This is a genomic window from Pandoraea sp. 64-18, assembly GCF_001899225.1.
Classification (GTDB): Bacteria; Pseudomonadota; Gammaproteobacteria; order Burkholderiales; family Burkholderiaceae; genus Pandoraea; species Pandoraea cepalis.
This window is the reverse complement of record NZ_MKVU01000011.1, coordinates 372-57182: the sequence shown is the minus strand read 5'-3', so window position 1 is coordinate 57182 and position 56811 is coordinate 372. Positions and strand designations below refer to the sequence as shown.

General features: G+C 65.0%; 45 protein-coding genes and 1 pseudogene (1 of these 46 cut by a window edge). 28 read left to right on the top strand and 18 right to left on the bottom strand.

Going from position 1 to position 56811, the window contains the following annotated elements; genetic code table 11:
• Nucleotides 1-48: 48 nt before the first annotated feature.
• Nucleotides 49-708: pseudogene (locus BGP02_RS08580) on the bottom strand (LysR family transcriptional regulator); the annotation flags it as partial.
• Nucleotides 709-960: 252 nt separating this feature from the next.
• Here BGP02_RS08580 and BGP02_RS08575 point away from each other — a divergent pair.
• The 10 genes from BGP02_RS08575 to BGP02_RS08530 all read left to right on the top strand — a co-directional run bounded on the left by BGP02_RS08575 (nucleotide 961) and on the right by BGP02_RS08530 (nucleotide 12275).
• A complete protein-coding gene (locus BGP02_RS08575) occupies nucleotides 961-1734 on the top strand; it encodes a putative hydro-lyase (RefSeq protein WP_286798371.1) in 774 nt (257 codons plus the stop codon).
• A gap of 266 nt (nucleotides 1735-2000) precedes the next feature.
• The gene (locus BGP02_RS08570) at nucleotides 2001-3332 is read left to right on the top strand and encodes an MFS transporter (protein ID WP_017233543.1); all 1332 of its coding nucleotides are present in this window, start codon (nucleotides 2001-2003) and stop codon (nucleotides 3330-3332) included.
• Between the two features lie 230 nt (nucleotides 3333-3562).
• Nucleotides 3563-7234 carry a hydantoinase B/oxoprolinase family protein gene (locus tag BGP02_RS08565; RefSeq protein WP_286798370.1) on the top strand — a complete coding sequence of 1224 codons (3672 nt, stop codon included), beginning with the start codon at nucleotides 3563-3565 and terminating at the stop codon, nucleotides 7232-7234.
• 156 nt (nucleotides 7235-7390) lie between these two features.
• On the top strand, nucleotides 7391-7792 hold the full coding sequence (locus tag BGP02_RS08560) for a hypothetical protein (protein WP_150564587.1): 402 nt from the start codon (nucleotides 7391-7393) through the stop codon (nucleotides 7790-7792).
• 13 nt (nucleotides 7793-7805) lie between these two features.
• Nucleotides 7806-8336 carry a hypothetical protein gene (locus BGP02_RS08555; RefSeq protein WP_268567012.1) on the top strand — a complete coding sequence of 177 codons (531 nt, stop codon included), beginning with the start codon at nucleotides 7806-7808 and terminating at the stop codon, nucleotides 8334-8336.
• Between the two features lie 103 nt (nucleotides 8337-8439).
• Entirely contained in the window at nucleotides 8440-9066 is a 627-nt protein-coding gene (locus tag BGP02_RS08550; RefSeq protein WP_017233539.1) for a hypothetical protein, read from the top strand.
• Nucleotides 9063-9578: a tetratricopeptide repeat protein gene (locus BGP02_RS08545; RefSeq protein WP_286798369.1), complete on the top strand. Its 516-nt coding sequence runs from the start codon at nucleotides 9063-9065 to the stop codon at nucleotides 9576-9578. The genes BGP02_RS08550 and BGP02_RS08545 overlap by 4 nt, the downstream gene beginning before the upstream one ends.
• The gene (gene sctE / locus BGP02_RS08540; RefSeq protein WP_017233537.1) at nucleotides 9575-11107 is read left to right on the top strand and encodes a type III secretion system translocon subunit SseC family protein; all 1533 of its coding nucleotides are present in this window, start codon (nucleotides 9575-9577) and stop codon (nucleotides 11105-11107) included. The genes BGP02_RS08545 and sctE overlap by 4 nt, the downstream gene beginning before the upstream one ends.
• A 60-nt stretch (nucleotides 11108-11167) precedes the next feature.
• Nucleotides 11168-11842, top strand: coding sequence for a hypothetical protein (locus BGP02_RS08535; protein WP_017233536.1), 675 nt, complete (start codon nucleotides 11168-11170; stop codon nucleotides 11840-11842).
• Between the two features lie 4 nt (nucleotides 11843-11846).
• Complete coding sequence (locus BGP02_RS08530; RefSeq protein WP_017233535.1) at nucleotides 11847-12275, top strand: hypothetical protein; 429 nt, start codon at nucleotides 11847-11849, stop codon at nucleotides 12273-12275.
• A gap of 6 nt (nucleotides 12276-12281) precedes the next feature.
• On the opposite strand, the gene BGP02_RS08525 is transcribed toward BGP02_RS08530, so the two are convergent.
• Nucleotides 12282-13757, bottom strand: a complete 1476-nt coding sequence (locus BGP02_RS08525; protein ID WP_261939608.1) for an SLC13 family permease — start codon at nucleotides 13755-13757, stop codon at nucleotides 12282-12284.
• Between the two features lie 238 nt (nucleotides 13758-13995).
• On the opposite strand from BGP02_RS08525, the gene BGP02_RS08520 reads away from it, so the two are divergent.
• The gene (locus BGP02_RS08520) at nucleotides 13996-14325 is read left to right on the top strand and encodes a GIY-YIG nuclease family protein (protein WP_150564595.1); all 330 of its coding nucleotides are present in this window, start codon (nucleotides 13996-13998) and stop codon (nucleotides 14323-14325) included.
• Here the strand turns inward: BGP02_RS08520 and BGP02_RS08515 are convergent.
• A complete protein-coding gene (locus BGP02_RS08515; protein WP_261939609.1) occupies nucleotides 14297-15499 on the bottom strand; it encodes a serine hydrolase domain-containing protein in 1203 nt (400 codons plus the stop codon). The two genes, BGP02_RS08520 and BGP02_RS08515, sit on opposite strands and share 29 nt — an antisense overlap.
• A gap of 548 nt (nucleotides 15500-16047) precedes the next feature.
• Here BGP02_RS08515 and mprF point away from each other — a divergent pair.
• The 3 genes from mprF (at nucleotide 16048) to BGP02_RS08500 (ending at nucleotide 21760) form a co-directional block, all read left to right on the top strand.
• A complete protein-coding gene (gene mprF / locus BGP02_RS08510) occupies nucleotides 16048-18705 on the top strand; it encodes a bifunctional lysylphosphatidylglycerol flippase/synthetase MprF (protein WP_150564619.1) in 2658 nt (885 codons plus the stop codon).
• The gene (locus BGP02_RS08505; protein ID WP_286798368.1) at nucleotides 18702-20303 is read left to right on the top strand and encodes a virulence factor family protein; all 1602 of its coding nucleotides are present in this window, start codon (nucleotides 18702-18704) and stop codon (nucleotides 20301-20303) included. The genes mprF and BGP02_RS08505 overlap by 4 nt, the downstream gene beginning before the upstream one ends.
• A 149-nt stretch (nucleotides 20304-20452) precedes the next feature.
• Entirely contained in the window at nucleotides 20453-21760 is a 1308-nt protein-coding gene (locus BGP02_RS08500) for a solute carrier family 23 protein (protein ID WP_286798367.1), read from the top strand.
• 90 nt (nucleotides 21761-21850) lie between these two features.
• Here the strand turns inward: BGP02_RS08500 and BGP02_RS08495 are convergent, their stop codons facing one another.
• Nucleotides 21851-22765 (bottom strand): LysR family transcriptional regulator, encoded by a 915-nt coding sequence (locus BGP02_RS08495; protein ID WP_286798366.1) that lies wholly within the window; start codon nucleotides 22763-22765, stop codon nucleotides 21851-21853.
• A 367-nt stretch (nucleotides 22766-23132) separates the two neighbouring features.
• On the opposite strand from BGP02_RS08495, the gene BGP02_RS08490 reads away from it, so the two are divergent.
• From BGP02_RS08490 to BGP02_RS08460, 7 genes are all read left to right on the top strand, one after another.
• Entirely contained in the window at nucleotides 23133-24782 is a 1650-nt protein-coding gene (locus tag BGP02_RS08490) for a DEAD/DEAH box helicase (protein WP_150564599.1), read from the top strand.
• A 152-nt stretch (nucleotides 24783-24934) separates the two neighbouring features.
• Nucleotides 24935-25888 (top strand): ketopantoate/pantoate/pantothenate transporter PanS, encoded by a 954-nt coding sequence (gene panS, locus BGP02_RS08485; RefSeq protein WP_017231737.1) that lies wholly within the window; start codon nucleotides 24935-24937, stop codon nucleotides 25886-25888.
• A 171-nt stretch (nucleotides 25889-26059) separates the two neighbouring features.
• Entirely contained in the window at nucleotides 26060-26821 is a 762-nt protein-coding gene (locus tag BGP02_RS08480; RefSeq protein ID WP_017231736.1) for a peptidylprolyl isomerase, read from the top strand.
• Between the two features lie 411 nt (nucleotides 26822-27232).
• On the top strand, nucleotides 27233-28618 hold the full coding sequence (locus BGP02_RS08475; protein ID WP_286798365.1) for a protoporphyrinogen/coproporphyrinogen oxidase: 1386 nt from the start codon (nucleotides 27233-27235) through the stop codon (nucleotides 28616-28618).
• Between the two features lie 83 nt (nucleotides 28619-28701).
• A complete protein-coding gene (locus BGP02_RS08470; RefSeq protein WP_150564602.1) occupies nucleotides 28702-29271 on the top strand; it encodes an AfsA-related hotdog domain-containing protein in 570 nt (189 codons plus the stop codon).
• Between the two features lie 42 nt (nucleotides 29272-29313).
• Nucleotides 29314-30120, top strand: coding sequence for a fatty acid desaturase family protein (locus BGP02_RS08465; RefSeq protein ID WP_254441238.1), 807 nt, complete (start codon nucleotides 29314-29316; stop codon nucleotides 30118-30120).
• A 13-nt stretch (nucleotides 30121-30133) separates the two neighbouring features.
• Complete coding sequence (locus BGP02_RS08460; RefSeq protein WP_286798364.1) at nucleotides 30134-31630, top strand: NAD(P)/FAD-dependent oxidoreductase; 1497 nt, start codon at nucleotides 30134-30136, stop codon at nucleotides 31628-31630.
• Nucleotides 31631-31699: 69 nt separating this feature from the next.
• Here the strand turns inward: BGP02_RS08460 and BGP02_RS08455 are convergent, their stop codons facing one another.
• A complete protein-coding gene (locus BGP02_RS08455) occupies nucleotides 31700-32404 on the bottom strand; it encodes a class I SAM-dependent methyltransferase (protein ID WP_254441245.1) in 705 nt (234 codons plus the stop codon).
• 267 nt (nucleotides 32405-32671) lie between these two features.
• Here BGP02_RS08455 and BGP02_RS08450 point away from each other — a divergent pair, with 267 nt between their 5' ends.
• Nucleotides 32672-33508 (top strand): helix-turn-helix transcriptional regulator, encoded by an 837-nt coding sequence (locus BGP02_RS08450; RefSeq protein WP_286798363.1) that lies wholly within the window; start codon nucleotides 32672-32674, stop codon nucleotides 33506-33508.
• Nucleotides 33509-33517: 9 nt separating this feature from the next.
• Here the strand turns inward: BGP02_RS08450 and crcB are convergent, their stop codons facing one another.
• Together crcB and BGP02_RS08440 are read right to left on the bottom strand one after the other, a co-directional pair.
• Nucleotides 33518-33916: a fluoride efflux transporter CrcB gene (gene crcB / locus BGP02_RS08445; protein WP_017234977.1), complete on the bottom strand. Its 399-nt coding sequence runs from the start codon at nucleotides 33914-33916 to the stop codon at nucleotides 33518-33520.
• Between the two features lie 103 nt (nucleotides 33917-34019).
• Nucleotides 34020-34709 carry an orotate phosphoribosyltransferase gene (locus tag BGP02_RS08440; protein WP_017234978.1) on the bottom strand — a complete coding sequence of 230 codons (690 nt, stop codon included), beginning with the start codon at nucleotides 34707-34709 and terminating at the stop codon, nucleotides 34020-34022.
• 356 nt (nucleotides 34710-35065) lie between these two features.
• On the opposite strand from BGP02_RS08440, the gene BGP02_RS08435 reads away from it, so the two are divergent.
• Together BGP02_RS08435 and BGP02_RS08430 are read left to right on the top strand one after the other, a co-directional pair.
• Nucleotides 35066-36304 (top strand): MFS transporter, encoded by a 1239-nt coding sequence (locus BGP02_RS08435; protein WP_150564606.1) that lies wholly within the window; start codon nucleotides 35066-35068, stop codon nucleotides 36302-36304.
• 315 nt (nucleotides 36305-36619) lie between these two features.
• Nucleotides 36620-38899: an NADP-dependent malic enzyme gene (locus BGP02_RS08430; RefSeq protein WP_017234981.1), complete on the top strand. Its 2280-nt coding sequence runs from the start codon at nucleotides 36620-36622 to the stop codon at nucleotides 38897-38899.
• A gap of 145 nt (nucleotides 38900-39044) precedes the next feature.
• Here the strand turns inward: BGP02_RS08430 and BGP02_RS08425 are convergent, their stop codons facing one another.
• The gene (locus tag BGP02_RS08425) at nucleotides 39045-42611 is read right to left on the bottom strand and encodes an indolepyruvate ferredoxin oxidoreductase family protein (RefSeq protein ID WP_261939618.1); all 3567 of its coding nucleotides are present in this window, start codon (nucleotides 42609-42611) and stop codon (nucleotides 39045-39047) included.
• Nucleotides 42612-43207: 596 nt separating this feature from the next.
• On the opposite strand from BGP02_RS08425, the gene BGP02_RS08420 reads away from it, so the two are divergent.
• Together BGP02_RS08420 and BGP02_RS08415 are read left to right on the top strand one after the other, a co-directional pair.
• The gene (locus tag BGP02_RS08420) at nucleotides 43208-43447 is read left to right on the top strand and encodes a hypothetical protein (RefSeq protein WP_017234983.1); all 240 of its coding nucleotides are present in this window, start codon (nucleotides 43208-43210) and stop codon (nucleotides 43445-43447) included.
• Nucleotides 43448-43648: 201 nt separating this feature from the next.
• The gene (locus tag BGP02_RS08415) at nucleotides 43649-44137 is read left to right on the top strand and encodes an Lrp/AsnC family transcriptional regulator (RefSeq protein WP_017234984.1); all 489 of its coding nucleotides are present in this window, start codon (nucleotides 43649-43651) and stop codon (nucleotides 44135-44137) included.
• A gap of 86 nt (nucleotides 44138-44223) precedes the next feature.
• On the opposite strand, the gene BGP02_RS08410 is transcribed toward BGP02_RS08415, so the two are convergent.
• The 9 genes from BGP02_RS08410 to BGP02_RS08370 all read right to left on the bottom strand — a co-directional run bounded on the left by BGP02_RS08410 (nucleotide 44224) and on the right by BGP02_RS08370 (nucleotide 51996).
• Nucleotides 44224-44880, bottom strand: coding sequence for a GNAT family N-acetyltransferase (locus BGP02_RS08410; RefSeq protein ID WP_017234985.1), 657 nt, complete (start codon nucleotides 44878-44880; stop codon nucleotides 44224-44226).
• Nucleotides 44881-45121: 241 nt separating this feature from the next.
• Entirely contained in the window at nucleotides 45122-45778 is a 657-nt protein-coding gene (locus tag BGP02_RS08405) for a TetR/AcrR family transcriptional regulator (protein WP_017234986.1), read from the bottom strand.
• A gap of 9 nt (nucleotides 45779-45787) precedes the next feature.
• Nucleotides 45788-46576 carry a DUF1835 domain-containing protein gene (locus BGP02_RS08400; RefSeq protein ID WP_017234987.1) on the bottom strand — a complete coding sequence of 263 codons (789 nt, stop codon included), beginning with the start codon at nucleotides 46574-46576 and terminating at the stop codon, nucleotides 45788-45790.
• Nucleotides 46577-46800: 224 nt separating this feature from the next.
• A complete protein-coding gene (gene paaE, locus BGP02_RS08395) occupies nucleotides 46801-47889 on the bottom strand; it encodes a 1,2-phenylacetyl-CoA epoxidase subunit PaaE (RefSeq protein WP_150564610.1) in 1089 nt (362 codons plus the stop codon).
• An 85-nt stretch (nucleotides 47890-47974) separates the two neighbouring features.
• Nucleotides 47975-48550: a 1,2-phenylacetyl-CoA epoxidase subunit PaaD gene (gene paaD / locus BGP02_RS08390; protein ID WP_026132152.1), complete on the bottom strand. Its 576-nt coding sequence runs from the start codon at nucleotides 48548-48550 to the stop codon at nucleotides 47975-47977.
• Between the two features lie 79 nt (nucleotides 48551-48629).
• Nucleotides 48630-49433, bottom strand: a complete 804-nt coding sequence (paaC, locus tag BGP02_RS08385) for a 1,2-phenylacetyl-CoA epoxidase subunit PaaC (protein WP_286798362.1) — start codon at nucleotides 49431-49433, stop codon at nucleotides 48630-48632.
• A 49-nt stretch (nucleotides 49434-49482) separates the two neighbouring features.
• The gene (paaB, locus tag BGP02_RS08380) at nucleotides 49483-49779 is read right to left on the bottom strand and encodes a 1,2-phenylacetyl-CoA epoxidase subunit PaaB (RefSeq protein WP_017234991.1); all 297 of its coding nucleotides are present in this window, start codon (nucleotides 49777-49779) and stop codon (nucleotides 49483-49485) included.
• Between the two features lie 52 nt (nucleotides 49780-49831).
• Entirely contained in the window at nucleotides 49832-50839 is a 1008-nt protein-coding gene (gene paaA / locus BGP02_RS08375) for a 1,2-phenylacetyl-CoA epoxidase subunit PaaA (protein WP_017234992.1), read from the bottom strand.
• Nucleotides 50840-51054: 215 nt separating this feature from the next.
• A complete protein-coding gene (locus tag BGP02_RS08370) occupies nucleotides 51055-51996 on the bottom strand; it encodes a LysR family transcriptional regulator (protein WP_017234993.1) in 942 nt (313 codons plus the stop codon).
• A 410-nt stretch (nucleotides 51997-52406) separates the two neighbouring features.
• On the opposite strand from BGP02_RS08370, the gene BGP02_RS08365 reads away from it, so the two are divergent.
• Nucleotides 52407-53507, top strand: a complete 1101-nt coding sequence (locus BGP02_RS08365) for a porin (protein ID WP_286798361.1) — start codon at nucleotides 52407-52409, stop codon at nucleotides 53505-53507.
• Between the two features lie 28 nt (nucleotides 53508-53535).
• Entirely contained in the window at nucleotides 53536-54996 is a 1461-nt protein-coding gene (locus tag BGP02_RS08360) for an amidohydrolase family protein (RefSeq protein WP_017234995.1), read from the top strand.
• Between the two features lie 306 nt (nucleotides 54997-55302).
• Here the strand turns inward: BGP02_RS08360 and BGP02_RS08355 are convergent, their stop codons facing one another.
• Nucleotides 55303-56811, bottom strand: partial view of a phospholipase D family protein gene (locus BGP02_RS08355; protein WP_286798360.1) — the 3' portion only. It continues 135 nt past the right edge of the window; the window shows 1509 of its 1644 coding nt (coding positions 136-1644); its start codon lies beyond the right edge, outside the window; the stop codon is at nucleotides 55303-55305.

Genomic DNA, 56811 nt, shown 5'->3' with positions numbered 1-56811 from the left:
AGCCATTATCTCTAGATTCCTTTGGTACGAAATTTCCCGGACAGGTCACGTCTCCGAGAGCGGCACGCCGTGCACGCCCGCCAGTTTCGCCACGATGTCCTCCAGCGCCCGGTGCGGCGCCGTGCCGCGCCCGTAGGTCAGGATCGGATGCTGCAGCACCTGCTTCGCGAGCCCGCTGCGCGTGTTCGGAAACATGCCCGTGCGCGCGATCCAGTGCACCGGATAGTTGGCGAGCGCATCGCACACCACGCTGCTGTCGTCGCTGCCCTCCACGCGGATGATGAGATCGAGCTCGTCCGCGATCAGGCGGCGCTGCAACTGCACCGAGACGTCCACCGTCAACTCGACTTCCAGCGAGGGATAGTCGGCCGCCAGGCGTCGCAGATAGTGCGGCAGCCAGCTATGCACGACGGTCTCGATCACGCCGAGACGCAACCGTCCGCGCAAGGTGCTTTCGCCCGATGCCGCCGTCTGCAGACGGCGCGCCGCCTCCACCACCGCCTTGGCATAGCCCAGCAGGTATTCGCCGTTGGGTGTGAGACGAAATTCGCGACTGTCGCGATCGACCAGCACGGTTTTCAGCTCCTCCTCGAGCGCCTTGAGCCGCTGTGAGATCGCCGCCGGCGTGGCGTGCAGTGCCGCGGCCGTCGCACGGAAGTTGCGCAGCTTGGCCAGCGTGACGAACGTTTCGAGAAATCGCGTGTTCATGGGACTCGGCGGGTCGGGAGCGTGCCCAAAATTTGACCTCGGATCGGAGAAGAAAAAAACAACGAACCTCGGGAAAACCCGTGACGTTGTTAAGAAATTCTATACGGCAGCGCGTAGAAAAACTCGTTAGCGACAACTTTTTTTTCTTTCTATGCTTCAGCCATCCGATGCCACCGATGCATCCCCCTCAATGCCGGAGCTGTCATGAACCATCCCGCCGTGCTCGACGACCTCGCCTCGCAACGCGACGCCATCACGCCCTTCGCCTTCCGTCAGGCCGTGCGCAGCGGTCAGTTCCGCAAGCCGACCGCCGGGTACTGCGGCGACTTCGCACAAGCCAACCTCGCGATTCTGCCGGAGGCTTACGCACACGACTTCCTGCGCTTCTGCCAAAGCAATCCGAAGGCGTGCCCGCTGCTCGGCGTGGGCGAGCCAGGGCAATGGCACGTGCCGGCGCTGGGTCGCGAGGTGGATATCCGCACCGACGTGCCGGGTTACAACGTTTACCGCGACGGCAAGCTCGCCGAACAGGTCGATCACCTGGCCGAAGTCTGGCAGGACGACTTCGTCGTCTTCGCCATCGGCTGCTCGTTCTCCTTTGAGGGCATGCTGGCGCAGGCGGGCATTGGGTTGCGTCACGTGGAAGAGGGACGCAACGTGCCGATGTATCGAACCAATATCGCCAATCAGCGCGCCGGAAAGTTCGGTGGCGAGCTGGTCGTGTCGATGCGCCCGATGAAGGGGGCCGATGCCATTCGCGCTGTGCAGATCACGAGCCGGTTCCCCGGCGTGCACGGCGCGCCGATCCATATCGGTGACCCGGCGGCGCTCGGCATCGCGGATTTGAATAAGCCGGAGTTTGGCGACGCCGTCACCATTCGCGACGGCGAGCTGCCTGTCTACTGGGCCTGTGGCGTGACGCCGCAGACCGCAATCATGGAGGCCAGGCTGCCGATCGCCATCGCACACCGGCCGGGCTACATGCTGATGACGGATATCCCGAACGCGTCGCTCGCCGTTTTCTGATCGCGCGCGACGTGCGTTGCACGGCACCCTGGCATCACGGCAATACCGGCCAGCGACGCATGACCTGAAGCACCCCGCAAATTTCACGCAAGCAGCACGCATCACTGAAGCTTTACCCGAGCACCAAGCACGACAGAAACACCGCGCCATGACGGGAGGCGGCAGGGGAAGGATCGCCTGCCGGTGACCGCACACGCCCATCGGAGAGCGCGGCCCGAGGGCACATCACACGGCAAGTCACGACATCACCGGAGCCTTTTTTTCTCATGGAAAGCAAAACCCCTCTCGCGCCCCCGGCGGCGGCAGTCTCCGCCGGCACGGCCGATACGTCTGACAAAGGCGGCAGCCTGTTCGGCTGGTACGGCGACGCCACCCCGCGCCAAAAGCGTGCCTTCTGGAGCTGCAAGGTCGGTTACATGCTCGACGGCATGGACACCCAGATGCTGAGCTTCGTCATTCCGACGCTGGTCGCGACGTGGGGCATCAGCCTTGCCGACGCGGGCTTCATCGGCACGCTCACGCTGCTCGCCTCGGCGCTTGGCGGCTGGGCGGCCGGCATTCTGTCGGATCGCATCGGTCGTGTGCGCACACTGCAGCTCACCGTGCTGTGGTTCGCCGTCTTCACCGGGCTGTGCGGACTCGCGCAGAACTACCATCAACTGCTCGCCGCGCGTGCGCTAATGGGCTTCGGTTTCGGCGGCGAATGGACGGCCGGCGCCGTGCTCATCGGTGAAGTGATGCGCGCCCGCGACCGTGGCAAGGCCGTGGGGCTCGTGCAGTCCGGCTGGGCCATCGGCTGGGGCCTGACGGCCATTCTCTACTCGGTGCTGTTCTCGCTGTTCCCCGCCGAAATGGCCTGGCGCGGACTGTTCCTGATCGGCCTGCTGCCCGCGCTGCTCGTGCTTTTCATTCGTCGCTACGTGCAGGAGCCGGAGGTCTATCAGAAGGAGAAGGCCAAGCAGACGTCGGACGACGCGCCCGGCCTGGCGGCCATCTTCAGCCCGGCATTGCTCTCGACGACGATTCGCGCCGCCCTGTTGACCACCGGCGCACAAGGCGGCTACTACGCCATCACGACGTGGCTGCCCACGTACCTGAAGACGGAGCGCCATCTCACGGTGATGGGCACCGGCGGCTACCTCGCCATGATCATCTTCGGCTCGTGGGTCGGCTATCTGGTCAGCTCGTATCTGACGGACCGGCTCGGCCGCAAGCCGAACTTCATTCTGTTCGCCGTGGGCTCGATGGTGATCGCGTTCTCGTACACGTCGTTGCCGCTGACCGATAGCGCCATGTTCTGGCTCGGCTTCCCCCTCGGTTTCTTCGCCTCGGGCATCTTCAGCGGCATGGGCGCATTCCTGACCGAGTTGTTCCCGACCCGCGTGCGCGGTTCCGGCCAGGGCTTCTGCTACAACGTCGGCCGTGCCGTGGGCGCCCTGTTCCCGTTCCTGATCGGCATGCTCTCGAAGCAATACGGCCTGGGCACGACCATCGGGATCTTCGCCGGCGTGGCCTACGGCGTGCTGATTCTCGCGGCGCTCACGCTGCCCGAGACGCGTGGCCGTGATCTCGATTCGCTCGAGGCGCACACGCAGTGACACGCGACACCCTGTGCCAATGAAATACCGCGGCAGCCGTCGCTGCCGCGTCCGATGACTTCTCTTTAATTCTCCCGGTAGCGAGATTTGCGAGTGTGTGGCGCGGCGGACGACATCGGCCGCGCCACACGCCGGGACACGCGCGCCCCGCGCCAACACAGCATGACGACGGTGCCCCGGCACCGTCACCCCGTCGATTCACGTTTGACCATTGCTTTGCGAGTGACCCCATGACGAACGCCCTCACGCCCTCCGCTCAAAACCGCGCGCCTGCGCACCAGACCGCTTCACGCTGGCAGTTCTGGATCGACCGCGGCGGCACCTTCACCGACATCGTGGCGCGCCGCCCGGACGGCACGCTCGTCACGCACAAGCTGCTCTCCGAGAACCCCGAGCAATATCGCGACGCCGCCGTGGCCGGCATTCGTCACCTGCTGGACCTCGCGCCGGGCGAGCCGATCACGCCCGAGCGGGTCGAGATGGTGAAAATGGGAACCACCGTGGCCACCAACGCGCTGCTCGAACGCAAGGGCGAGCCGCTCGCGCTCGTGACGACGCAAGGGTTTCGCGACGCGCTGCGCATCGCCTATCAGAACCGCCCGCGCCTGTTCGATCTCGATATCGCATTGCCGGAGGCGCTGTATGCGGAGGTCGTCGAGATCGACGAACGTGTCGGTGCGCATGGTGAAATCGTGCGCGAACTCGATGCCGAGGCGACGCGCCGCGCACTGGAAGCGGTCTACGCCAAGGGGATCCGCGCACTCGCCATCGTGCTGATGCATGGCTATCGTTATCAGGCCCACGAAAAGGCGCTGGCGACGATGGCGCGCGAGCTGGGCTTCTCGCAAGTGTCCGTGTCGCACGAAGTCTCGCCGCTCATGAAGCTCGTCTCGCGCGGTGACACGACCGTCGTCGACGCGTATCTGTCGCCGATCCTGCGACGCTACGTCGAGCAAGTCGCGCAGGAAATGCCGGGCGTCAATCTTCAGTTCATGCAGAGTAGCGGCGGCCTCACCCGTGCCGACAACTTCCAGGGCAAGGACGCCATTCTGTCCGGCCCGGCCGGTGGCATCGTCGGGATGGTGCGCGCGTCGAGCGCGGCAGGCTTCGAGCGGGTGATCGGTTTCGACATGGGCGGCACGTCGACCGACGTCTCGCATTACCACGGCGAGTTCGAGCGTGTGTTCGAAACGCAAGTCGCCGGGGTGCGCATGCGCGCGCCGATGATGAGCATCCACACGGTGGCCGCGGGTGGCGGGTCGGTGTTGTCGTTCGACGGCACGCGTCTGCGCGTGGGGCCGGATTCGGCCGGCGCCAATCCGGGCCCGGCGGCGTATCGACGCGGCGGCCCGCTCACGGTCACCGACTGCAACGTCATGCTCGGCAAGATTCAGCCCGCGCATTTCCCGAAGGTGTTCGGCCCGCACGCCAACGAGCCGCTCGACCGCGATGTCGTGGTGGCGAAGTTCACCGCATTGGCCGCGGAGATCGAACAGGCGACCGGCCGCCATCAGACGCCCGAAGCGCTCGCCGAAGGCTTCCTCGAAATCGCAATCGGCAGCATGGCCAACGCCATCAAGAAGATCTCGGTGCAGCGCGGTCACGACGTGAGCCGCTACGTGCTGACGACGTTCGGCGGGGCGGGCGGTCAGCACGCCTGCGGCGTTGCCGATGCGCTCGGCATGACGAAGGTCTTCGCGCATCCGCTCGCCGGCGTACTGTCGGCCTACGGCATGGGCCTCGCGGATCAGACGGCGATGCGCGAGCGCATGATCGAAGCGCCGCTGTCAGACGACGGTCTGGCGGCGCTGGACGACGCGCTTGGCGCGCTCGCCGACGACGCAGTGAATGTCCTGCTCTCGCAGGGCGTGCCGCCGTCGCGCATCGACACGGTGCGTCGGGTTCATGTGCGTTACGCGGGCACCGATTCGGCGCTGGCGGTGCCGTTCGGTAACGTCGCACAAATGCGCGCTGCCTTCGAGGCGGCCTATCGTCAGCGCTATTCGTTCCTAATGGACGGCGCGGCGCTGATCGTCGAGGTGGCGTCGGTCGAAGCCATCGGCCGCTCGGACGCCCCCGTCGACATCGCTTCGCTCGATGCCCGCACGTCGGGCGCACCGCAGGCGGGCGATCGCGTGAAGCTCTACGCCGGTGGCGCTTGGCACGAGGCAGCGCTGTTTGCCCGCGATACGCTGCTCGCGGGTGACACCATCGATGGGCCCGCCATCGTTGCCGAGAAGAGCGGCACGACGGTAATCGAGCCCGGCTGGCAGGCGCAGATGAGCGCGCAGGGCAACCTCGTGCTGGCGCGCGTGGTGCCGCGCGCCACGCAACGCGATGCCGCTGACCGGGACACGCAAGCCGATCCGGTGCGTCTGGAGATCTTCAACAATCTCTTCATGTCGATTGCCGAACAGATGGGGCTGCGTCTGCAGAACACGGCGTATTCGGTGAACATCAAGGAGCGTCTGGATTTCTCGTGCGCACTGTTCGACCGTGACGGCAACCTCATCGCCAACGCGCCGCATATGCCGGTGCATCTGGGCTCGATGGGCGAGAGCATCAAGACGGTGATCGAGCGCAATCGCGGCGAGATGCGCGACGGCGACGTCTTCATGCTCAACGACCCGTATCACGGGGGTACGCATTTGCCGGACGTCACGGTCATCACGCCGGTGTTCGTGGGCGCGGACGGTGCCGCGAACGCCGAGCCGCTCTTCTACGTCGGCTCGCGCGGCCATCACGCGGATATCGGCGGGATCACGCCGGGATCGATGCCGCCGGATTCGACGCACGTCGAGGAGGAGGGGGTGCTCATCGATAACTGGCAACTGGTCGCGGCGGGCGAACTGCGCGATCGCGAGACGCGCGGGCTGCTGGCCGGTGCGCACTACCCGGCACGCAACATCGACCAGAACATGGCCGATCTGCGGGCGCAGGTCGCGGCGAACCAGAAGGGGGTCGATGAACTGCGTCGCATGGTGAGCGAGTTCGGGCGCGACGTGGTGCTCGCCTATATGGGGCACGTGCAGGACAACGCCGAAGCCGCCGTGCGCCGCGTGATCGGCGCGTTGGCCGACGGGCACTATCGCTACGCGCTGGATAACGGTGCGGTGATCGAGGTGGCAATTCGCGTCGATCACGCCACGCAAGGCGCGACCATCGACTTCACCGGCACGTCGGCGCAGTTGCCGAACAACTTCAATGCGCCGCGGGCCGTGTGCATGGCCGCCGTGCTGTACGTCTTCCGCACGTTGGTCGACGACGATATTCCGCTCAACGCGGGCTGCCTGAAGCCGTTGACGGTGATCGTGCCGCAGGGCTCGATGCTCAATCCGGTGTACCCGGCGGCGGTGGTGTCCGGCAATGTGGAGACGTCGTCCGCCATCACCAACGCGCTCTATGGTGCGCTCGGACGCGTGGCGTCGAGCCAGGGCACGATGAACAACTTCACATTCGGCAACGAGACGTATCAGTACTACGAGACCATCGCGGGCGGTAGCGGTGCGGGTGAGGGATTCCATGGCGCCGACGCGGTACAGACGCACATGACCAACTCGCGACTGACCGATCCCGAAGTACTGGAGTGGCGCTATCCGGTGCGCCTGGAGAGCCACCGGATTCGCGTCGGGTCGGGCGGCGCGGGGCGCTGGCATGGCGGTAACGGGGCCGTGCGACGTATTCGCTTCCTTACCCCGATGACCGCGTCGATTCTCTCCAACAACCGCGTGCATGCGCCGTTCGGGGCGCAAGGCGGGGCGGTGGGGGCGCTCGGGGCGAACTACGTGGAGCGCGTGGATGGCACGCGCGAGACACTGGCGCACATCGGACGCACGCAAATGCAGCCGGGCGACATCTTTGTCGTCGAGACGCCGGGAGGGGGCGGGTTCGGCGTCGCGTGAGTGAATCGTGAGCGATAAACACGCCGCGCGAATGGGAAATCACTGAAGCGCGGCGTGATACCGGAAGGGAATGCTGCCTTTGCAAAGGCGAGCGTCGAGTGTCTTTGTACGATGCGTTATGTCTTTCGACTGACCGCAACATACGGAGGCGCTTCCATGTCTGACCCGTTGCAACATCCCACCCTCACGCCCCCCGCGTCCGTCGCTCCAGTGCAGGACGCGGCGGACGATCTTCTCGTTCAGTACGAACGCGCATGCGCCGACATGCAGCTGGCCGGGCGCAAGTTGCACCGCCAGATGCAGGACTACCACGCGGTGCTCGACGAAGTGGCGCGTCTCGAAGCGGCCGGCACCCCCGACGCCCGCGAGAAGCTCAAGCGTCTTGAGGCACTCGTGCGGAGCGAGGCATTTCAACGTGACGAACGTGAAATTCGTCGCATGACGGCGGCCCTTGCGCACACGCTCGACCGGATGCGCGCCGATGCGCCCGTGCCGCTCGCCGCGGCGTCAACCGTTCCCGCGAAGCGTGCGCCCGCCGTGCGCCGCGTCTGCGCCTGAGACGAGATTCGGCATGATCGATCGAATCTCCGGCACCCCATCCCCATCGCGCGCGTACACCGATGTCGCTGGCCAGCTTCGCGCCAAGCCCACCGATTCCCAAAATCCGCTGCTCTCGACGATCGCCGTCGCCAGCGATCAGTTGACTACCCTGCAATCGATGGCCGACGCGTGGCTGGCGCAGGCGCAAACGCGCATCAACGTCGCTCGCGACGCCCGCGATTTTGCAACGGTAGTGGGGGACATGGCGCAGCGGGCTTCCCTGGGCACGACTCCCGAAGGGTTGCCGCCAGCGCTGCGAGACTTCGCGATTCGGCACGAGTTGCTGTCGACTCAGGTCGCCGACACGCCGTTAGATGCGGCCGCTCTGAAGGCGCTGGAATCCCGGCTTCAGTCGCTGGCCCTGACCGACGGGGCGTCAAGCACTAGCGAGCAGATCCAGCTCAAACGTTTCGTTACCCGCTACGACAACACCCTCACGCTCTACAACGCGGTGATCGCCAAACTTGGCGAAATCATGAAGAAGATCGTGACCAGCATCTAACCCGCATCCAAAGATCCAAAGGGCCGCGCAGGTCTGCCGTCGCGCGTCGATATTGACGCGCGTTTGCCCGCCCCGATTTCACCGACTTCAGGAATCAAGTGTCATGACGCCTATCCAGTACGCCTCTTCCCGCCTCGTACCCTCGCAAACCGGACTCACGCGCGACATCAATGTCGGTGGCGTCACGAAGTCGCTAGATTTTCACGGAACGCTCGCGCAATACGCCATGTTGATGATGGAGATGAACAACGGCGAGGCGCAGCACATGATCCAGGAAATGCAGCGACGTCAGAAAGAGGGACAAGAGGCGCGCGAGGTCGGGAACCTGATCGAATCGCTGATCAACGACATCGGCTCGGACACGTCGAAGAAGAAAACCGTCGGTGACGGCATCCGGGCGTTCTTCGACAAGCACAACATCCAGATCACCGTGTACGGCGACGGGACGAAGAAGACCATGATGGAGTGGGAGTCGCGCACCAAGCGGGTCGGCGAGCCAGGCTACACCACACCGACGGGAGGCAACGCGCAATACAACGCGTCCGATCTGCGCACACTGAAGGCTGCCGCCGAGGGCTTCACCGAGCAGGCCTCTGACAGCCGCACGGTTGACCAGATCAAGATCAACAAGAAGCTGCAGGAGTACAACGGCGCCTCCACGCTGGTGAACACGATCTACAGTTCGCAGGGCTCGCAGCTCAACCAGATCAACGGGTCGATGCGCACATGATGGCGGCAACGTCCCTGGACACCGCGCCGCCGGCCCCGGGCGCGGACGACGCGCCAGCGATCCTTTCGCGATTCTTCGAACGCGGGGGCGCGCTGCGCATGCTGGCCGATCTGGACGAGGCGGACCTCGCGCGTGTGCGCGCCCATGCCTGCCAGCGGTTCGCCCAAGGCCAGATCGCGGCGGCGCAACGGGTGTACTTCGTACTCGCCACGCTCGACCAATGGTCGTTTGACGATTGGTTCGGGCTCGGCCTGTGCTACCAGCGACTCGGGCAGCACGAACAGGCGCTGCCGTGCTTCGCGAAAGCCGGCCTGATTCACGCGTCGGACCCGCGCCCGCCGTATCTCGCCGGGATGAGCTACGAGCACGCAGGCAACCGGGAATTCGCTCGCAAATCGTTTGGCGCAACGCTGCGCATCTGCGGACAACTGCCTCAGCACGACAAGCTCGCCCGCTCGGCACGGGCGCGGCGCGACGCGCTGAATGCCACTTCGGATCCTAAATCAACATGACCGCCATTTATTCCCCACGAGCCGCGTACGCGCCTGCCTGGACCGGCAACGTCGGCAACGCGCCCGCAGCTGCCGTCGCCGTTGCGAACGACGTCATCGAGTCGCCGGATGCCGCTCGTCAACGACGCGAACGCTTGGACTGGCTGCGCACCGAGGACTTTGCGCCAGACCCGTCGACCGGCGTCGACTGGCAAGACGCCGACGACGCGTTCGCCCGCCTGCTGAATCGCCTCTTTGCCGTCGGCAGCGGACTGGCGGCGAACGCGCTGGGGGCGTCCAGCGCCGACGGCACTTCGAACGCTGCGAACGCCTCAACGCTCTCTGCGCTCGAGAACGTCGATCCGTCCACGCTGGCGATGATGGCGTCGATGATCGCGATGGACGCGCTGGGCGACACCGCGAAGTCCACGCAGCGGGCGCTGACGTTGATGGGCGAGCGTCAGGAAAAGCTGCGTCAGGAGGACATCAAGAAGTATCGCGAGCAGATGGACGCGAAGACAGAGGATGCCAACAAGGCCCGCAAAGGCGGCATCTTTGGCGTGGTGTTCGACTGGCTCATCGCGGCGGTCGACGTGGTGGTCGGCGCGGTCAAGGTCGTGACGGGCGTCCTCAGCATGAATCCGCTGATGATCGCGGGCGGTGTGGCCGATGTTGGCGCAGGCATTGCCGGGCTCGGCGTGGCGTTCCACAAGACGATGGCGCTCGTCGACCCGAAGAACGCGGCCTATCACGAGAAAGAAGCGACCAAGTGGGGACACGCCCAACTGGCGTTCCAGATGCTCGGCATGGTCATCGGCTTCGGCACGTCGATCAGGGGCTTCATTGCCAAGCGCGCGACGACCAAAGCCGCGAGCCGTGTGTTCAAGGCGGGCGCGGGCGAGGCGCTGGAGCAGGCGGTCAAGTCGGGCGACAAGGCTGCCGTCGCGGCGATCAAGTCTCGCGTGGTCTCCGAGATCGGTTTCGTCGTCGGCAACGAGGTCGGAAAGCGCGTGGGCAAGTCGCTGTTGCAAAGCGGCACGCAGAGCGGTCGCCGACTGGCGAAAGCGGGCTTCAATCGCATGGCCGAGCAGTTCACGCAGCAGATGGTCGAACAGATGGCCTCGCGCGCTTTCGACAAAGTCGCAAAGAACGCCGCGAAGCAAGTCGCCAAGAGCAAGGCGGTGACATCGAAGGAACTGACCAAGTCCTTCACGTCGAGCATGAATATTCAGGGCTATTTTGCCGTGGCGCGTGGCTCATGGTCGCTCTCGGGCGCACTGCGCGGCACGTTCACCGGCGCCAACGCCCTTGGGCAGGGGATCGTCGGCGCACAGCGCGCGAAGCTGCAACTCGAAGCGCGCGATCTCGGCGTCGACATGATGTGGCTGCAGATGCTCATGCAAATGAATGGCGACGACAAGAAACGTGCCGCCAAGCGGATGGAAACGCTCGTGGGTCAGCAGAGCGACATCGCAGTGTCCACGGGCGAGCAAGTGCAGAAAACGGGCGAGATGCGCATTCGTATCGCGGCCTCGTTGTCCCGGGCGTGAGCCCGCGCGGATCTTTCGGACGCGGTTTTCCGCCGCGTCGTCTACCTACGGAGTGATGACATGACTTATGCATTGAGTTCGACGTCGGCGAATCCGCGTCAGGCCGGTATTGCCGCCTCCGACGCCCAGCAACGCGCCGCGACCGACGACGAGGGCGCGCGCGTATTGCCGCGCATTCGCGAGCAGGTCGACGGCCTTCAATCCGCGCAGGCGCTCATCGCCCTGTTTCTCGCCATGCGGGTGGCAGAGCGCAACACCGACCAGGCGTATCGCACGCGTCACGATGCAATGGTCTTCGAGCGCGGCCAGACCGCGCGCAGCGAGAAGTACAACGCCAACAACTTGCATTACCGCGCCGGGCTGTATTCGGCCATTGGCGGTATCGTCTCCGGCACCTTCTCATTGGCCGGCGGTGTGGGATCGGGCGCGGCAGGGTTTGGGGGCGAGTTGGGCAAGTTGCGAGTGGTCGGCACGGCGGTCGGCGAAACGACCAAGGGCGTCAGCCAGTTCGTGAAGTCGCCGTTCGATGTCGTGTCCAACGACGATTCGCTTGCCGGACGCGATAACGATGTGCTTGGCGAGTTCGAGATGTCGCTCACCGAGGAGACGCGTCGCACGAACGATCGGCTGCGTCAGCGCATTGACGCGACCAGTGCGGACATCCGTGAAGTGTCGCGCGCGATGTACGGCATGATCGGCCAGCAAGTCACGAAGATGTACGACACCATCCGATAAGCCCATGACCGTTTGCGAGCGCGCCGTTGCGGCATTCTTCAGAGCCCACCGTTTCACGGCGCGCGTTGAAATCTGCGAGCGCACGCACGTCGAACTGGGACAGCGCGTCGAGAACGGCGAACTGTCCCTTTGTCATCGTCTCGACCGTGTGCCTGCCGGTGTCGTGCTGACGATCACCGACTTCCGCCTCGACGCCGAAGCGAAGGCAAGCGAGCATGCCGTGAGGCGCTTCTGCCAACTGATCCGGACACTGTTGCGCACGGTGCCCCATGTCGGCTACGTGCGCGGCATGATCCTGCCCGGCGTGAGCGACACGCGCGTTCGTGCGACACGTCTTCGCCTCGGTGCGATTCTCGAACGCGAGGGGGCGTTCTGGCGTGAGGAAGACGGCGATCGATGGCTGGTCTTCTGTCGGGAACCCAGCCGCCGATAGGGGCATTCAGGGCAACATGCCGAGCAGGTGCCACCAGAGATAGTCGAGCGGGAAGAGCAGGACGAGGGTGATGAGCGTCATGACGACGGTCAGCCGCGTGCCATCGCGCATGCCGACGCCGCCCAGATGCATCGCAATCATCATCGGCGGGCTCTGATAGGGCAGGAGGACGGTGGAGAACACCGGCACTTGCAACATCAGCACGGTGTAGAGCGGCAGGCCGCTCGCGCTCGCGAGCTGTCCCGCGAGCGGAGTGAGCACCGCCGGCAGACCGGGAAGCGTGGCGACCAGTCCGATGGCCGCGCCGATGGCGATGAGCCATGCGGCATTGATCGCGGGGGTGCCCGGCGTCATGCTCACCGCATCCAGGCATAGCCGTGCGAGCTTCTCGCCCAGCCCCGAATCCGCGACGACCGCGCCCACACCGAGAAAGCCCGCGACGTAAATAAGCGGCGTGATGTGCATCTGCTCGGTGAAGGTCTTGGGCGTGATGATGTGAATCGCGGGGAGCAGGCAGAGGATTGCCGCGGCAACGGAAATCCACGCGGGCGAGATGCCGTGCCAGGCATCGGTCGCGAATCCGGCGAGCGCCAACGCCAGCAATACCGACAGGCGTCGGGCATCGTTTGACAGCGGTGGCGGGGCACCGTTGGTCACCTGGGTGAGGGGGCCGTCGTCGGGGAACAGGCGGCAGATCACCCACACCAGAATGGCGGCCTTGAGCGCACCGAGGACAGGGAAGTGCAGCAGCAGGTAGGGCGCGTAGTGCAGCTTTACGCCGTAGAACGAGTCCGCCGCGCCCATGAGCACACTGTTCGGAATGTTGGCGGGCAGGATCGTCGTAGGCGGCATGTAGCTCGCGGCGGCGACCATCATCACGAGACCGGTGCGTCCGCGCCGACCCTCGGTGAGGCCGATGCGATCGGCGAGCGCGAGCACGATGGGGATCAGCAGCAGAATGCGTCCCGTCGTCGAGGGCATGACGAAAGCCAGACCCACGCAGGCGACCATCACTGACGCCACATAACGCGCATACGTTGGGCGCTTGAGTGCGAACAACGTCGCGGCCAGCCGCGCGCCGAGTCCTGTCGTGCGCACCGCGATACCCGTCACCGCACCCCCAAAGACGAGCCACCACGCAGCCGAATGAAACCCGGCAAAGATCACTTCCGGCTTCGCGACATGCAGCAGGACGGCGAGCAGGAAGAACGTCAGCGTGGTGATCGGCTCCGGGAACAGCCCGAAGGCCCACGCCCCGATGGTGAACAGCACGAGCACGGCGGCCTGTGCCGCGGTGGGCGACAGGCCAAGGGCGGAACTGCCATGGCTGGCGGCCCACAAGGCGGCAGCGAACATCCCGTAAATGACGTAACCGCCAAGGGTGCGCACGCGTGAGCGCAGGCGTTCGCGGCGTAATGCGTCGGCCGCCGAGGGGCGGTGATGGCGGGGATCAGGGGTGTCCGGCGAGGCGGATTCGGTCATGGCGCTTGTCGTTGTGGTGTTAGGCCAGGCAGGCGTGTTACGCGGTCCGGCGGCGATGGGGGGCGCGCTTGCATCGCCGTGGGCATATCGTATGCTAGCGACTTCGACAGCGTCACCCGATCAGGACAAATTCCGTCGCGAACATGCCACGCTCTGTACTCGTGCCTGCCCAGTGCCCCAACGTCTTTGCCATACCGCGCAGATCGCACGACTTCCGCCACGAATCGTGGGCGACGCGATGACGGCTGTCCCACCGAAGCCCTGGTTCCTCTACCTGCTGGAGTGCGCGGGCGGTCGCATCTACACGGGCATCGCCGTCGACGTCGAGGCGCGATATGCGGCGCACGTCGCGGGCAAGGGCGCACGCTTCACGCGCGCCTATCCGCCATTGCGCATCCTGCTCTCGCTCACCTTTGCCGATCGCTCAGCCGCCTCGCGGGCCGAGTACCGCGTCAAGCAACTGAGCGCGTCGCAGAAGCGCGCGCTCATTGCCGGCACGTTCCCTTGCGATCTCGGCGATGTCCGCGCCGCCGCCGACTTCAAGGCACCAGGCGTGCCTGACGAATGATCCGGCGCACGTCGCGCTGGATCGCGCCGAACTGGCCGCGCGACGGAATTGGCGACACCACGAGCGCCCAACTGTCGCCGGGTACGGTCTTCTCCACCACGGTGTAATAGGTCGACTGGGTGCGGAAGAAGTCGGCGATGCCGTCGTGGCTGATGCGATAGTTTCGCTCGCCCGCGCCGGGCACCATGAATACGCCAAGCGTGTAGTAAACGTCGCGATCCGCGCTGACCGGGCCGGACCGCTTGTCGAGCAACAATGTGCGCAGCGTCTTCTCCGTGAGCAGGCTCGGCCGGCGAATGTCGAACACGCGCCACACCTTGAGCAGCGCGCTCGTCGACATCTGCCACCCGGCGAACGGAGCCAGCAGACGCCAGTTGTCGGGCAGGGTGGCGCCGGTGATGCCAAGCGGCGCGAAAATGTGCGTTTCGCAGAAGTGCTTGTAATCGTCGCCGGAAACCGCTTCGATCACCATGCCGAGCAACAGGTACGACACGTTCGAGTAGACGAAATCGGACTTGCCGGTCGAGTGCCCGGCGTCGCCGGCGTCGAGATAGTTGAAGAAGTCCGCGCTGCCGCCCACACGCCGGATCGCCAGTCCGCTGAACAGGCCGTTCACGGGATCGTTGTAGCCGTTCGTGGCAAGCCCCGCGCGATGCGCGAGCAGGCGTCGCACGGTCAGCTCGCGCAACGACGGGTCGAGCGGCTTGCCGTGCTGTTTCGAATAAGTGTCGAGCAGATCGCCGAGTGTTGCGTCGAGCGAGAGTTTGCCCGCCTGCACGAGCAGCGCGATGCCGATGGCCGTCACCGACTTCGACAGGCTGGCGACGGGCAGCAACTGTCGGACGTTGTCGCCCGACGTGGCCGCTTCGAGCCCCACGCCAGCATCGGATTCCGTGCGCAGCCACACATGCGACAGGTTGTAGCGCTCCTTGAGCTGCGCCACGCCCTGCGTGAGCGTCGCCTGGCCGATGGGCACCGCCGGTTGGATCGGTTTGGGCGCGCCGGATGACGGCAGCGCCACGACCACCGGATTCGTAATCGCGGCAACGGGCGACGACGCCGCTGCCGACGTGGACGTGGCCGTCGACGCGGTTTGGGCGAGCGCATGGCCCGCGGTCATTAACATGGCAGTGCCCAGCAAGGCACTCAGGACACCGACGACAGCGCGGCGCACGGAGGCACTCCGTCGCCCCGTCGCGAGAGCGACGACATGCTCGTTGCGCCGCGATACCCGCGGCATTGTCAGACGTGCCCCTGCCGGACGGCTGTGCCGTTCGACGTACATTTTCTATTCCCCCCGCGCACGATGCTTCGAACCACAAATCGACTCTCTTCGGAGACGGAAAGGTTCGGGGTGCGCACGTGTCGCTTTGCGGCGCTCTTCGATATCGAAGTTTAGGAAAAACTTCGTTCAAATAACCAGTAAAAACGCTGAATTCTACATTAAATTGCATTTATGGAGATCAAACACCCATAGTGGCGCACAATCGCGCGGTGGCAACGTCGGGCGGCCGGGGCGGCTCCCGAGCCGTCGCCGACGAGACCTGTAACGCATCGCGGTGTAAGCTATCGCCCTGACAGGCTCTGACTCGCCCACAGGCCATGGGAGCGGCGTCCCGTAGGTGACGTCGTGCCGGCTGAAGGATCGACCGATACATGACTGAACCCTCCCGCGCGCGCCCGAGCCGGCCCGCCGATGCACCTTCCTCCGTGGCGCTGCCGATGGACGCCGTTGCGGCGTCCGCCGGTGGCGGGGCCGCGGGCGGCCCGCCCGAGCCGCCGCCCGCCGACGAAGCCGCCTGGTTTGCGTTGCCCGCGCCCCTGCGCTGGCTCCGGCGCGTGCCGTGGACCGCGGCCCGGCCGTGGCTGATCGCGGCCGGCGTCGTTCTGCTCGGCCTCTTTGTCTTCGACGCGTTGCATCACATGCTGCGTCACGTGCATTACGACGACATCGTTGCCGAGATACACAACACCCCCGTGACGCGTCTGGCGCTTGCCATGCTGGCAACCCTGGCGAGTTACGCGGCCCTCACCGGTTACGACATCTCAGGCCTTGGCTTCGCCGGGGCGAAGGTCAAGCGCTCGACGGTCGTGCTCACCTCGTTCATCGCCTACGCGCTCGGAAACTCCGTCGGTCTGGGGGTGCTCACCGGCGGCACGGTGCGAATGCGGATGTACGCCGCCGCGGGCGTCGATGCATCGAAGGTGGCGCAGGCGGTAGCGTTCAACGCCGGCGCGTTCGGTCTCGGCATGACCGTGTTCGGTTCGCTCGGCATGTTGTGGGGTGCGTCGCGCGTCTCGGCGCTGGTGCCGATTCCGGCGTGGGTGTTGCAGATGCTCGCCTTGCTGCTGCTGGCCGGCGCCGCCGCGTTCCTGGTACTGTGCGCGCGCAAGCGCACGGTGCGCTTGCTCAACCGCTGGCCGATCCCGCTGCCGCCGCTGCGGGTCGCGGTGCGCCAGTTGCTGATCTCGGCCGCCGATCTGGGCATGGCGGCCGCCGCCTTGTGGTGTTTGCTGCCCGCCAACGTGGTGGATCTGCCGACCTTCGTCGTCTTCTATGCCATTGCCATGGCGCTTGGCGTACTCAGCCACGTGCCGGGCGGCGTGGGGGTGTTCGAAGCGGTGATTCTGCTCGCGACCAACGGGCACGCACCGATCAGTCAGGTGGCGGGGGCGCTGGTGCTCTATCGCGGTATTTACTATCTGCTGCCGCTGATGCTTGCCGCCTGTCTGCTCGCCGGGTTCGAGTTGCGCCAGGGCCCGGCGGCGCCGATCGGCCGGGCGGCCGTGCGGCTCTTCCCCGGCCTGTTGGCGGCGCTCACGCTCGTTGCCGGGGTCATGTTGCTGATCTCCGGTGTGACGCCCGCCACGCGCGACGCGGAAGACTTCCTTCGCCACCACGTGCCGCTGTTCCTCGTTGAAGTGTCACACTTGCTCGGCAGTGTGGCGGGGCTGGCCATGCTGTTCCTCGCGCGAGGTCTGCTGCACCGGCTTGATGCCGCCTGGTGGGGCTCGCTCGGCCTGACGATCATCGCTGCCGTCCTCGCGATTCCCAAGGGCATTGCCGTGTCGGAGTGCTTCGTATTGGCCATGCTGGCGACGCTGCTGCTCGTCTCGCGCGAACAGTTCGACCGGCGCTCGTCGCTTTTCACGCAAACGTTCGAGCCGGGCTGGATCATTGCCGTGCTCTCGGTGCTCGGGGCCTGTACCTGGCTGATGTTCATGGCGTACCGGCGCGTCGAATACGCAAATCAGCTTTGGTGGCAGTTCACGTTCGACGGCGATGCTCCGCGTTCCATGCGCGCGTTGATGGTCGTGGCCGTGATCGGACTCGGGCTGTCCTTGTGGCAATTGCTGCGTCAGTCCGCCGGCGCGATCGTGCCCGCGAGCGAGGAGGAACTGGCGCGCGCGCGCGCCGTCATCCGCAAGCAACCGGCCGCCGACGCCTGTCTGGCGCTGATGGGCGACAAGAGCTTCCTGTTCTCGCCGTCTGGCAACGCTTTCATCATGTACGCAAAGCATCGCCGTTCGTGGGTGTCGCTCTCGGATCCGGTGGGCGACCAGAAGGAGTGGCCCGAACTGATTTGGCGCTTCATCGAGCTGGCCGATGCGCACGGCGGACGCGCGGCGTTCTACAAGACCCGCCCGCAGGCGCTGCCGCTCTATATCGACGCGGGACTGCGGGCCTTCAAGCTCGGCGAGGAAGCGTTCGTCTCGCTGCCGGAGTTCGGGCTGCAAGGCGCGCGTCGCGCCAATCTGCGGCATGGGGTGGCGCGCGGTGAACGCGAAGGGTTGACGCTGGAGATTGTGGCGGCGGAAGACGTCGCGCCGCATCTCGCGGAAATGCGGCGCGTATCGGACGCGTGGCTTGCGCGCCAACATACGCGCGAGAAGGGTTTCTCGTTGGGCGCGTTTACCGACGCGTACGTGGCGCGCCAACCCGTGGCGCTTGTGCGCCGCGAGACGCGCCTCGTCGCGTTTGCCACGTTGATGTGCCCCGACGTCCAGCGCATCGAAGCGAGCATCGATCTGATGCGGCAGGTGCCGGACGCTCCCCCCGGCACGATGGACTTCCTGTTCGCGAAGCTGATGCTGCACTTCAAATCGCAGGGCTATCAGCGTTTCGGTCTGGGAATGGCCCCGATGTCGGGCATGGAGACGCATCAGCTTGCGCCCCGCTGGCATCGCTTCGGCCGCATGATGTTCGCGCACGGTGCTCGCTTTTACAACTTCCGCGGGCTGCGCAGCTTCAAGGACAAATTCGATCCGCAATGGGAGGCGCGTTATCTGATGACGCCGGGCGGTATCGCACCGATGCTCACGCTGGCCGACGTGGCGTCGCTGGTGGGCGGCGGATGGAAAGGAATCATGACGAAATGACAGGTCACACGATGGCGAAGCACGACAAGGCGGACGATGGGCAGGCGAGATCGCGCAAGCGCGGGCGCGGCGAGGGCGCGCCGCGCTGGGTCCGCCGCGTCGCGGCGAGTGCCGCGACAGGGGCGGTGATGATGACGTCCGTCGCCGTACTGGCCCAGACGCCGGCACCCGCGCAAGCCCCGGAGATCCTGACGCATGGCCGCTTCGAGAACGTGCCCATCTTCCGTCCGGAAGGGGCGCCGAATGCGACGGTGCTCTTTTTCTCCGACGACGACGGCTGGACGCCGCGCGCCGAACGGATGGCGCGCGCCCTCGCGGACACCGGCGCGTTGGTGGCCGGCATCGACACGGCACGGTTGATGGCGAATTACACCAAGGACGAGATCGCTTGCGTATATGCGGCGGGCGATCTCGACAACTTCGGTCGATGGGTCGAGGCGGCCGTCAAGCTGCCCGGCTACACGCCGCCCATTCTCGTCGGCGACGGCGTGGGCGGCACGTTCGCCTATGCGATGCTTGCGCAGGCGGGTAACGATACGTTCTCCGGCGCGCTGTCCGTCGACTTCTGTCCGGTATTGCCGATGTCCCGGCCGTTGTGTCAGGGCGAGGGGGTGCACTTCGGACGCGGTATCACGCACACGGTCGGCGGCGCGCCGATGCGATTGCTGCCCGCGCCCGTCATGAGCGCACCATGGGTGGCAATGGGCGGGCCGGTCGGCGGACCCAACGCGCGCGCGCCGCGCTGCCCGGATCACGTGGCACAGGCGTTCGCCGCCCGCACGCCGAATTCGAGCTGGCTCGTCGGTGGGCTGGCGGGCAGCCTGGGCGCGATGGAGGTCTCCGGCACGCCCGCCGAGACGGGCACGCCGCCGACGTCCGTGCTGGCAGATTGGGTGACGCAGTACAAGAACGCGTTCCGGCGTCTGAACGCGCACCACGTGGCGGGAACGGCCCGGCCGCCCGCCGCGGTGGCCGATCTGCCCGTCGTCGAGGTGCCGGCCACCGGCAAGCCTGCCCCCAATATGACCGACACGTTCGCCATACTGATGTCGGGCGACGGCGGTTGGGCCGGACTCGACCGCGATGTCGCGGGCGCGCTCTCGGCGCACGGCATTCCGGTGGTGGGCGTGGATTCGCTGCGCTATTTCTGGTCGGCGCGCACCCCGGCTTCCGGCGCGCTCGATATCGACCGCCTCATGCGCTTCTATCAGACGCGCTGGAACAAGAAGCGCGTGATCCTGATCGGCTACTCGCAAGGGGCCGATGTGCTGCCGTTCATGGTCAATCGTCTGTCGCCGGTGGCCCGCGAGCGGGTGGCGCTGCTGGTGCTGATGGGACTCGGGCAGAAGGCGGACTTCGAGTTCCGCATGACCAATTGGGTGATGTCGAGCCAGAACGGCCTGCCGATTCGTCCGGAGGTGGAGCGTCTGCCCGACGGGATGGCGATGTGCATCTATGGGGCCGACGAAGACGACAGCAACTGTCCGGGGCTCGATCCCAAGCGCGTTCAGGTCGTCAAGATGCCCGGCGGGCACCATTTCGACGGGAACTACACTGGGCTGGCCGACGTGATTCTCCAGGGCGTCGCCAAGCGGTGACGGCCGATGGCGGGGCGGCGCCGCTTGGCGCGCCGCCTTGCCTTCCGTGCAGTGGCTCCGTACACTGCCGCCAGTTTTCCCATCGACCCACGTCCCGCACCTTCCGCACCGTTCGGATTTGGCGGCACGACACCCAGGAGAAGATCGACATGGCAGAGGGTTATTTCCCGAAGTGGCGGCAGCAGGACACGGCCTCCGGCCGCGTGATCGCCCCCGATGAGCGCCTGGCGTGGCCGCAAACCATCGCGATGGGCGTGCAGCACGTGGTCGCCATGTTCGGCTCGACCGTACTTGCACCGCTGCTCATGGGGTTCGATCCGAACCTTGCCATCTTCATGTCGGGGATTGGCACGCTGCTCTTCTTCGTGCTCGTCGGCGGACGCGTACCCAGCTATCTCGGCTCGAGCTTCGCCTTCATCGGCCTGGTCATCTCGGTGACGGGCTATGCGGGCAGTGGGCCGAACCTGAATATTCCGGTGGCGCTCGGCGGGATCATCGCCTGCGGCGTGCTCTACGCCATCATCGGCCTGATCGTGATGGCCGTTGGCACTCGCTGGATCGAAGCCCTCATGCCGCCGGTGGTGACGGGCGCGGTCGTCGCCGTCATCGGCCTGAACCTCGCGCCGGTCGCGGTGAAGGGCGTCTCGGCGACGCCCTTCGACACGTGGATGGCGCTGGCGACCGTGCTGTGCGTCGGTCTCGTGGCGGTGCTCGCGCGCGGCATGGTGCAACGCCTGCTGATTCTCGTGGGCCTGCTGCTGGCCTATGCGCTGTACGCCGTGCTGACCAACGGCATGGGCCTCGGCAAGCCGATCGACTTCGCCGTGGTGGCCCATGCCGCCTGGTTCGGCCTGCCGCACTTCGCGGCGCCAGTGTTCAAGCCTGAAGCGATGGTATTGCTCGCCCCGATTGCCATCATCCTTTTGGCGGAGAACCTCGGACACATCAAGGCGGTAAGCGCCATGACCGGGCAAAGCCTCGACCGCTACATGGGCCGCGCCTTCCTCGGCGATGGTCTGGCGACCATTGTGTCGGGCAGCGTCGGGGGCACGGGCGTGACGACTTACGCCGAGAATATCGGCGTGATGGCCGTCACGAAGATCTATTCGACGCTGGTGTTTGCCGTGGCGGCGGTGATCGCGCTGGTGCTGGGCTTCTCGCCGAAATTCGGCGCGGTGATTCAGACGATTCCGGGTCCGGTGCTGGGTGGCGTGTCGATCGTGGTGTTCGGTCTGATTACCGTGGCCGGCGCGCGCATCTGGGTGCAGAACAAGGTCGACTTCTCGGATAACCGCAACCTGATCGTCGCCGCCGTCACGCTGGTGCTCGGCGCGGGCGACTTCACGCTGAAGTTCGGTAGCTTCTCGCTGGGGGGCATCGGTTGCGCCACGTTCGGCGCCATCATCCTCTACGCGTTGCTGCGCGGGCGTGGGGCGTCGGCACCGGCGGCGATGTAGGTCGACGCGCTCGCCTCACCGGTCACACCGGACGCGCTGGACCGGCTGGATTCGCCGGCATTGACGGCACAAGCGATCACGGCACGATGATTACGTCGTGCCGTTTTCGTTAGTGGGGGCGGGCGTGGCCTGCAGCCGTTCAAGCAATTGCCGCGCGTAGACAGGCAGGGCGTCGCGCTCACGCACGCACAGCACCAGCGTGCGCAGGGCCCAAGCGTCGGAGAGCGGCACGATGCCGAGGCCCAGCGTGGCGGCCGAGCGTGCGGCGGCGCTCAGCGGCACGACGCCCAGCGCGGCCCCCGCCGCCACGGCGCGGCACAGACTGTCGAAGTCTCGCAGGCGCACACGGTAGTGCAATGGCCGACCGGCTCGCCTGGCGTGCCCGTCGAGGTGCTCGGCCAGTGCACTGTGCTCGGGCAGGCCGATGAACTCCGAGTCCAGTACGTCGATGAAGGCCACCTGGGCGCGCGAGGCCAACGGGTGCCCGGGCGGCGTGACGACCACCAGCCGGTCCTGCCGGAATGGCACCGTCTCGAGCCCCGTCAATTCGATCCAGTCCGAGACCACGCCGATGTCGGCGGCGCCTTCCAGGACCGCTTGCACGACGGCCGGGCTTGTCTGTTCGCGCAGGGAGATCTCCACATTCGGATGCTCGGCGAGGAACGCCCCCAGCAGATCCGGCAGAAACTCGGACATCGCCACGGTGTTCGAGGCAATACGCACGTTCCCCTTGAGCCCAGCCGCGTATTCGCCGAGTTCGCCGCGCATCTGCTCGATTTGGGCGAGCACGCGCCGGGCGTGAGCGAGCAGGGCGCGGCCAGCGGGGGTGGGCATTACGCCCTGGCGGTGGCGCATGAAGAGCGCGACGCCCAGCGCCTCTTCGAGCCCGCGGATACGGGCGCTGGCAGACGCCAGTGTCAGATGGGCGCGCTCGGCGCCGCCGGTGATGCTGCCGGCTTCGGCAACCAGCAGGCACAGTCGCAGGTCGGTCAGGTCGAATCGCACGGGGCAGGCAGGCCGGGAGGCTTCGGGGGCAATGACGCCAGTGTAGCGGCTTGGGCGATAGGCGCGCAGACACCCGGTGGAACGTCCGAATTTCGGACCCCGGGGAGGGCAAATGGCGATGCCGACTGACTTGGGAAAGGGCACATGGTAAACTACGCGCTTCCAAGACACGGCCGTACCCGCGACGGCCTCGCCCGCCAAGCCGCTTGATTTCATTCGCCGGCGGGTCGTCTTGCAGGCGTCTTTCGGCGCATCGCCCTAGTGAGCGCGATGCCTGTCGCACGCCCTACGCGGGCATTCCCTCAAGAACACACAACATCGATACGCGCGGGGACACACTTCGTGGAGTCCGCGCATTGGTCCATATATGTCTTTTGAAAAGCTCGGCCTGTCGGCCGACATCCTGCGTGCCGTGGCCGACCTTGGCTACACGCACCCGACGCCCATTCAACTGCAAGCGATTCCGGCCGTCCTGCAAGGCGGCGATCTCCTCGCCGGTGCCCAGACCGGGACCGGCAAGACGGCGGGCTTCACGCTGCCTATCCTGCAAATGCTCTCCACGCGTGCGCGCGCGGCGGCGGCCAACGGCAAGCGCTCCGTGCGCGCGCTCGTGCTGACGCCCACGCGCGAGTTGGCCGCCCAGGTCGAGGAAAGCGTTACGCAATACGGCAAGTACCTGCCGCTCACGTCCATGACCGTGTTCGGCGGCGTGTCGATGGTGCCGCAGGTCAAACAATTGGCGCGCGGCGTGGACATTCTCGTCGCGACCCCTGGCCGTCTGCTCGATCACATGCAGCAGAAAACGGTCGATCTTTCTGGCGTCGAGATTCTCGTGCTGGACGAAGCCGACCGCATGCTCGACATGGGCTTCATTCGCGATATTCGTCGTGTGCTGGCGGTGCTGCCGTCGAAGCGCCAGAACCTGCTGTTCTCGGCCACGTTCTCCGACGAGATCAAGCAACTGGCCGACGGCCTGCTCAAGTCGCCCGCGCTCATCGAAGTGGCGCGTCGCAACACGACGGCGGAAACCGTCGCGCAGAAGATCCACCCGGTCGATCGCGACCGTAAGCGCGAGCTGCTCGAACACCTCGTGCGCGAGCACAACTGGTTCCAGGTGCTCGTGTTCACGCGCACCAAGCACGGCGCGAACCGGCTCGCCGAGCAGCTCACGAAGGGCGGCATTCCGGCGCTCGCCATTCACGGTAACAAGAGTCAGGGCGCCCGCACGCGAGCGCTCGCCGAATTCAAGAGCGGCACATTGCAGGTGCTGGTTGCGACCGATATTGCCGCGCGCGGCATCGACATCGACCAGTTGCCCCACGTGGTCAACTTCGACCTGCCGGAAGTGGCGGAGGACTATGTCCACCGCATCGGCCGCACCGGACGCGCCGGCGCAAACGGCGAGGCCGTGTCGCTTGTGTGCGTGGACGAGCATCAACTGCTCACGCAGATCGAACGTCTCATCAAGCGCACGATCGATCGCGAAGTGATCCCGGGCTTCGATCCGGATCCGCATGCCGTGGCGCAACCGATTCGCAAGGCGCAACAAGGCCGTGGGGCCGGTGGTGGACGGGGCGGGCGCGGCGGCGACGACGACGACGCGCGCCAACCGGCCCGCGCCCCGCGTGAAGCGCGTGAGCCGCGCGATGGCGGTCGTGGCGCACGCCAGGGCAACGAGCCGAAGGCGCGTCGCGAAGGCGAGCGCGGTGGCCGAAAGAACAGCAGTGCCGTGAACGGCGGAAATGCGGGGCACGGCGCGCAGGTCGCGAACGCGGGACAAGGCGGGCAGCAACGCCATCAGGCGCAGGCGCCCAAGCGTCAGGGCGATGCCCAACGCGCGGCCACACCGGCGGCCGGTGCAGCACGCCAAGGTCGTGACGGCCGCACGGGGCAGACCGCCTCGCGCGGGCAAGGAGGCGGCGCGGAGCGCAGCGATTTCGCACAGCGCGCGCCGCGTCCGGCGCGTCGCGACGCGGTTGGCGGCGCCTTGCTGATGGGCAAGGCAAAACGCGACTGAACGGCTCAGGAAGGGCATCGGGCGCAAATTAAGTAAAATATTAAGCTTTTGCGCCCGGTGGCCCGGGCGTGGCAGGGACAATGAGGCGTCAGGCAAGGCGGCCTCATCGGCTCACCCGCGCACGTGCCGCATTCCCCTTCCCTGAGGATTTCATGATCGCCCGTATTACCCGGCTGTTCCCGTTGTGGGCTCTGCTGCTGTCCGTTTCCGCTTATTTCTCGCCGGGCAGTTTTTCCAGCGTTACGCCGCACGTCACGGCGCTCCTGACCGTGGTGATGTTTGCGATGGGCGTCACGCTCACCGTCGACGACTTCAAGCGCGTGCTCACGCGACCCGCGCCGATCGTCGCCGGGGTGGTGTTGCACTATCTCGTGATGCCGCTGGCCGCCTGGGTGATCGCGCGCGTGCTGCACATGCCGCCCGATCTGACGGCCGGCATGGTGCTTGTGGGCAGCGTTGCGAGCGGCACAGCCTCGAATGTCATGATTTATCTCGCCCGCGGCGACGTGGCCCTGTCGGTGACGATCAGCGCAATGTCGACGCTCGTCGGCGTGTTCGCGACCCCGCTGCTCACGCGCTTGTACGTCGACGCCTCCATCGTGGTCGACGTCGAGGGCATGCTGCTGTCGATTCTGCAAATCGTGGCGCTGCCGATTGGCGCGGGCCTGCTCATCAATCGCTATTTCGGTCGTGCGGTGCGCGCGGTCGAAGGCTATCTGCCGCTCGTGTCGATGATCGCGATCGTGCTCATCATCGGCGCGGTAGTCGGCGCGAATCAGGGCAACATTGCCACGGTGGGCCCGTTGGTGATGCTCGGTGTCGTGTTGCACAACGGTCTGGGCCTGCTGGGCGGGTACTGGGGCGGTCGTCTGCTGGGCTTCGACGAATCGATCTGCCGCACGTTGGCCATCGAAGTCGGTATGCAGAACTCCGGCCTGGCGGCAACACTCGGCAAAATCTACTTCACGCCGCTCGCCGCACTGCCGGGGGCGCTCTTCTCGGTCTGGCACAACTTGTCGGGCTCGCTGCTCGCGGGCTACTGGCGGGGTCGTCCGACCGGCACCGCCAACGATGCGCCGGCGGTGGTCACACGTCCGTCTCACTGAGTGTTTTCGTGCGCCGCATGCGAGTGTGTGCGGCGCGCAACGGCCGCCCACACTGTCATCGCGGGCATTTGCCTTTCTGACGCGCATCGCCTACAACTTCGATATACCGTCGCGCCCCGGCATGCGAAGCGGCGCGACCGGTGGCAGTCAATGTTTTGGCGGGAGTGCGTTATGTCTTTGCGAGTCAACGGAATTGTCATCGACGCACGCCGCGTCGCCGATGAGATCGATCAGCATCAGGACGAGGCCGATCCGGAAGTCGCCGCACAGCACGCGTTGGTGAGTCGTGAATTGCTGCGCCAGCGCGCATTCGACTTGCGTTTATTCGACAAGAACGACGCGATGCCCGCGAGCGACGACGCTATCGTCGATGCACTGTTCACGCGGGACGTTCAAGTGCATCGTCCCACCGACGCCGAATGCCGGGCCTACTTCCACGAACACGCCGGGCAGTTCCGTGTGGGCGACCGGGTGCAGGCGAGTCATATTCTGTTTGCGATGTCGGCGAGTGTGCCGCTGTCGACGACCTTGGAGAGGGCGCAGTCGGCACTGGATGCCGTGCGCTCCAATCCCGATTCGTTCGAAGCGGTGGCGCAATCGATGTCGGATTGCCCGTCAGGTCGCACGGGCGGAAGTCTAGGTATGCTCGCGCGTGGCAGTGGCGCACCCGAGTTTGAGTTGGTGCTGTTTTGTGGCGACCGACTCGGCGTGGTGCCGAGACTGGTCAACACGCGCTACGGTTTCCACGTTGTGCGGATCGAACGCCGGGTGAAAGGACACATGCCGCCCTACGAACGCGTGGCCGAGCGTATCGCCGCGCAGTTGTACGAGCAGGCGCGTGCGCGGGCACTGCGGCACTACGTGGCGCTGCTCGCCGGTGTCGCCGAAATTAGCGGCGCCAACGACGATGACGGACCGGTGCGTGTGCAATAGCGGATGGTCGGCTGTCGGAACGGCGTGCGTGTCCAGCCAGATGCGGCAGGGCGCGCGAGTGTGTCGATGGACTGATCGGGCAACGTCGTAGCGTTCAGTGTAGTGTCCCAAAGGGCTGGGTTCTGTGTCAGGCAGAACCCAGCCCTTTCGTTTTTCCGCGCCACGCAGCGCGTTCGGTGAGGCAGCGCACCGCGCCCGCGTTGCCGTCGTCATGTGCCATCCAATGATGGAATTGAGATCCAACGCGTTGCGGAGTTCACGTTTGCGATCGCTCGTGTTGAGCACTATCGGTGACCGCCCGATGAGATGCGAACGATGAACCGCGTTCGCCTATCCTTAGGATGTCGTGATATTCAGGTGTCATTTTCACGATACTTAAAGCATGCCTAATGAACATGCGGGGGATCCCTGATGGCAACCACTGCGACGTGCGCCGTCGTTGGCGGCGGCATTTCCGGCATTGCGGCTGCGCATTATCTACGCGACGCCGGCCTTCATGTCGAGCTTATCGAGCAGCACCGGTCCCCCGGTGGCCGGATCACCACTGCGACGCTCGACGGCGACCGAATCGATCTCGGCGGCAAGAACATCGGCCGGCACTATCTGCGCTTTCGCAAGCTCGCGCACGCCCTCGGACCCTTCGCGTTCGAGCCGTTCGGCATCAACACATCGCGCATTCGCGACGGAAAGATCGTCACGCTCGATAGCACGCGCCGCCTTGGCAGCACGCTTGCGTATCTGCGCGGTTGTCCTGCGGCGGATGCCATGCGCCTTGCCGCGCTTTGCGCGCGCGTGTGGCTCGACGCGCGCAATCGGTTCCTGGACGGACCGTCATTTGCCCGGCTGGCGCGAGATGCCGACGATGCGCCGCTGGCTTCGCATTTCAGCCCGGCGTTCTGTCGCGCTGTGGTGCGGGCAATGTCGGTGCGAATGAACGGTGCGGAGCCCGACGAAATTCACCTCGGCAATTTCGGCACCCACCTGGGCATGTGGCTCGACACCTATGATCAGCTCAAGGCGGGCATGGGGGCGTTTATCGGTGCGGCGACCGCGCCGCTGGCGGTGCGCTTCAATGCCCGCGTCGAGCGGCTCATGGTGCGTCACGGACGGGTTTCCGGTTTGCAGGTGCGGCAATTCGATGGGCGAACCGATCATCCGGAATACGACCATGTGGTGCTCGCCACGCCGGCAGGGGTGAGCGCGGATCTGCTGCGCGAACACGACGCGGCACTCGCCGCCGCACTCGACGAAATACGTTATTTTCCGGTGCTCGTGGTGGTGGCCGCTTACCGCCGGCCGATATTCTCTGCGAACGTGCGCGGGCTGTCGTTCGGCCCGGACAATGCGCTGAGCAACGCCGGCGCCTACGGCATCGACAGACTCGACCGCGTGCGCTACACGTTCAGTGGCCGCAAGGCGCGCGCCGTCATCGCAAGTGCGCGAAGCGCGGGCAGCCTTGCCGGGCCGGAAGCCGAAGCATTGCTGGATCTCGCCGAGACGACCCTGCGCCAGTACGTTCCCGTGGAACGGGCCGACCGGCGCGACGTTGTCGCGCATCTTTTCGATCCGGGGTTGTGTGCGTACGCGCCGCATCACTATCGGCTGCGCGCATGGCTCGACGATCGGCGCCATGGCATCGACGGTCTTGCGTTCGCCGGCGATTATCTGCGCGGCGCGTCGATTGAGGCCTGCATGCTCTCTGCGCAGGAGGCGGCGGTTCGCATCGCCCAGTCGCACCTCGCGCACGATCTACGCGCATCGCGCGCCATCGATTACGGCTTGCACGCATCGTCGTAAGTCCAGCATCGATCCCCCAGGCCGGCTCGCCGTCAACCCGGTGGGCCAGGTTCCGTCCCCCCCATTGTCTGAACGGAGTCGCCATGAACCTTCAAACGCCCGTGACCGGCCGCCCTGCCGGTACCTCCGATGTCACCACCGCTGACGCCTTTGCCATGCCGGGCAAGCTCGACCGGGCGATGGTTCACAAGACCAATCCCGTCAATGTCTTCGTCGCGTCGATCGAGCGGGCGCAAGCCACACCCGAGGGGCACGATACCTTTTCCGCTGTGCTTGCGATCGATCCGCACCACGCGTTCTTCTTCGAACATCCACTCGACCACGTTCCCGGCCTGATGATGATCGAAGCCACTCGCCAGACCGGCACTGCGATCTCGCACCGCTTCTACGAGGTGCCGCACGACCTCGTCTTTGTGCTCAATTCGCTGGAAGTCACCTTCGAGCATTTCGCCGAGCTGCACGCGCCACTGTCGGTGCGATTCGTGATCGTCGCCAAATCCTATCGTCATGACCGCTTGTCCGCGCTGGCTTGCGAAACGCAGTGGCTGCAGTTCGGCCGCCCACTGGGCACGATGAACGCGCGCTGGAGCTTCTCTTCGCCGGCGCTGCTTGCCCGCTTGCGTCACTCGGCCAAGGCGGACGACATCCATTGAATCGCATCGATGGCGATGAGCCGTGCGTTGCAGGGAGGCATCATGAGACATCTCGCCCGACTTCTGGGTCTGCGTTACACCGAAGATCTTGCACCGCTGGCGCTGGTGGCCGGTGCGGCATTGTTGCAGTGGGCCGCCTATTTTCTCGTGCACGATCCGTGGGTGGCGATCACGTGCGCGACGGTGCTCCTGTTGCCCCAGATCGCCGTTTCGACCGCCGTGCACAACCAGTCGCACATGGGCATGTTCGCGGGCACCTGGGCCAATCGCGTGCTGGAATGGGTGATGACCCTGGAGACCGGCATGTACGCGGCAAAGTTTCGCCTGCATCACAGCCGGGGACATCACCTGCACTACACCGAACCGGAGCGGGATCCGTCGCGCTGGATCGATGCTGGCGGTTGCCGGATGTCGCGGCTCGCTTACGTTGCTCATTATTTCCTGACATACGATTATCACGTGCTGCGCATCGGGCGGACCTGCGCGCGATTGCGTCGACGCTGCCTCTGGCAGGTCGCGGCCAGCAACCTCGTATTGGTCGCGTTGCTGTTTCACGACCCGCGCAATGCGCTGCTATTTTTCGTCGTGCCAAGGATCCTGGTCTGGCTCAACTTCATTCACATGACGTACGACGATCATATCGATCTCTACGCCAGCGATCCGTTCAAGGCATCGCACACGAAGGCCAACCGGTGGCTCAATCTTGTGTTTTTCAACAACGGCTACCACCTCGCGCATCACGTGCGGCCGGGCTTGCACTGGAGCCGGCTACCGGAATTCCATCGGCAGATCGCCCACCGGATCGACGTGCCGCCATCGTCGACGCCATTGAATCGCTGGTTCCGATAATCCGGGGGAGATCATGACGGTTTCATCGACACGGGCGCGCTGCACGCCCACCGAAGCCCCATCGACCGCCTGGCGTGCCATCGTCGTCGGCGCAGGCATGGCGGGCTTGCTCGCCGCGCATGCACTGGCGGGGCACTTCGATGAAGTGTGGCTCGTCGAGCGCGACGCGCTGCCCGATTCTCCAGCCCCGAGGGCGGGCGTGCCGCAGGGGCACTATGTGCATCAACTGCTGATGCGGGGGCGCCGAACGCTCGACGCGCTGTTTCCCGATTTGGGTCAGGCCTTGCTCGACGCGGGCGCGGTGCCGCTCGACTGGTATCGGTCCGTGCGCTGGTTCGGTGCCGCGGGTTGGATGCCGCCCGCAGGCGAGGGCTTCGTCACATGGTCGACGAGCCGTGGCCTGCTCGAGTTCGCGGTGCGCCAGCGCGTGCTCGCCAAGCGGAACGTTCGTGTTCTGACCGGCTGCGACGTCACGGGGTTGCGCTTCGATGCGGCGCTCGCACGCGTTTGTGGCGTGGCGATTCGGCGTCGCGCGGGCGGATCGCGCGGACAAGCCGAAGATGCCGAAGATGTCACGACCGTGCCGGCCGCCTTCGTTGTCGACGCGAGCGGGCGCAACTCGCATGCGCCGTCGTGGCTGCGAGCGATGGGGCTGGACGCCGTACGCGAGACGGTCGTCGACGCCCGTGTCGGGTACGCGAGCCGACTCTATGCGGTGCCGAAGCCGTCGGTCTGGCGCGACTGGCAAGCGCTGGTGGTGCACGGCCGGCCACCCGAATGCCTGCGCAGCGGCACGATCTTCCCCATCGAGGACAACCGGTGGATCGTCACGTTGACGGGGGCGGGCGGCGATTATCCGCCGGGCGATGCCGACGGCTTCCTGGCTTTCGCGAAAAGCCTGCGGGTGCCGACCCTCCACGATGCGATTGCCCACGCCGAGCCGGTCTCGCCGATCCGTCAGTTTCGCCGGACGGAAAATCGGTTACGCCACTTCGACGAAATGCGGCGCTGGCCCGCAGGCTTCGCGGTGCTTGGCGACGCCGCATGCAGCTTCAATCCGGTGTACGGACAGGGCATGACGATTGCGGCATTGAGCGCGGTGGCGCTCGACGCCCATCTGCATCTCATTCGTCGCGCCAACGATGCCCCGGGTGGATTGGCCTTGCAGCGTGCCCTCGCCCACGTGGCGCAGCGCGCGTGGATTTTCGCGACTGGCGTCGATTTACGTCAGACGGGGGAGCGGGGCGCCACGCATTGGCGGGCGCGGCTCATGCAACATTACGTGGAGTCGCTGCTCGGTCTCGCCGTCGACGATGCCGCCATCTACCGGCGCTTTCTGCGCGTGATGCACATGGTCGAGCCGCCGTCCGCGTTGTTCGCCCCCTCGGTGACGGCGCGGGTTGCCTGGCGGATTGCCTCGCAGCGCGCGGCGCTCGCATTTGCGCCGCGACGTTCCGCATCGCGTTACCCACGGGATTTGGCGGGTGTGAGGAAAAACGGACAAAAGTGACCGCTCATAAAAGGAAAGCGGGCGCGTCGCTACGACGGATCGCGCTCGCCTGCCTCTACCTCCCGACGCTCAACCGGCAATCAGTTCGAGCGTCAGCGTGTCGAGCGTGAACGAGCCGTCGTCCTGAATCCTGAAATGACGACGCACGTCGTCGGCCATGGCCGTTTGCAGCGCGCGAATGGCTACCTGCATCGGCGCTGGCGTACGCATGCGCGCGATCCACGTCTTGAAGTCGAGATCGAGCGTGCGCGGCGTGAGCGACGCCACCGATAATCCCGCCCCAGCGGCCATCGTCAGCCATTCGCTCGCGGCGTAGTTGCGCACGTGCGACGTATCGCGCAACACTTCGACCGCTTGCAGATACGTGTCGAACAGCGGCCGCCCCGTCGAGGCGACGTCGCAGATCACGACGCGTCCGCCGGGCTTGAGCACGCGACGCATCTCGCGCAGCGCGGCACCCACGTCGGCCCAGTGATGCGCACTGTATCGGCTGAAGACGAGATCGAAGCTGGCATCGGCGAACGGCAGCGATTCGGCTGCGCCCAGTTGCGTGTCGATGTTCGTCAGGCCGCGCTTGGCCGCTTCGCCTGCGACCACACCGAGCATGTCGGCGGACAGATCGTACGCCACCACGCGCGCGACGTGCGGCGCTGCGAAGAAGCTCACGTGTCCCGCGCCGCACCCCAGGTCGAGCACCTGCGCACCCGGATGCGCGCGAGCGATCGCGGCGAGTTGCTCCAGATCGGCGCCCTGCGCGTGATTGGCACTCGTCAGATAGGCCGATGCCTGCGGGCCGAACTGGCCGGTGACGACGGCGTTATGGCCATGATGCGCGTGGTGGGTGTCCTGCGCCCCTGCGGGGGCGGTGGACGAACCCGGGCGGGAAGGGTATGACGGGGTTTCGCTCACGGTGAGTCTCCTACGTGGGTGGGGCAGGGCGCGATGCAAGGGGAGTCGGCCCGCCTGGGCGCTTGCGCGATGTGGGTAAGTCTCACGATAATGGCTCGTTGATACCGGTACAAGTTACCTATTTATCCTGGTATGAAAACTACCCCTATCCCTAAGCCCGAATTGGCGTCTGACGCGCCAGCCCCTCACGGTGACGATGCGCGCCAGCGTCGCGCGCTCGGCGACTTCTTGCGCGCGCATCGCGAGCGGCTGACCCCGGCGGCCGCCGGACTGCCGCCTTTGGGGCGGCGTCGCACGCCGGGATTGCGGCGCGAGGAAGTGGCGCAGTTGTGCGGCTTGTCGGCCACCTGGTACACCTGGATCGAGCAGGCACGCGACGTGTCGATCTCGGCGGGCGCACTGGCGGCCGTTGCCGGCGCGCTGCGGCTTTCGCGTGCCGAACGGGCCTACCTGTTCGATCTGGCGGGCAAGCGCGATCCGGAGCGCGGTGCCGTGCCGTTGCCGCACCATGCGTCGGCACAGGTGCAGGCGGCCGTCGCCGCCGTGGCGGCTCCGGCCTACGCGCTGGATCGATGCTGGGACGTCCTGGCCTGGAACGCGGCCGCCGCCGACATCTTCCATGGCTGGCTCGACGCGCCGGGCGCGAAGAATCTGCTGCGCTACATCTTCCTCGATGCGGGTGCGCCCACGTTGATTCAGGATTGGGAGCGTCGCGCGCGCCGGGTGGTCGCGGAGTTTCGCGCCGAATGCAGTGCCTACCTTGACGATACGCCCGTGCGTACCCTCACGGACGAATTGCAGCGCGACAGCCGCAGGTTCGCCTCGCTCTGGTCGCAGCAGGATGTCGTCGAACGCGAAGGCGGGCGGCGTGGTTTTCATCACCCGGCGCGCGGCGATATCGATTTCGCACAGGTCACGTTCCGCCTGTCGGGGCACGACGACGTCAAGCTCGTGATGTTGCTGCCGTAGTGCGGTCGCTCAGAGGGCTGGGCGCAACCACTGGATGAGCAGCGTGATGCTGGCCATGCCAAGCAGGGTCATGATGAGCGAGCCCCCGACGTGAACCGCCACGGTGAGCGCTGCCCAGCCCATCTGCCCTTCGCGCAGCAGCGTGGTGACTTCGGCGGAGAAGGTGGAGAACGTTGTGAGGCCACCGAGAAAGCCGGTCACGATCAACAGTCGCCACTCGACCGGAATCGACGGAAAGTGGCTGAAGAGCGCGACGGCAACACCGATGAGATAGCCGCCGACGAGATTGGCGACGAGCGTGCCGAGCGGGAGCGTCGGCAGGATCGCATTGAGCTGTACGCTCAGTGCCCAGCGCAGTAGCGCGCCTAACGCTGCCCCGAGGCTGATGGCGAAGACCGACGCAAACATGGTTGACTCCTCTGCCGAGCGGATGCGGAGAAAAAAACGGCCGACCTTTTCAGGCCGGCCGCTCTCGCCTCTCAAGCGAATACTGCGGGCGTTGCCACGAGACTCAGTCCTTCGGGAACGACGTGGCGCCACCGTGCGCGCCCGACCACTCGGCCGGTGCGTGCAGGAATTTCTCGACTTCGTCGAGCGTCTTCGTGTCGAAGTGGTTCTGCTGCTTGGCAACGCGCAGCACGTCCCACCACGTGGCGAGCGAGTGCAGCTCGACATCGATGTCCTTGAGCACCTGGCGGCTCTCCGGGAAGATGTCGTAGTGGAAGACCACGAACACGTGATTGACCTTCGCGCCGGCGTCGCGCAGCGCCTTGCAGAAGTTGATCTTGCTGCGGCCATCGGTCGTGAGGTCTTCGACGAGCAGCACGCGCGAGCCTTCCGGCAGATCGCCTTCGATCTGCGCGTTGCGGCCGAAACCCTTCGGCTTTTTGCGAACGTACTGCATCGGCAGCATCAGCTTGTCGGCGATCCAGGCCGCGAACGGAATGCCTGCGGTTTCACCGCCGGCGACCGTGTCGAACTGCTCGCAGCCGACGTCCTGAATGATGACGGCTTCGGCGAAATCCATCAGCGTACGGCGCACGCGCGGGTACGAGATCAACTTGCGGCAGTCGGTGTACACCGGGCTGGCCCAGCCCGACGTGAAGATGTACGGCTTCTCGGCGTTGAAATGCACCGCGCCCACTTCGAGCAGGATCTTGGCGGTGATGTCGGAAATCGCCTGGCGGTCGATGCCAATCATGATGCGGTTCCTAAGCGTAGCTGCCCGCCGTGCGGCGCGCAGCCAGGAGTCATGGGTGAGTCGGCGGGGACCGTAGCGCAAGGCGCTGCGGCAGGACGCCGTCTAAGGCGGCGGGTCGGCACGTCTGGCAACGACCGACTGGCGCTTAAGCGCGAATTATGCCACAAGTTTCAGCAAACGCGCGGTCAATTATGCACGGAGCGTATATTTTCCATTCGACCACTCCGCACAATGTTTGCGCACGGCGCATATTAGAACCCGCCGCCGACAGATGAATCCAAAAAAAGAGACAGTTGCCGGCGCTTAATGACAGGCATACACTCACGCCCAAAATTCCGACCTGACGAAACGCGCCCATGCCTAACGATGCCTCGCCCTCGCTTGCCGCACCGGTGGTGCCGCACGATACCGCCTACGCGAACCGCGCCCTGTGGGCGTCGGCCATCGGCTACGCCATGGACGGTTTCGATCTGCTGATCCTCGGCTTCATCCTGCCGGCCATTGCGGCCGATCTCGCGCTCACCGGCGCCCAATCGGGCGCGCTCGTCACCTGGACCCTCGTGGGCGCGGTCGTTGGCGGCATTGTCTTCGGCATGCTGTCCGATCGCTACGGGCGCGTGCGCGTGTTGTCGTGGACGATTCTGCTGTTTGCGGTGTTCACCGGCCTGTGCTCGCTTGCACAGGGCTATTGGGATCTGCTGGCTTACCGGACGATTGCCGGTATCGGACTGGGCGGCGAGTTTGGCATCGGCATGGCGCTCGCGGCGGAAGCTTGCCCGCCGGCGCGCCGCGCGCGGGCATCGTCGTTCGTGGGGCTCGGGTGGCAGGCCGGGGTGCTTGCCGCCGCGTTGCTCACGCCGTTGCTGCTGCCGCACATCGGCTGGCGTGGCATGTTCGCCGTCGGCCTGCTGCCGGCGGTCGTCTCGTTCATCATGCGTCGCGCGCTCGGCGAGCCCGAGATGTTCCTTGCACAACAGCGGCAGCCGCGCGAACACGCGCCGCTCAAGCTGCTGGTCAAAGACGGCACGACCACGCGCGCGAGCCTCGGCGTGGCGATTCTGTGCTCGGTACAGAACTTCGGCTACTACGGCCTGATGATCTGGATGCCCTCGTATCTGTCGAAGACGTTCGGTTACTCGCTCACCAAGTCGGCCATGTGGACGGCGGTGACGGTGCTGGGCATGGCATTCGGCATCTGGCTGTTCGGCCGGCTTGCAGACCGCTTCGGACGTCGGCCGACGTTCATCGGCTACCAGATCGGCGCGGTCGTGATGGTGTTCGTCTACGCGCAATTGCACACGCCGTTCTCGCTGCTGATCGGCGGCGCGGCGATGGGCATGTTCGTGAACGGCATGATCGGCGGCTACGGCGCGCTGATCTCGGAGCTGTACCCGACCGCGGCGCGTGCCACGGCGCAGAACGTGCTGTTCAACATCGGCCGTGCCGTCGGCGGTTTCGGGCCGCTCACCGTCGGTGCGCTGGCGGCGGCCTACTCGTTCAAGCTGGCGCTCGTCTTCCTCGCGAGCATTTATGTGCTCGATATTCTCGCCACGCTTTTCCTGATTCCGGAGCGTCGCGGCGAAGCGCTGTCCTAACCTCTGTTGCCCGCTACGCCGGCCGCGCAGGCAGCGTCGAGCTTTCGGCGCAAGGTGTACACTTTGCGTCCTGCGGTGCATCCGGCGCACCGCAAGCCCCCACGGTCCGACGCGCGCGAGCGCGGCATGCAGGATCGGGGGACGCGCGGCGGCCATCACGCTGCCGCGCGATGAAGAACCCCGTCGACGACACAATCGCCGAATCCCTCCGGTTGGCTCTTCCCCCGCCGTGATCCGTCAAAAGACGGCTGAGTCCACGCGCTGCCCGCATGCGGCACGGACCCCGGCCGTCGCCCTGTCCTTAGGTATCGAGATATGGATGAACAACTGAAACAAAGCGCCCTGGCGTACCACGAGAATCCGCGTCCGGGCAAAATCTCGGTGACGCCGACCAAGCCGCTGTCGAACCAGATCGATCTGTCGCTGGCTTACTCTCCCGGCGTGGCCTACGCCTGCGAGGCGATTGCCGAAGATCCGCTCGCTGCCAATCGCTACACGTCGCGCAGCAATCTCGTCGGTGTGATCACCAATGGCACAGCCGTGCTCGGCCTGGGCAACATCGGTCCGCTTGCCGCCAAACCGGTGATGGAAGGCAAGGGCTGTCTGTTCAAGAAGTTCGCCGGTATCGACGTGTTCGACATCGAACTCGCCGAGCATGACCCGGACAAGCTCGTTGAAGCGATCGCCATGCTCGAGCCGACGCTCGGCGGCATCAACCTCGAAGACATCAAGGCGCCCGAGTGCTTCTACATCGAGAAGAAGCTGCGCGAGCGCATGAAGATTCCCGTCTTCCACGACGATCAGCACGGCACCGCCATCATTGCCTCGGCCGCGATCCTCAACGGCCTGAAGGTCGTGGGCAAGGACATCGGCCGCGTCAAGCTGGTGTGCTCGGGCGCGGGCGCTGCCGCTATCGCCTGTCTGGACCTGCTTGTGAATCTCGGCCTGAAGAAGGAGAACATTCTCGTTCTCGATTCGAAGGGCGTGATCCACACCGGCCGCGACAAGCTCGACGAGAGCAAGGCGCGCTACGCCGCGGCGACCGATGCCCGTACGCTGGCCGACGCGAGCAACGGCGCCGACGTCTTCCTCGGCTGCTCGACCGCCGGCGTGCTGACCGGCGACATGGTCAAGACCATGGGCACGAAGCCGCTGATTCTCGCGCTCGCCAACCCCGAGCCGGAAATCCGTCCGGAAATCGCGAAGGCTGCGCGTCCGGACTGCATCATCGCGACCGGCCGTTCGGACTACCCGAACCAGGTCAACAACGTGCTGTGTTTCCCGTTCATCTTCCGCGGTGCGCTCGACGTTGGTGCGACCACCATCACGGAAGAGATGAAGCTCGCCACCGTGCGCGCCATCGCCGAGCTGGCGCAGGAAGAAGAGCAAAGCGAAGAAGTCGCGCGCGCCTATGAAGGCCAGTCGCTCGAATTCGGGCCGGAATACATCATTCCGAAGCCGTTCGATCCGCGCCTGATCATCAAGATCGCACCGGCCGTGGCGCAAGCCGCGATGGACTCGGGCGTGGCCACGCGTCCGATCGCGGACATGGACGCCTACCGCGAGCAACTCGGCACGACCGTGTATCGCACCGGCTTCATCATGCGCCCGGTGTTCGCTGCCGCCCGTGCCCGCTTCGGTAACGACGCCGCGCGCATCGTGTTCGCCGAAGGGGAAGACGAGCGCGTGCTGCGCGCTGCCCAATTCGTGCTGGCCGAGCGCATCGCCAAACCGATCATCATCGGCCGTCCGGCCGTGGTGGAAATGCGTCTGCAGAAGATCGGCTCGAAGCTCAAGCCGGGCGTTGACTTCGAGATCGTGAATCCGGAAGACGACGCGCGTTATCAGCGTTGCTGGCAGGCGTATCACGACCTCGGTGCGCGTCACGGTGTGACGCCGGAAGTCGCCAAGGCCGCCATGCGCAAGGACAACACGCTGATTGGCGCGATCCTCGTGCATCTGGGCGAAGCCGACGGCATGATCTGCGGCATGATCGATACGTACCACCGCCATCTGGATGTGGTCGATCAGGTGCTGGGCCGTGCCGCCGGTGTCGAGAACTACGCGGCGATGAACCTGTTGATGCTCGAGAAGCGCAACCTGTTCATCAGCGACACCTACGTCAACGAGACGCCAACCTCGGAGCAGCTCGCCGAGATGACCGTGCTCGCCGCGAAGGAAATCGAGCGCTTCGGCATCGCCCCGAAGGTGGCGCTGCTCTCGAACTCGAACTTCGGTAGCGTGAAGTCGGCTTCGGCACAACGCATGGCCCGCGCCTGCGAACTGCTCGCCAAGCGTGCGCCGTCGCTGGAAGTCGACGGCGAAATGCACGGCGACGCCGCGTTGTCGGAGTCGGTGCGTCGTGCCGCGTATCCCGCGTCGCGTCTGTCGGGCGAAGCGAACCTGCTCGTCATGCCGAACGTGGAAGCGGCGAACATCACTTACAACCTGCTCAAGATGACGGGCGGCGAAGGCGTGACGGTGGGCCCGTTCCTGCTCGGCTGCGCCAAGCCGGTTCACATCCTGACGCCGGCCGCGACCGTGCGCCGCATCATCAACATGACGGCCGTTGCCGCGGCCAACGTCATTCGTTGAGCCTCGGGACGGAGGTGTCGCCGCGGAGAATGCGGCGCGCACGTCCGCCGAGGGTGCGCTAGCGCATAAAAGAATCCCGCCAGACGCTCACGCGCTGGCGGGATTTTTATGGAACCGACGGATAACGGGTCAGGCGCTCAGGTGGTCAAGCGGCAGCGCGATGCGAACCGCCGTCGCGGAACTGCGTGAGCAACTTCGTCCACTTGATGCGGGTGGCGGCGAGGTTCTGCTCCTTGACGTGCCCGAAGCCGCGAATCTCCTGCGGCAGTTCCGCCAATTGCACGGCCAGCGACAGATTGTGCTCGCCGAGGCGCGACAACAACTCGTTGACCAGCGTTTCATACTCGCCGATCAGCGCCCGCTCCGTGCGACGCTCTTGCGTCCGGCCGAAGATATCGAACGCTCCGCCACGCAGCCCTTTGAACCTGGCGAGCACGCCGAACGCCTTCATCATCCACGCGCCATAGGTCTGCTTGATGAGATGACCCTTGTCGTCGTGCTTGGCCAGCGACGGCGGCGCCAGATGGAAGCGCAACGTGAAGTCGCCTTCGAACTGCTCGTTGAGCTTCTTCATGAAGGCCGGGTCGGTGTACAGGCGGGCCACTTCGTACTCATCCTTGTAGGCCATGAGCTTGTAGAGCCCGCGCGCGACCGCTTCGGTGAGCGGCATCGGCATGCCCTCCGGCGTGAGTCCGGCTTCGGCAGCGCGCACGCGATCCACCGTTTGCTTGAAGCGTTCAGCGTAGGCACGATCCTGATACGCCACGAGTTGGTCGTAGCGACGCTCGATCAACCGGTCGAGCGCATGCGGCGTGTGCAGCGTGATCAGCTTGCCACCGGCGGCCGCCGGCGCCGGTGCCTCGTTCTGCTGCGCAAGCTTGCGTACGCTCGCCAGATCGTGCGCGGCACGACGTCCCCATTCGAACGCCTGTTTGTTCTTCTCGACGGCCACCCCGTTGAGCTCGATGGCGCGCGTGAGCGCAGCGTACGAGAGCGGTACCCAGCCCTTCTGCCATGCGTAGCCCAACACGAATGGGTTCGTGTAGATGGTGTCGCCGAGCAGTCGCAGCGAGAGGTGATTGGCGTCGACGAAGTCAACGTTTTCACCGGCGGCCGCGCGGATGTCGTGCTCCGTGCTCGTGCCGGGGAAGCGCCAGTTCGGATTGCGGATGAAGTCGGCCGTCGGCGTATGGGCGCTGTTGACCACGATGTTTGTCACGCCGTGCTGCACGCGTGAGAGCGTGTCGTCGCTCGCCGTCGTGATGGCGTCGCAGCCGATGACGACGCGGGCGTCGCCCATGGCGATGCGCGTGGCATGAATGTCTTCCGGCTGCAGGGCGATCTGCACGTGGCTCGTCACCGCGCCGCCCTTCTGGGCGAGGCCGGTCACGTCGAGCGTGGTGACGCCCTTGTTCTCGAGGTGCGCGGCCATGCCGAGCAACGCGCCAATGGTCACCACGCCCGTGCCGCCCACCCCCGTCACGAGAATGCCGTACGGACGCGCGATGGCGGGCAGCGCCGGTTCCGGCAGCGGCGGCAGCTCGCTGCTGTCGACCTGCGCCGTCTTGGGCTTGCGCAACTGACCGCCTTCGACCGTCACGAAGCTCGGGCAGAAGCCGTTCAGGCACGAGTAGTCCTTGTTGCACGTCGACTGATTGATCTGACGTTTCGTGCCGAATTCCGTCTCCAGCGGCTCGACCGAGAGGCAGTTCGACTTCACCGAGCAGTCGCCGCAACCTTCGCAGACCGCTTCGTTGATCACCACGCGCTTTGCCGGATCGGGGAATGCACCGCGTTTGCGACGGCGGCGCTTCTCGGTGGCGCACGTCTGGTCGTAGATCAGGATCGACGTGCCCTTGACCAGTCGCAGTTCGCGCTGCACGCGGTCGAGGTCGTTGCGGTGGTAAACCGGCACATCGCCGACGAGCTTCACGCCGTCGTACTTCTCGGGCTCGTCCGTCACGATGACGATCTTCGTCGCGCCTTCGGCATCCACCTGCGCCACGATCTGCGGCACCGTCAGCGTGCCGTCGACCGGCTGGCCACCGGTCATGGCGACCGCGTCGTTGTACAGGATCTTGTAGGTGATGTTGACCTTCGACGAGATCGCCGCGCGAATCGCGAGCAGGCCCGAGTGGAAGTACGTACCGTCGCCCAGGTTGGCGAAGATGTGCTCGTCGCACGAGAACGGTGCCTGACCGATCCAGGGCACGCCTTCACCGCCCATCTGCGAGAACGTGTCGGTGCGCCGATCCATCCACACGGTCATGTAGTGACAGCCGATGCCGGCGATGGCGCGCGAGCCTTCGGGCACGTTGGTCGACGTGTTGTGCGGACAACCCGAGCAGAACCACGGCTTGCGCTCGACGGCCACGCGCGGCTTGGCGAGAGCTTGCTCCTTCGCGTCGATCACGCGCAGGCGGGTCGCGATGCGCTCGCGCACGTCGCTCGGCAACTCGAACTTTTCCAGACGCGTGGCAATCGCCTTGGCGATCAGCGCGGGGGAGAGTTCGTAGTGGGCGGGCAGCAGCCAATTGGCCATCGGCACCGACCATTCGCCGCCGGCGCCATCCTTTTCGTCGAACTTGCCATACACGCGCGGGCGCACGTCGTCGCGCCAGTTGTACAGCTCTTCCTTGATCGCGTATTCGAGGATCTGGCGCTTTTCCTCGACCACGAGAATTTCCTGGAGCCCTTGTGCGAACGCGCGCGCACCCTGCGCTTCAAGCGGCCACACACAGCCCACCTTGTACAGACGAATGCCGATGCGCTGACACGTGGCTTCGTCCAGCCCCAGATCGGCGAGCGCCTGACAGACGTCGAGATACGCCTTGCCGCCGGTCATGATGCCGAAGCGCGCATGGGGCGAATCGATCATTACGCGGTCGAGCTTGTTGGCGCGTACGTACGCAAGGCCCGCGTACCACTTGTAGTCGAGCAAACGCGCTTCCTGCACCAGCGGCGGGTCGGGCCAGCGAATGTTCAGGCCGTCGGGCGGCATGATGAAGTCGTCCGGCAGGTGAATGTCGACGTTGTGCGGATCGATCATCACCGAGGCCGACGACTCGACCACATCCGTCACGCATTTCATCGCGACCCACAGGCCCGAGTAACGGCTCATGGCCCAGCCATGCAGGCCGTAATCGAGATACTCCTGCACGTTCGACGGATACAGCACGGGAATGCCGGCGGCCTTGAAAACGTGCTCGGACTGGTGCGCGAGGGTGGAGGACTTGGCTGCGTGGTCGTCGCCCGCGAGCACCAGCACGCCGCCGTGCTTCGACGAGCCGGCCGAGTTACCGTGCTTGAGCACGTCCATCGAGCGGTCGACGCCGGGGCCCTTGCCGTACCACATGGAGAATACGCCGTCGTACTTGGCGGGGTACAGGTTGACCTGCTGCGACCCCCACACGGCGGTCGCCGCGAGGTCTTCATTCAAGCCGGGCTGAAAAACGACATGATGGCTGGCGAGGTGCTGCTTCGCTTTCCATAGCGACAGATCCAGCCCGCCCAGCGGCGAGCCGCGATAGCCCGATATGAAGCCTGCGGTGTTGAGTCCGGCCGCAGCGTCGCGCGCCTGCTGCAACATCGGAAGCCGGACCAGGGCCTGAATGCCGCTCATGTAGGCGCGACCGCGCTCGAGCGTGTATTTGTCGTCGAGCGTGACCGATTCCAGTGCGGCCAGCAAGCTCGGATTGACGGGGGCGTTCATGGGGTGTGCTCCTCACTCTCACTGATTTTGGGATCGCCAAAACTTCCTGCCCCTCCCGCTCTCGTGAAGCAGGACGGCAGCGGTGAATGCCGGCCTCTAATGGTTGCGTGCCCGGGGACTCACTTGCGTGATGCCACCAGGCGAGCGGGGGCCTTTTTTGTATTGCGCTCACCGGTCGAACTCATGGTAGCACCGGTGTCATGGCATTGCCTGACGGGGACGGTGGCGTCTCATCGGTGACCGATCCAGCGAAGTATAGCGATCATTGTGACGTTTACGTAAACGTCAGATAGCTCTCGTATACCCTCGTCGATGGGTTGGGTGTGCCGTGCCTCGTCGTGTCCACCGATGCGGCATCGCGACGACGGGCGGCTTTCGGATTTCGCTTCGAAATGGCGCGATTGTGTCGCGATGATGTCGGCAACCGTACGCTTGTCAGCATCTTCTGACGCGCGGGTAACAACGTGTAACGGTTGGCGGCGGGAGGGAACGGCGCGGGCAGAATGGTTACTAACGCTTTACCCGACACGTTGGGTACGTACTTTGCGCACAGTCAGTGCGCGTTGCAATGCCGCAATACGTAAGAAGGAGTCACTGTGAATCAACGAAACATCGCCAAATTCCTGTTGGTTTCCGCTTCGTTTCTGACCCTGGAAGTGAGCGTCGCTCGCGCCGACGAAATGGCGCGCGACACGACGGCCGAACCCATTCCGATCGTTTCCCCGGTTTCCCCGGTGGCCCCGATCACGCAGCCGCGCTCCACGCAATCGCCGCAGCGTTACGAAGGCCCGCTCGACCAGCGCACGATCGATCCGCGAGAATTCCAGCGTCGCTGAGGCGACCCGATGTCCCAAAGGCGTCGCCCACCCGCGATGCGCCCCGATACCCCAAGGCGCCACCTCACCCGGTGGCGCTTTTTTTGTCCCGAGCGCCTTTGCTGTAATCTCCCGTAATCATCGAATCGGGGGAGATGGATTCCTTGAGATTGGAATAATACGCAATAATATTGCGAACTATTAGCAATAACGGGAAATAATGTGCCAAAACTCGAACTGGACAAAATCGATCGCCGCATTCTCGCCTTGCTTCAAAGCAATGGCCGGCTGTCCAATCTCGAAATCGCAGAGCAGGTGAGACTCTCGCCGAGCCCATGCCTGCGACGCATTCGTCGCCTGGAGGAAGCGGGCGTCATTCGCGGCTATGTCGCCTTGCTGGAGCCCACGCGCATCGGCCTCGGCCTGCTGGCCTACGTCAATGTACGGCTAGACAAGCGCCATCCTGGCGATGGGCAGGGTGGCTCGGTCATCGAACACTTCCGCGCCGTGGTCGATACCTGGACGGAGGTCGTCGGCTGCTATGCGATGGCTGGCGACATGGACTACCTGCTGCGCGTGCACGTGCGCGACATGGCGCACTTCTCGCGCTTCATGCAGGCGCAGTTGCTCGTGCATCCGAGCGTGGTCGACGTCAAAACGAGCTTCGTCCTCGATCAGCTCAAGGAGACGACAGCGCTGCCGCTTCCGTAAATCGGCGGTGGTCGCTATTCTGACGCGAACAAAAAACCCGGCCAACTGACCGGGTTTCGTTTTTTCGGGGGGCGTGGGTGCGCGGCTCAGGCGGCGCGCTGGTTCGGCAGGAGTGCGCCGAACAGGCGGCGGGCGGTGCGAAGCTGACGCTTGACCGCATAATCGAAGGCGGCGACCTGCTCCTGCATCATTTCCGAGAGCATCGACTGCGTGTCGGCGGGGGGCAGGCTCAAATAGCCGTCGGCCTCGCCGTAAGCGTAGTTGATTTCCATGCCGGCCTTCTTCGCGATGCGCATCATGCGGGCATTGCGCGACAGGCAGTGCATGTAAAGCGTGTCGACGCGCTGGTTGCGGCAGTGGATCGTGGCACGTTCGAACAGACGCGAGCCAATCCCGCGGCCACGGGCCGATTCGAGCACCGAGACCCCGAATTCGGCGACACGCCCGTTCTGGCCTTCCGGCAGATGCGCAACATGAGCGACCGCCACGAGAGCCAGATTGTCGTCGTACACGCCAAAAACGCTGTCGCGCGAGAAGTCGAGGCTGGCGACGTAACGAGTGATCACGTCATCGGTGACGATCTGGCCGAAACGCAGCAGACGGTCTTCTTCGCCGAGGGCCAGGAAGTGGCGCTGGAGTCGATGGATGTCGCCGGAGGTCAGCTCACGAATCAGCACGCTCGACCGCTCGTTGGCGGCAACCGTCGCGCGTGCGACGTCGGGCGTGGGGTTCGGGGCAGTCATGGCGCAATCCTTGGGTATTCTTTAGTGCGTGCACTGGATTGTGCGACGCAAAAGAATTATACCTGATTGGCTAGGTGAAAACCCTAGTTTGTGGCGGGAGTGTCTGGAGGAAAGTGTCTAAGTTGCTGAAGAGCCGCGCCGTTTCTCGATGTCGCCCCCAATGACGTTCGACGATAAGTTGCTGCGAGGCAACAAAAAAGGGCGATGCATCGCCCTTTTTTTGAAAGTGAGTGACTACTGGCTAAGCGCGCGATGGCGCCGCTGCTGCGGGGATGGCGGCTTCGATCCCGCCCGGCAGCGGGGTGACGAGGCCGTGCTCGAGCACGGCGATCACCTCGTTGGCGAAATCGCGATATCGCATGCGACCGCCGGGCTTGAGCCATGTGAAGGTCCAGTTGATCATGCCGAACAGCATCATCGTGAGTGCCGTCTGGTTGTGCTTGGTCACCCGGTCAGGGAACGCTCGCGAGAGTTGACGGGCAAACGCCGCGACCACGTCACGCTGACGATTGAGCACGATCTCCCGTTGCTCGTCGTTGAGAAACTTCACGTCGTTGAGCAGTGCAATATGACGCGTCTGCGACGTCTCGTACTCATCGAGAAAGGCGCGGATCAGTTCATGGAACGTATCGCGCTCGGACAGCCCGCGGCGTTGGCCGAGCGCCTCGACCTCGGTGACGATCAGCATCAAGCGCTTGGTGTAGCGCTCGAGCAGATCGAACAGGATGGCGTCCTTGCTCGCGTAATAGTGATACAGCCGGGCCTTCGACGTGCCGCACGCGGCGGCCAGTTCGGACATCGAGGCGCTCGGATAACTCGCGTGTGCGAATGCTTCGGCGGCGACATCGAGAATCTGTTCGCGCTGCGATTCGTGATCGGGCGCTTTGGTACGTGCCATAAACGGGGGTTACTCCAGTCGTAGATCGCACGCGGCGGGCGCCGTGGTGTCGCCGCGCAACGCGAGCCGGCCTGCCGCGCCGAGTTCGCGGCAGCGCCACAGCAGAAAACTGTCGGTCGCAAAAAAACCTTCGAAGCGCGGCATTGCCTCGCCCAGAAAGGCGGCCATGGGCGTCCACGCGACGGGCGCCAGGCCGAGAATCTGGTCATCGATTTCGGCGAACGTCGCGCCTTCGAACGTGTTGTTCACCCAGCGGCGGACCTGCGTGTTCGCCTGCTTGAGCGCGCGCCATTCCAACGACAGACGGCCAATGCGCAGCAGCGAAATCGGGGCGATACGTGCAAATCGCTCGGCCAGCACCTCTGGCGCGTACATGCCGACGCTCGTCCGTCGCGTGGCGTCCTGCGGGGACCCGGGCGTCGCCAGATCGCTGCCACGCAACACGATCTCGTTCAGGCGTGCGGGCGTATTGCGCAACATGAAGGCCACGCGTCGCAGCGTGAGCTGGTCCGACGCACTGTCCCCATGCCAGCAGACCACCGCACTGTCGCCCTCGACCAAGCGTTGCAGCGACGCCAGTTCCTCGCGCAATTCCCCCGCGTAGTCGCGCCCGGCAGACGGCAGCACGCGTTGCCAGAATGCCGCCCGCTGCCGCTCGTTCTCGTCGATCTCGCGCAGCGGACCAATGGCCAGATCGTCACGCAGAACAAGCACGGGATCGGCGCGAAGCGCTTGCGCCATCGCCGCGCGCAACTGCTGCGCGGCGATATCGCCACAGACGACATGGATGGTATTCATGCCCGCTAGTTTACGGTATTCCCGCAACCTCGGGTTGACGCTCCCGTAATGCCCGAAATAATCGGGACATTGGCGGGATTTCACGCCTGTTCCCGCCGTGTTGACGTAGTGTTCGCACGACTTGGCAAACAGGCGTTCGATCCGCCGGCCCCGCTGTCGCGGCTCCGGCGAGTCGAACGCTCAACGCAGATTCAACGCAGATTCAACGCAGATTCAGCGCGGGTTCAGCGCTCATCGTAGCTCACCACAACGCGTTCCGTGAGGGGCCGTGCCTGGCACGTCAACACGAAACCTTGCTCGACTTCGTAGTCTTCCAGCGTGTAGTTCTTGTCCATCGCCACTTCGCCCTCGAGCACCTTGGCGCGGCACGTGCAGCACACGCCGCCCTTGCAGGCGTACGGCAGCGACAGACCGGCGGCAAGACCGGTATCCAGAATGCTCTGGCCCTCATACGGCTGACGCAGGCGGCGCTCCTTGCCGTCCATGACGACGACCAGCTCCGCCATCGGCGTATCGTCGGTGATGACGACCGGCTTCGCAGCGACCTGCGGCGTCGGTACGCCGAACCGTTCGACATGAATCTTCTCTTTGGCCACACCGGCGGCATGGAGCGCGGCTTCGGCGGCGTCCATCATCGGGCCGGGGCCACAGATGAACGCTTCGTCGATACTCGATGCCGGGATCAGCGTCTCAAGGAAAGCGGTGCACTTGTCCTGGTTGAGCAGGCCGTTGAACAGTTCCACCTCCTGGGCTTCGTCCGAGAGTACGTGATACAGACGCAAGCGGCCCAGATAGGTGTTCTTCAGGTCTTCGAGCGCTTCGGCGAACATGATGGCGGGCACCGCGCGGTTACCGTAGACCAGAGTGAACTGGCTGTGCGGCTCGGCGGCCAGCGTCGTCTTGATGAGCGCGAGCATCGGCGTGATGCCCGAACCGCCGGCGAAGCCGACATAGTGCTTTGTGTGGTCGGCCGACAGACGCGTGAAGAAACGGCCATCCGGCGTCATCACGTCGATCTGTTGCCCCGGCTTCAACTGATCGTTCGCGAAGTTCGAGAACTTGCCGCCCGGCACGCGCTTGATGCCCACGCGCAGTTCGCCCGTGGCATCGTAGTCGGGCACGCCGACGCAGATCGAGTAGGAGCGACGCGCTTCTTCGCCGTCGATCTCGGTCTTGAGCGTGAGGAACTGCCCTTGCGTGAAGCGATAGGCGTCGCGCAATGCGTCCGGCACCGTGAAGGCGATGGAGATGGCGTCGGCGGTCTCGGGCCGGATTTCGCGGATGGTCAGCGAATGGAATTGCGGGGTCGTCATCGTGGGCTTCCTTGATGCTCGGGTGCGATTGCCGCCGGGCAAAGTGTCGGCATCGCTACGCGCGAAGCCGGATCAATCGGGTCAATCAATAGGGCTTGAAATAGTCGAACGGCTCGCGGCACGTACGGCAACGGTAATGCGCTTTGCAGGCCGTCGAACCGAACGCGGATACCACTTCGGTGTCGGACGAGCCGCAATGCGGGCACGTCACGCCGTCTTTCGGGCGGCCGTAGAACGTGATCTTGCGGGGCGCGTCGGCGGCCACGGCGTGCGTGCCCGTGGGCGGCGCAATGCCATAGCCGCGCAGCTTTTCGCGCGCCTCGGGGCTGATCCAGTCGGTCGTCCAGGCGGGGGCGAGCACCGTCGTGACGTGCCACGGACCGAGGCCCGCGCGCGTCATGGCGGCGTCGATGTCCTCGGCGATCTGTTGCATCGCCGGGCAACCCGAGTACGTCGGCGTAATCACGATCTCAAACGCCGCACTACCGCTGGCGTTTGTGACGACGCGCACGTCGCGCAGGATGCCGAGTTCACGAATCGACACAACCGGAATCTCCGGATCGGGCACCGCTTCGAGCGTCTGCCATGCGAGCGGCAGCGACGCCTCCGAGGCCGGCGTGAGCACGTCGGGCGCAACGGGGGGAGTGAGCGGCAGATTCATGGTCGTATCGGCGAAGTGAGCGACGAAGGGAGTGGCGAGCGAATTCATCGTAGGCATGACGTGCGCGGCGCGCGGCGGCTTACCAGGTCGCGCCGGGATGCTGGCGAGCCAGCCCCTGCATCTCGCCGAGCAGATAGCTCATGTGCTCGGAGTGATGACCGAACTTGCCCGTGCTCTCGAACGCGCCGCCGACCGGTGCGTCGAGCGTTGCTTCTTGCAGCGCGTCGCTCACCGTGGCTTGCCAAGTGTCCTTCAGGCTGGCCATCGCGACGCCGGTGCCGGCGGCGGCCACGGCGTCTTCCAGCGCGTCCGGCTTGAAGATCTCGTTCATGTACGGCATCAGATAGTCGAGCGCGGCTTGCGCGCGGCGGTGCGATTCCTCGGTGCCGTCGCCGAAGCGCACCAGCCAGTCGCGCGCGTGGTGCAGGTGGTAATGCGCTTCCTTGACCGACTTGGCGGCGATGGCGGCGAGGTCCGGATCCATCGACTGCGTGAGGGCTTGCCACACTTCGACCATCAGGGCCGAGTAGAGGAAGTTGCGCACGATGGTCACGGCGTAGTCGCGCTCGGCGGCCGTCGTGCCGGCGGTCGGACCGTAGTGGGGCAGTTCGACCAGCGTCCAGTTGCGGAACGCGAATTCGTCGCGCCAGAAGGCGTAATCGTCTTCCTGTTTCGCGATGCCGGTCAGCGCGGTGTCGATCTTGGCGGCATGCTGATACAGCATGCGTGCCTGACCGATGAGATCGAGGCTCAGGTTGGTGAGCGCAATGTCTTCTTCCAGCACGGGGCCGTGACCGCACCATTCCGCATTGCGCTGACCGAGGATCAGCGCGTTGTCGGCGAGGCGCAGCAGATAGGACAAATGTTCCTGCGTCGGTTTCATGTTCTGGGGTCTCGCATGGGGCGCGCCGATCAACGCGGCGCGCTGCCGCTTACATGTGGTTCACTTCTTCCGGCAACTGGTAGAAGGTCGGATGGCGGTAGATCTTGTCGGCGGCCGGATCGAACAGCTCGGCCTTGTCTTCGGGGGCCGACGCCGTGATGGCGGCGGACGGCACGACCCAAAGGCTCACCCCTTCCTGGCGGCGCGTGTAGACGTCGCGCGCCATATGCAACGCCATCTCGGCGTCCGCGGCGTGCAGGCTACCGCAGTGTTTGTGTTCGAGGCCCATCTTGCTGCGCACGAACACTTCCCAGAGGGGCCATTCCTTGCTGCTTGCTTGCGTCATGATCGTTCCTGATGTCTTGTAAGGGGCTGCCGGTGACTGGGCGCGTGCGGGCTCAGGCGGCTTGCTTCTCGGCACGCTGGCGTTGTTTGGCGGCGTGCGCCAGGGCGGCGTCGCGCACCCAGGCGCCTTTTTCGTGGGCGGCCACGCGCGTGCCGACACGTTCCTTGTTGCACGGGCCGTCGCCGCCGACCACGCGCCAGAATTCGCTCCAGTCGATCTCGCCGTAGTCGTGTGCCTTGCGGGCCTCGTTCCACTTCAGATCCGGATCGGGAAAGCTCACGCCGAGCACCTTGGCCTGTTCGACGGCGGCGTCGACGAATTTCTGACGCAGATCGTCGTTCGAAATGCGCTTGATGCCCCACTGCATGGTTTGCGTGCTGTGGATCGAGTCCTTGTCGCTCGGGCCGAACATCATCAGCACCGGCCACCACCAGCGGTTCACGGCTTCCTGAACCATGTCGCGTTGGGCTTGCGTGCCGCTCATCATTGAGAGCAGGGCGTCGAAACCCTGACGCTGGTGGAACGACTCTTCCTTGCACACGCGGATCATGGCCCGCGCATACGGGCCGTACGAGCAGCGGCACAGCGGTACCTGGTTCATGATGGCGGCGCCGTCGACGAGCCAGCCGATCACGCCGACATCGGCCCAGGTGAGCGTCGGGTAATTGAAGATGCTGGAGTACTTGGCCTTGCCCGAGTGCAGCGCGTCGATCATCTGGTCGCGCGACGTGCCGAGCGTTTCGGCGGCGGAATACAGATAGAGGCCGTGGCCGGCCTCGTCCTGCACCTTGGCGAGCAGGATGGCCTTGCGCTTGAGGCTGGGCGCGCGCGAGATCCAGTTGCCTTCCGGCAGCATGCCGACGACTTCCGAGTGCGCGTGTTGCGAGATCTGGCGCACGAGCGTCTTGCGGTACTCGGCGGGCATGTAGTCCTGCGGCTCGATCTTCTGATCGGCGGCGACGCGGGCGTCGAAGCGGGCTTGTTGTGCCTGCTCCGCCTCGCTCAGGGCGCGCACACCCTTGGGGCTGTTGCCGGCCAGGTCGATGGCTTGCGTATACATAGAGGAAGGTCTCCGCGGCATGTAGGGATATGGAACGCATTATAAACCGACCGGCCGGTCGGTCAATAAATGTTTTCCATGAGATGGCGGAGATTGTTTGTTGCAGAGTATGGAGCGCCAGCGAAGGTGGGATTCGCCGCGCGCCGAAGGGGGGCGGGCGCGCGTGAGCGACTGGGGGGGGCGTGCGGTGACGCCGGAAAGCGAGAAGCGATGTCTCAGCGTGCGGATGCCGAGGCGCACCGCTTCAACGCCTCGACAAACGCCGCGGCGAGCGGCGACAGGGGGTCGCCGCGGCGCCATGCCACGCCCATCGGCGCGGGCAGCGGTGGAGGGCGCAAAGGCAGAATCGTGACGTCGCCCTTGTCGCGCAGGGCATGGGCCAGGCGGCTCGGCAGCACGGTAATCGCGTTGCAGGTTTGCAGCATCCCGAGCGCGAGGGAGACGGAAAACGCCTCGACGATCATGCCGGGCCCCGGCACGCCGTCCGCGAGAAATTGCGATTGCAGCGCGTGGCTGATCGGGGACTCCTTGGGCGGGAGCAGCCAAGGATAGCCGGCAACGTCGCGCCAGCCAAGTGCCGGCACTTGGGCAAGCGGATGCTCGCGACGGCAGATGACGAGCAGATCCTCGTGGAACAGCGGTTCCAGTTCGACCGCGCTGCGAAAATACTCCGGCACCAGACGTCCCACGACCAGATCGAAGCTGCCATCGTGAAGCCCCGCGGCCAGCCCGAAGGAACCACTCTCGCGCACGGTGATGACGCAACGCGGATGGGACTCGGCCAGCAATGCGATCGCCTGCGGCAGGAGTTGAGGCATGGCGATGAACAGGGCGCCGACGACCAGGCTCTCGCGGTGCTCGTTCATCAGGTCTCGGAGTTCGTCCTCGGCCGAGCGGAGATTGCCAAGAATCATGCGGGCGTGGCGGGCCAGCGTCCGACCGAACGTCGTCGGCACCATGCCGGACGCGGTACGCTCGTAGAGCTTCACCCCCAGTAGGTCTTCCAGCGCAGCCAGTGTCTTGGAGAGCGCCGCGCGCGTGAGATTCAGGCGATCGGCGGCCTTCGTCAAGCTGTGCGTTTCATCGAGCACCGCCACGGCCTGGAGGTACTTGAGCTTGAGGCGCGACGGTGGCGCCTGACCGGTTCTGACATTCATTTTCGATCTCCATCAACGCGTTACCGGTAACGAGGCGACGGGCCCGTTCTGTACGTAGCGCACCCATGAGTCTCGCGCTATTGGCTCACCATCGGCGCCCCCGACTGCGTCAGCCGTGCGTCAACCAATGGTTGATGGCTGATTCCAACAATTCACCTTCGCGGCAATGACCTGAACCTACACTGTCCTGCCAGACACCCGATGCGGTGTCGGGCGCAGGCGGTCGAGGCCATGCCCTTTCGTCTAATAAGTTTAAGTATCAATTATATAAGCATAAAAAATAATCGCATTCACGCGTCCCGAACACAACTCGGGGAGATGGCGGATGCGAAGCGGGCTGGCCCTATCGGGCAAGGGCCTGCGCAAAACCTGTCCTTGCCACGCATCCAGTTCAAATCAAGGGAGACAACGTGAATCATCACGGCATTTGGGTACGTTCATTCATCGCCGCAGGCCTTCTGGGCGGTGCGCTCGCCAACCCTGCGCAGGCGCAGAGCCATATCGAGATCAGCGGACTGCTGGGCGCTGGCGTGGGCTACACGAGCAACGTTGGCGGGGGCGTTGCTGTGACGGCAAACCCTGGCGTTCTGCGGCCGAACGCCCTGATCTTTCGCGGCGATGAAGACCTCGGCGGCGGCAACCGTGCCGTGTTTTATCTCGGCTCGCTGTTCAGCATTGTCAACGGCAACGTGTTCGGCGGTCCGGGCAGTCTGTTTTCCCGCGAATCGTATGTCGGACTGGCGAATCGATACGGCACGGTGACCGTCGGGAATCAACGCGACTTCATGTTCGACAGCCTGACGTTGAACCGCTACCCGGGGAGCTTCTTCGAGGGATCCTACGCCGCCCATCAGGGGCCGTTCGCGAAGTTCGGCGTGTCGTATTCCTCGCAAGGGTCGTTCGACTTCGATCGCGTGAATGGCGAGGCGATCGCCAACACCGTCAAATTCAAAAGCGCCGATTTCTCGGGCCTGACGTTCGGCGCGATGTACGGCTTCGGCGGCGTGCCCGGAAGTTTCGGCCGATCCTCCGCCAGCAGTTTCGGCATCAATTACGACTACGCGAATGCTGGCATCGGTGCGGCGTACACGATGGTCAAGTCGCCGCAAACGAACAACGGCAACGATGGCATCCGCAATATCGGTCTCGGGGTCCGCTATGGGTTCGGCAAGGTGTTGATCTCGGCACTTGCCACCCTGTCCCGAAACACGGCGACCGGGGCGCAGATCAACGCCTTCGACGTGAGCGTTGGATACGACTTCACCGCCGCGTGGTACGCGAGCGCGACGTATACGCACATGCGCGGCAACGCCCAGCTGAACGACAACCGCGCCAATCAACTCACGTCCCTTGTCGGCTACCGGCTGTCGAAGCGTACGACGCTGTACGTCGACGCCGCGCTGCAAATCGCTTCAGGCAACGGTGCGATGGCGCAAGTGAACGCGTCGGCCGGCCCTGCGAGCGGCGGTCACCAGTTCGTCAGTACCGTCAGCATCCAACACACCTTTTGACGCGTTGTCGCCCCCAAGGAGGTCTGATATGAACAACGAGATGCAGCGAAACCGGCGCAATCTTCTCAAAGCCTGCGGCGCCGTGGCTGGCAGCATGATGGTTCCCGCGCTGCTGGCGCCGGTGTCGGCGGCGTTGCACGCGGCGGAACGGCCTTCGCAGCCTGCCCAGCCAGAGCGAGACGAGTTCATCTTGCGCGGTGGGTACGTGCTGACAATGGATTCGTCACTCGGCGAATTCCCCGTGGGCGACGTGCACGTAAAGGGCGGTGCCATCGTCGCCGTGGCCGCGCGCGTTGATCTGCCGAACGTGCGAATCATCGACGCGAGCCGTACGATCGTCATGCCGGGGTTCGTGGACACGCATCAACACATGTGGACGAGCCTGTTGCGCGGCTCCCTGCGCGGCGACGATCCGACCTTCGGCTATTTCCCGAGCAAGGCCCGTGCCGGTGCCGTCATGACGCCGGAGGACATCTACCACTCGGTGCGTTTCGGGTTGGCGCAGAACCTGATGTCCGGCATCACCACCGTGCACGACTTTTGTCACAACGTGCGCTCGCCAGCGCATGCGCGGGCGGATCTACAGGCGCTGGAGGATCTTGGCGTTCGCGCCCGATTCTCATACGGGCGCTTCGGCGAGCCGTCATCGCAGCCTATGGACTGGCAGGATGTCGAGCGAGTCCGGCAGGCGATATTGCCGAAGCGTCCGCGGCTGACATTGGGCGTTGTCGTCGCACCGGTGACGGAAAAAGACGGTTCGATGCGCGCCAGCGTATTCGATGATCTCAGCACGTCGATGGCGCATGCCCAGGCCATGCAGCTTCCTTACACGCTGCACTACGGGAATCTGACGCACGGCATTATCGACGTGATGGCCAGGCATCAATGGCTGAATTCGGACCTGCTGCTGGTGCATCCGCAAGGGTTCACGGCGGCGGAGCGCCAGACGCTCGCGGCATCGAACGTGCGCATCAGTATCGCGCCCGCCATCGAGCTGCAGTACTCCACGGTGAGAAGTGGATATACCCAATTTGCGGAAATGGAAGCGCTTCACGCGCAAATGGGGCTTTCGACCGATTCTTCGGCGGCATCGGCCAATGCCAACTTCTTCAACGAAATGCGGGCCCTGCTGTGGGCACACAAGTCGAGAAGCGACACGAACGTCAAACTTACGCCGCGCCGGTTGGTGGAACTCGCGACCATCGAGGGTGCGCGCACGCTCAATCTTGCCGATCGCACTGGGTCATTGTCCCCGGGAAAACGCGCCGACATCGTGCTTGTTCGCATGGATGACCTGGATATCGCCCCCGTATTCGACCCGTTCAATTCACTGGTGTATTCGGGGCAGCCGGAGAATGTCGATACGGTGATCGTGGACGGCCGCATTTTGCGGCAAGGCGGCCGGTTCCTTACGTTCGATGTTGGCGAGGTCGTTCGTAACGCCACCCGTTCGGCCGTGCGTTTGCGACGCGAGGCGGGATTGGCGTAGCGCGCTCGGCAGGCGGCTTGCGCATGCCGGTTTTCCGTCCAGGCGGACGACGGGCGTGCGCCGAGCCGACTGCGCGTCTTGGATGGGGGGCGAAGGTGAGGTTGAGGGCTAAGAGGGAAGGGTGATGCGTGAGAGGTGAGAGGCGAAAAGCGAGAAGTGCGAGGGGAGAGGGAGGATGGGTGAGGGGGAGGGGGAAGGTGTGGGCGGCGCTGCCGCCGAAGGGCGCGTTTCACGGCGCGCCAGCGTTAGATCGGGGCGCGGATTGGGGGCGCTACGGTTCAGGTTTTCGTGGGGGGGCGCACCGTTTCAAAGCAGGTCGTCGCTCGGCAGCAACGTGACGGCGCCTGCCACCGCATTGCGCCAGAATGACGCATAGGGTTCAACGTCGAAGGTGCGCGGTTGACCATTCTCCTCGCCGATCCAGCGCAGCGCCGGAAGCGTCGGCGGGGTGATCGGCGGTGGCGTGGCGTGGTTGGCGGGTGCCAACTCGACGCGAAAACTGGCATGGGGTGACGTCGCCCGGTCGAAAATCCGTGCCATGTGCTCGGCAAAATCCGGGCTGTGGATCACGATCGCTAATTCCGTATTCAGACGCACCGACCGCGGGTCCAGATTAAACGAACCGAGGACGACGTCACGCCGGTCGATGACATAGACCTTGCCGTGCAGGCTGGCACGCGACGTGCTGCCGAACGAGACGCGTCGCAGCGAGCGGGCTCCGTTATTCGTGCGCATCGGCTTGAACTCGTATAGCGCGACGCCGGCTTGCAGCAACGCCGTGCGATAGCGTGCATAGCCGGCGTGGACTGCCACGACGTCGGTCGCCGCGAGAGAGTTCGTCAGCACGCGTACCTTGACGCCGCGCTGCGTGAGCGTCGACAGAAACCTTACGCCGCCGTCCAGCGGGACGAAGTACGGGGAAATGATCAGAACCTCTTGCTGGGCATTCGCCGCCAACTGGCGCAGCTTGTGTCCGGGTGCGCTCTGGGTCTCGGCGGCAGGGGTGTCTATTTTGTCGGGACCGTCGGCCGCAAGCTCGGCGGGCGCCCAGAAGAGCGGGAGCTTGCCGTTGTGCAGACGCTCGGCGAGCGGGGGCGGGTGAAGCGCCAGATGTCCCGCGGGCGTTCGGTCGGTGTCGCGCCAGTGGCGTGCCAACGCGTCGCGCGTGGCGTCGAGCGTTGCTTCGTCGATCTTCGACTGAACCTGCTTGAGCGGATAAGACTGTTGGCTCGTCCAGAAGTGGTCGAAGCTACGGGAGACGGCGTCGACGATCGGGCCGGCACAGAGCAGATCGAAGTCGCGGAAGGACAATTCGGGATTGGCGTCGAAATACTCATCGCCCAGATTGCGGCCGCCCACGATGGCCAGCTGATTGTCGGCGACCAGCGCCTTGTTGTGCATGCGGCGGTTGAGCTGGTCGAACCGGGTGAGCAGATTGCCCGCTCGTTCGATAAGCGTGGTGTCGCGGGTGCCGAATGGGTTGAAGACGCGGATCTCGATGTTGGGATGTTGATCGAGCGCCGCAAACGCCGGGTCGGTATGGCGACGGTTGATGTCGTCGACCAGCATGCGTATGCGTACGCCGCGGTTGGCGGCGTCGAGCAGCGCCTGGAGCAGGAGGCGGCCGGTGACGTCCTCGCCGGCGCTGTAGTACTGAACGTCCAGACTGTGCTGTGCGGCCTGAACCAGTGCGAGGCGGGTGGTGAATGCGTCGGAGCCGGTGGCGAGGAGTTGGAAGCCGGACTGGCCCGAATGGGCGCGGACGGCCGTGGCCAGGGTGCTGGCGAGCGTGCCGGGCGTAGCGGCCGAGGTATG

Bases quoted from the DNA above. Each gene is read 5' to 3' on its own strand.
- BGP02_RS08570 (WP_017233543.1), top strand. From the start codon at position 2,001: ATGGAAAGCAAAACCCCTCTCGCGCCCCCGGCGGCGGCAGTCTCCGCC.
- BGP02_RS08565 (WP_286798370.1), top strand. From the start codon at position 3,563: ATGACGAACGCCCTCACGCCCTCCGCTCAAAACCGCGCGCCTGCGCAC.
- BGP02_RS08560 (WP_150564587.1), top strand. From the start codon at position 7,391: ATGTCTGACCCGTTGCAACATCCCACCCTCACGCCCCCCGCGTCCGTC.
- BGP02_RS08555 (WP_268567012.1), top strand. From the start codon at position 7,806: ATGATCGATCGAATCTCCGGCACCCCATCCCCATCGCGCGCGTACACC.
- BGP02_RS08550 (WP_017233539.1), top strand. From the start codon at position 8,440: ATGACGCCTATCCAGTACGCCTCTTCCCGCCTCGTACCCTCGCAAACC.
- BGP02_RS08545 (WP_286798369.1), top strand. From the start codon at position 9,063: ATGATGGCGGCAACGTCCCTGGACACCGCGCCGCCGGCCCCGGGCGCG.
- sctE (WP_017233537.1), top strand. From the start codon at position 9,575: ATGACCGCCATTTATTCCCCACGAGCCGCGTACGCGCCTGCCTGGACC.
- BGP02_RS08535 (WP_017233536.1), top strand. From the start codon at position 11,168: ATGACTTATGCATTGAGTTCGACGTCGGCGAATCCGCGTCAGGCCGGT.
- BGP02_RS08530 (WP_017233535.1), top strand. From the start codon at position 11,847: ATGACCGTTTGCGAGCGCGCCGTTGCGGCATTCTTCAGAGCCCACCGT.
- BGP02_RS08525 (WP_261939608.1), bottom strand. From the start codon at position 13,757: ATGACCGAATCCGCCTCGCCGGACACCCCTGATCCCCGCCATCACCGC.
- BGP02_RS08520 (WP_150564595.1), top strand. From the start codon at position 13,996: ATGACGGCTGTCCCACCGAAGCCCTGGTTCCTCTACCTGCTGGAGTGC.
- mprF (WP_150564619.1), top strand. From the start codon at position 16,048: ATGGACGCCGTTGCGGCGTCCGCCGGTGGCGGGGCCGCGGGCGGCCCG.
- BGP02_RS08505 (WP_286798368.1), top strand. From the start codon at position 18,702: ATGACAGGTCACACGATGGCGAAGCACGACAAGGCGGACGATGGGCAG.
- BGP02_RS08500 (WP_286798367.1), top strand. From the start codon at position 20,453: ATGGCAGAGGGTTATTTCCCGAAGTGGCGGCAGCAGGACACGGCCTCC.
- BGP02_RS08490 (WP_150564599.1), top strand. From the start codon at position 23,133: ATGTCTTTTGAAAAGCTCGGCCTGTCGGCCGACATCCTGCGTGCCGTG.
- panS (WP_017231737.1), top strand. From the start codon at position 24,935: ATGATCGCCCGTATTACCCGGCTGTTCCCGTTGTGGGCTCTGCTGCTG.
- BGP02_RS08480 (WP_017231736.1), top strand. From the start codon at position 26,060: ATGTCTTTGCGAGTCAACGGAATTGTCATCGACGCACGCCGCGTCGCC.
- BGP02_RS08475 (WP_286798365.1), top strand. From the start codon at position 27,233: ATGGCAACCACTGCGACGTGCGCCGTCGTTGGCGGCGGCATTTCCGGC.
- BGP02_RS08470 (WP_150564602.1), top strand. From the start codon at position 28,702: ATGAACCTTCAAACGCCCGTGACCGGCCGCCCTGCCGGTACCTCCGAT.
- BGP02_RS08465 (WP_254441238.1), top strand. From the start codon at position 29,314: ATGAGACATCTCGCCCGACTTCTGGGTCTGCGTTACACCGAAGATCTT.
- BGP02_RS08460 (WP_286798364.1), top strand. From the start codon at position 30,134: ATGACGGTTTCATCGACACGGGCGCGCTGCACGCCCACCGAAGCCCCA.
- BGP02_RS08450 (WP_286798363.1), top strand. From the start codon at position 32,672: ATGAAAACTACCCCTATCCCTAAGCCCGAATTGGCGTCTGACGCGCCA.
- crcB (WP_017234977.1), bottom strand. From the start codon at position 33,916: ATGTTTGCGTCGGTCTTCGCCATCAGCCTCGGGGCAGCGTTAGGCGCG.
- BGP02_RS08440 (WP_017234978.1), bottom strand. From the start codon at position 34,709: ATGATTGGCATCGACCGCCAGGCGATTTCCGACATCACCGCCAAGATC.
- BGP02_RS08435 (WP_150564606.1), top strand. From the start codon at position 35,066: ATGCCTAACGATGCCTCGCCCTCGCTTGCCGCACCGGTGGTGCCGCAC.
- BGP02_RS08430 (WP_017234981.1), top strand. From the start codon at position 36,620: ATGGATGAACAACTGAAACAAAGCGCCCTGGCGTACCACGAGAATCCG.
- BGP02_RS08425 (WP_261939618.1), bottom strand. From the start codon at position 42,611: ATGAACGCCCCCGTCAATCCGAGCTTGCTGGCCGCACTGGAATCGGTC.
- BGP02_RS08410 (WP_017234985.1), bottom strand. From the start codon at position 44,880: ATGACTGCCCCGAACCCCACGCCCGACGTCGCACGCGCGACGGTTGCC.
- BGP02_RS08405 (WP_017234986.1), bottom strand. From the start codon at position 45,778: ATGGCACGTACCAAAGCGCCCGATCACGAATCGCAGCGCGAACAGATT.
- BGP02_RS08400 (WP_017234987.1), bottom strand. From the start codon at position 46,576: ATGAATACCATCCATGTCGTCTGTGGCGATATCGCCGCGCAGCAGTTG.
- paaE (WP_150564610.1), bottom strand. From the start codon at position 47,889: ATGACGACCCCGCAATTCCATTCGCTGACCATCCGCGAAATCCGGCCC.
- paaD (WP_026132152.1), bottom strand. From the start codon at position 48,550: ATGAATCTGCCGCTCACTCCCCCCGTTGCGCCCGACGTGCTCACGCCG.
- paaC (WP_286798362.1), bottom strand. From the start codon at position 49,433: ATGAAACCGACGCAGGAACATTTGTCCTATCTGCTGCGCCTCGCCGAC.
- paaB (WP_017234991.1), bottom strand. From the start codon at position 49,779: ATGACGCAAGCAAGCAGCAAGGAATGGCCCCTCTGGGAAGTGTTCGTG.
- paaA (WP_017234992.1), bottom strand. From the start codon at position 50,839: ATGTATACGCAAGCCATCGACCTGGCCGGCAACAGCCCCAAGGGTGTG.
- BGP02_RS08370 (WP_017234993.1), bottom strand. From the start codon at position 51,996: ATGAATGTCAGAACCGGTCAGGCGCCACCGTCGCGCCTCAAGCTCAAG.
- BGP02_RS08360 (WP_017234995.1), top strand. From the start codon at position 53,536: ATGAACAACGAGATGCAGCGAAACCGGCGCAATCTTCTCAAAGCCTGC.